The organism is Methanobrevibacter sp. (genome assembly GCF_045603845.1).
In the GTDB taxonomy this organism is placed as follows: Archaea; Methanobacteriota; Methanobacteria; order Methanobacteriales; family Methanobacteriaceae; genus Methanocatella.
This window is the reverse complement of the sequence record NZ_JAZUMY010000072.1, coordinates 1-57,671: the sequence shown is the minus strand read 5'-3', so window position 1 is coordinate 57,671 and position 57,671 is coordinate 1. Positions and strand designations below refer to the sequence as shown.

The following is a 57,671-nucleotide window of genomic DNA, read 5'->3' as shown; positions in this document are numbered from 1 at the left end:
GGAATGTCAATTTTAATGTCATTGGCTTCAAGAACCTTAAGCAGGCTATGTCCTATCTTCTGCATTTTATTGTCAAGCATGCATCCTGTAAACAATGCCACATCAGAGCCATTGTAATTGTCAACTTGGCTGATGAAGCTTTCACCGTCACAGCTGACTGACCTGCCGGTTGTTTTGACATTCTCATTGAATGACACATGCTCAGGCAACGGGCCTAAGTTTTCGGAGCATGCAATAGCTCTCATCTTTTCAATCGCATCGCCAAAGGTATTGATGTTTTTAGGACAAACCGCCAGACATTTTCCGCAGCTGGTACAGTTGTATAATCCTTCATCCAAACCTTCTTTTATACGATTAAAATCTTCACGAGGGTCAGATTCGAATTTGGATAGGTATCTCATTATATATGGTCCGCCGAATTCTGCCGTTGCAAAATTAACGACAGGACATGTTGAAAGGCATGAATAGCATTCGATACAGCTTCTGACTTTTTTGGTTTCTGCAGTATTTTCCTTATTCAATGTCGTATCCAATTCATCTTTATTTTCAGAATGCAGATTCAATTGCAAATCCTTTACTTTATTTTCTATTTCACTTCTGTCGACAATTAAGTCTTTAATGACTGGAAAGCGTAATGGTTCTATTCTCGCATTGTCCTTAATCTCTTTTTGACAGGCAAGTGCACCATTACCGTTAAATAAAATTCCACAAGATCCGCATTGTCCTGCTCTACAAGAACTTCTGAAGCTGATATCAGCATCATACTTGTCGTTAATTGCTTGAAGAGCATCCAAAACTTTCATTTGTGGAGTTTTTTCAATTTCATAACACTCCATATGTGGTTCATCATCAATCTCTTTGTTGAACCTGGAGACATAAACTTTAATCATCACTTTTCCCTCTTTATAAAGCTAGTCAAAATATCTATAAGTTTATATTATATTTTGAACTTATTATTATAATATAATTATCTATTTATATTATAATTTTAAGATTTTTTGAGGATAAATATAATGAATTTAAAAGAATTAGTTACTGGAAAATCTGGTGAAAAACAGTTTTTGCTTGGAAATGAGGCTGCTGTAAGGGGCGTGATTGAGGCAGGAATATCCATTGCAGCAACTTATCCTGGAACTCCTTCATCAGAAATAGGAAATATATTATCAGTGCTTGCTAAGGATGCAAACATTTATTTTGAGTTTTCAACAAATGAAAAGGTCGCAATGGAAGTTGCAGCAACAGCAGCGGCATCCGGACTTCGTTCATTTACATTCATGAAGCATGTCGGAATGAATGTTGCTAGCGATTCATTCATGACTACGGCATACACTGGTGTCAATGGTGGAATGGTTATTTTAACGGCAGATGATCCTTCATTGTTTTCATCTCAAAATGAGCAGGATACACGTAATTATGCACGCTTGTCAAATGTTCCTGTGCTTGAACCGTCCAATTGTCAGGAAGTTAAGGATATGGTCAAGTATGCATTTGATTTGTCTGAAGAATATGGGTTGCCTGTTATTGTAAGAACAACCACTCGTGTATCTCACATGAGAGGGGTTGTTGAATTTGGAGATATTAATGACAACTCATCAAATAATGATGATCACTGGATGAGGGGTCACTTTGATAAGGACCCTTCAAAATATGTTCCGGTTCCGGCATTTGCAGGCAAAATGCATGAAAGGCTTTGTGCAAAAATCAGCAAAATAAATGATGTAACCAACAAATCCGATTTCAACACTTCACAATCCTTTTCTGACAATAAAAAATATGGAGTAATTTCTTCAGGAAGCGCATATAATTATGCTTATGATGTTATCAAATTCAATGATTTGGATATGGACATATTAAAAATCGGATTTTCTTATCCGTTCCCAGATAAAAAAGTATTTGATTTCATTAAGGATTTGGATGAGGTCTTCATTGTTGAAGAAGTCGATCCGATTATGGAAAAGGAAGTTTTAGCTATTATTGGCCGTGAAAACCTTGATGTTACTGTCCACGGTAAACTGGATGGAACATTGCCTCAATGTTATGAATTCAATTCAGATATTGTAAGCGAAGGATTCGATAAAGTCATGAATTTCATAAATAAACAGGACATCACATTTACTGACAGTCTAAATAAATTAAGTGATGAAATACCATCAAGAGCTCCTGTTCTATGTGCAGGATGTCCTCACAGGGCAATGTATTATGGAATCAATATAGCTATTGAGGAACTGGGCTTAAAACCTTCCGATGTTGTTTTTGCATCAGATATTGGATGTTACACTTTAGGTATCAATCCTCCTTATAATGCTGCGGATTACCTCTTGTCAATGGGATCCAGTGTCGGTGACGGTTGCGGATTTTCAGTTTCAACAGACCAGAAGGTTGCAAGTTTTATTGGGGATTCCACGTTCTTCCACAGCGGTGTTTCTCCGTTAATCAATGCTGTTCACAATAAGCATAATTTTGTTTTGACTGTCCTTGATAACAGGATTACTGCAATGACTGGCGGTCAGCCAAATCCGGGTATTCCTGTGGATGGTATGGGTGATGAAGCGCCTGAAATTTCCATCCGTAAATTGGCCCTTGCCTGTGGCGTTGACTATGTGCGTGTAATCAATCCGTTTAATCTGGAACAGGTTGTCAAAACATATAAGGAAGCTTTCGAAAGAGATGACACTGCAGTAATTATTTCAAAAGCACCATGTACATTGATTAAAGGTTTAACCAAAAAACCTCCAGTTAAATTCATTGAATCCAATTGTAATAATTGTGATAAATGTGTAAATGAACTTGCATGTCCTGCCATTTCAAAAGTTGGCGGAAAAATAGAAATTGACACTTCAATGTGTGATGGATGTGGAGTCTGTATTCAGGTTTGTAAATATGGTGCATTGGAGGTGGGAAAATGAGTTACAGTATTTACATTTGCGGTGTAGGAGGCCAGGGAATCATTAAAACCTCCGTTATCATTGGTGAAGCTGCAATGAACCAGGGTTTGGATGTTGTGATGAGTGAAATTCATGGAATGTCACAAAGAGGAGGATCTGTATCAACTGAACTAAAGATTGGTGATTACAACAGTTCAATCATACCTGACACTACTGCAGATATGCTGCTTTCATTCGAGCCGATTGAAACCATAAGGGGTTTGCATAAGGTAAATAAGGATAGTAAGATTGTTTATAATACTCATCCGATTATTCCGTCTTCCACTAATGATGCCTATCCTAGTGTTGAAAGCATTACGAATTCTTTAAAGGAAAATTTTACTCATGTATTGCCTATTGATGCTACTAAATTGGCTTTGGAAGCGGGAAACGTTTTATCTTTAAATATGGTTCTTTTAGGTGCCGTAACTGCTGATGATAAATTTCCGTTATCAAAAGATTCAGTTATTGAAGCAATGAAAAATAATTTGCATGAAAGGTTCCATGATTTAAATTTAAAAGCTATTGAAAGTGGATACAATTCAATCAAAGGTTAAATATTTAAATATTATTATAATTAAATCTTTAATTAGATAAAAAAGTGGGGATATTATGGCTTACCAAATAGATAATGCTATCGTAAAAAAAGATAGAACCGGAAAATTAACATTGATTGATCCTGAAGGCAATTTTCGAGATGAAGATGCTTTCATTGCAATTAAAAGTGATGATTTGATAACAATTCAACTTTTAATTAACAGTATATTAAATAATGACTTTAAAAGCTGGAGAGAACTTGGTGTAATTCCAGATTCAGAACCAGTTAAAAGTTTGCTTCCACGATTAGGTTATTCCAGGGAAGATATTGCTAAATTATTAAAAGAATTCTAATTCTTTTACTTTTTTTATTATTAATGACGGTTTTTCTAAAAAAATAATGAGAAAAGATAATTAAATCTTTTCAAGTTCTTCTTCAGTGAGTATTTTAGCATCTTTTGCTTCAAATGCTTCAATTGCCTTTTCAGTATTTTCTACTTTTATTGCAACAATAGCTTCTTCAGGTTGGCTGCTGACGAATGCATAAATGTATTCCAGGTTAATGTCTGCGTCATCTAAGATAGCTAAGGTTTTATTCAATCCATTTGGTTTGTCTGGAACTGCAACAACAACAACTTCACTTTCTTTTACAATAAATCCGTCTTCTTCCAACGCTTCAATTGCTTTTTTATTGTCGGATACAATTAATCTTAAAATACCATATTTTGTTGTATCTCCAACAGATAATGCACGAATATTCACGTCTGCTTTAGCTAATGTGTCAATTGCTTTTTTAATTCTTCCTTCTTTGTTTTCGATAAAAACTGAAATTTGTACTGCCATTTTTCCACCTTTTTATAAATTTCTTTCATCGATTACACGAACAGCTTTACCTTCACTTCTAGGGAGTGATTCCGGTTCACATAATGTTACATCCACTCTAAGTCCGGTTTCTGATCTGATTGATGCCTGTATTTGTTTTTCTACTTTTTCCATTTCTTTTACTTCATCTGAGAATAATTCCTTGGAAGCCTCTACTTTAACTTCCACTTCATCTAAGATGTCCGGTCTGGTTACATGTATCATGTAGTTTGGACTTATTCCTTCAATTTTAAGCAATGCTTTTTCAATTTGGGATGGGAATACCATTACACCTTTGATTTTTAACATGTCGTCACTTCTTCCGGTGATTCTGGTCATTCTCACAGTAGTTCTTCCACATTCACATTTATCGGCAATTAATGAAGTTAAATCTTTTGTTCTAAATCTTAAAATAGGCATTCCTGTTTTTGTAAGTGAAGTTAATACGAGTTCTCCGTTTTCTCCATAGTCAAGTGTTTCTCCTGTCTTTGGGTTTATTATTTCAGGATAGAAGTGATCGTCCTGGATGTGCATTCCGTTCTGTTCGCTGCATTCCTGTGCAACACCAGGTCCCATTACTTCGGTCAAACCGTAAATGTTGTATGTTTTGATTCCGAGTGATGCTTCAATTCTTTTTCTCATTTCATCTGTCCACATTTCAGCACCGTGAATTCCTGCTTTTAAATTAATGTCTTCTAGTGGAATTCCTGCTTTTTCACGGGATTCTCCTAAATACATTGCATATGAAGGGGTACAGGTCAATATGTCACTTTGGAAGTCGACCATGGTGTCCAATTGCCTTTGGGTATTTCCTGCTGAAATTGGAATTGTTATTGCACCCATCATGTTTCCTCCGTGGTGAATACCGAATCCTCCGGTAAATAAACCGTATCCGTAGGCGTTTTGAATAATGTATTCTTTTTCAGCACCAGCCATTTTTAATCCACGTGCAATGCATTCTCCCCATATGTCCAAATCGTTTTGGGTATATCCGGTCACTGTAGGTTTTCCGGTTGTACCTGATGATGCGTGGATTTCTACAATTTCATCACGTGGAACTGCAAGCAATCCTAGAGGATATGCTTCTCTTAGGTCACTTTTTGTTGTAAATGGAATTTTTTCAATGTCTTCTAAAGTTTTGATGTCTTCAGGTTTAAGTCCTATTTCATCAAATCTTTTTTTATAGAACTCCACATTTTCATATGCTAGTTTTACGGTTTCCTGCAATCTTTTCAGCTGAAGTTCTTCTTTTTCTTCTTTTGTCATACATTCTGTTTTTTCATCCCAAAACATATTTATCCCTATTTTAAAATTTTTTTAATACGTGTTATATTTTCGTTTTTTATATAATATAAAGCTTTTTTCATTGTCCAAATGTGTACAATACAGTGTCAATCTTTTAAATTCTGATTATATTATTTTTCATCTTTTTTAATAATTGTGTAGTTGTACATTAATGTACATTAATGTATTTTTAATGATAATCTTTAAATAAATTGGATTATATATAATAGATTGCTAATGTAAATTTTATTATGAGGTTTATTTATGGATGTTATGATTTTAACTATTGTATTTATAATCTACATTTTCGCATTAGTTCTTGTAGGTTATTATGCATACAAAAAAACCAATTCCTCTGAAGACTTTATGATAGCTGGTAAAGACACACATCCATTTATTATGGCAATGAGTTATGGTGCTACTTTTATTTCGACGGCAGCTATTGTAGGTTTCGGTGGAGTTGCTGGTCAGTATGGTATGAGTGTTTTATGGTTAGCCTTTTTAAATATTATTATAGGTATATTCGTTGCATTTGTATTTTTAGGAAAAAGAACTCGTAGAATGGGGCATGCTTTAGGCTCTTTAACGTTTCCTGAGTTCTTAGGTAAACGTTTTGATTCCAAATTTATTCACTATGCTTCAGGATTAATTATTTTCTGTGCAATGCCTCTTTATGCAGCTGTTGTATTGATTGGTGCTGCAAGATTTTTAGAATCTTCACTTTTAATTGATTTCAGTATTGCATTGCTTATTTTATCCATTATTATTACATTCTATGTATTATTTGGTGGTATCCGTGGTGTAATGTATACAGATGCATTGCAAGGAACAATCATGGTTATTGCAATGGTGTTCCTGCTTGTATTTGTATATTGGTTGCTTGGCGGAGTCGACACTGCAAACACTGCACTTTCAGGAATGGTGAACTTGTATCCTGCCGAAGCCACGGCAACGGGGGGTACGGGGTGGACGAGCTTCCCGACGTTTGGAACACCATTCTGGTGGTCCTTAGTGTCATCTACCCTTATTGGTGTAGGTATAGGTGTACTTGCCCAACCTTCATTGATTGTAAGGTTCATGACTGTAAAATCAGATAAGGAATTAAACAGATCTGTCCTGATTGGCGGTATTTTCATTGCAATCATGCCAACAACTGCTTACATTGTAGGTTCATTGTCCAATGTCTATTTCTATGACAAGTTAGGTCAGATTGCAGTTGATGTCGTTGGGGGAAACATCGATAAAATCATTCCAACGTTTATCACAATGGCATTGCCTGAATGGTTTGTTTACATCTTCCTGTTATCCCTGATTGCAGCTGCAATGTCAACGATATCTTCACAGCTTCATACTCAGGGTACAGCATTCGGTGTGGACATTTACGGTACAATAAGGGATAAGGCTAAACAGAAATTGGACCAGGTTACCATTTCAAGAATCGGTATATTGATAGCTATTATATTGGCATTGATTATGGCTTTCTCACTTCCTGGAAGTGTAGTTGCTTTAGGAACAAGCCTGTTCTTTGAAATCTGTGCAGCAGCATTCCTGCCTGTATTTTTAGGTGCCTTGTACTGGAAAGGAATTACAAGACTTGGGGCTATTGCAGGTATTTTATCCGGAACCTTTGTAAGTTTGTTCTGGTTGATTTTCGTATTTGCAAAAACCGCAAAAGGTCTCGGAATCTGTATGGCGTTATTGGGTATGGAAACAATATTGCCTGCCGCACCATGGCCGTTCATTGATGTAATGCTGATAGCTGTTCCGATTTCAGCAATATTCACTGTTGTTGTAAGTTTACTTACCAAACCTCCTGCTTCTGAGGTAATTGATGAAGCATTCAAAAACATTGATAATATGGGTGATGCATAATGGTAATTTTAGGAATTGAAGACCCTTGGATTTGGGGAGTATATGTTGGAATTATCTTATCTACGCTCCTATGTATTGTTTATGGTATCGTAAACTGGAATAAAGGAGATTAAATCCTTTATTCATTTTCTATTTTTTAATAAAATATTAATATCAATTCTTTAAATAGTATATTTAATGAATGTTAATCACGATGAAAAGATTTTTACAAAAGCATTTTTTTTAATCTTTCTAGCATTGCTTTTCACAGCTCTTGTAATGTATGCGTTAATGTCTACAGTTACTGAATATGCAACATCAATGGGTTCTACAGCCATGATTGCAGGGCTAGTGTCAGGAGTTTATATTTTCGGCGGACTGATATCAAGAATCTATTCAGGCAATGCCCTTGAAAAAAACAGCTGGAAAAGGATAGCATTAATCTTCATGACAATTCATTTCATTTCATGCTTTTTGTACTTTTTTGTGGATAATGTCTATCTGCTTATTCTTGTCAGATTCATCCATGGTATCGGTTTTGGTGCGTCAGCCAATGCAATAGTCACGATTGCCAGTGTGATACTTCCTCAAAAGCGCTTTGGAGAAGCATTTGGTTATTTCATGCTGGGAACTACAATAGCTGTAGGTCTGGGTCCTTTCATAGGAGGATTTCTTTACGATAATGCCGGTTCATCAGGATGTTTTTTGGCGGCGGCCGTTTTCAGTGGAATTGCATTAACCAGTCTATTTTTCATTGATGTTGATAGTTATCAGCCAAAAAATGCAAATGTTTTAGAAAAGGAAAGCTACGGTATTTTGGAAAAAATCTTTGAATTCAAAGCTATTCCAGTTTCTTTGTTTACTGCATTAACTGCATTAGGTTATGTGTCTGTTTTGTCATTTTATCGCCTTTATGCGGTTGATGTTGGCTTGGTTGAAGCATTTTCATGGTTTTTTATAGTATATTCAATATGTCTTGTTATTTCCAGGCCTTTGGCCGGTAGAATTCAGGACAATTATGGCGACATGATAATTTGTGTAACGGGAATTGTCGCTCAAAGTATCGGTTTGTTTTTAATAGCCATGATTCCTTCAGATATTACTGTTTTTATCTGTGCAATCTGTCTTGCTTTGGGATTCGGAACACTGAACTCAGCATGTACAGCAATTGTTACAAGAAACTCAAGTAAAAATCGTCGTTCCTACTCATTATCCACATTTTTCATTTTTTGTGATGCAACAATGGGATTTGGACCGGCATTGCTTGGATTTTTCGTATCTTCCAGTGCAGGTTATGCTCCGTTGTATTTTGTAGCTTCATTCATAACAATTCTGGCATTGCCTATTTGCATTTATGCATTAAAAAATTAAATTTTTAGGTTTATAAAAACTTTTTTTTAGATATAACTAAATTTTTATCATTATTTTTGGCAAAACTAAATAATTTATAGTTAATTTTAAATATTACTTTTGTTATAATCTATATTTAACAAATAAAGTTTTTTGATAGGAGATGTTATTATGGCTAAGAAAAAAGAAATTGACATTGAAGAAACTGCAATCATTGAGGACAATGAAATTCTGGTTAAAGAAAAACAGACTTGGAAGCTAAACGCTATAGAATCCCTTGCTTATGAAGGTATGAAAGGCCTTTTTGTAGGTGCTTTCATGGTTGGAGATATTTTAGGCTTCAACAAAAAAGAAGACACTGAAGAATAAACTTATTTTATCATCAATGAAAAAGAAAATTAATTTTTTCTTTTTCGCCATTTTTCTACTTTTTTTCTAAAAATATAATATTTGGATTTGATATAATTATAATTAATTTTAGGGGGAATAATTTTGAAGTTAAAGAAAAATGATCCTGATTTTTTTGAGATATTCAATAGCTTTAATAACAGGGAAATATTGGAATATGTCTCAATATCAAAAAGAAGTAGATTTATAGTAACTTTAGCCACTTTAATAACAAATACGTCTAAGGAAAAATATGCAATAGCTGTTCGTGACGCTTTGGAAGTATTAAGTCCGATTGAAATAAAAGAAGTATTGTATCAGTCAGTTGCATATGTTGGTCTTGGAAAAACTTTTGAACTCTTTGAAGTAACAAATGACGTTTTGGCTAAAAATGGTGTTGAACTTCCTTTAGAAAGCATATCAACAGTCAATAAAGAAAATAGACATGAAAAAGGTTTGGAAATTCAAAAAAGATATTTCGGTTCAGATGCAATCCAGTCTATGATTGATAATGCTCCTGAAGGTCAGGAAAGATTCAATGACTTTCTGGCAGGATACTGTTTTGGTGATTTTTACACGAGAGACGCATTATCCGACCAGGACCGTGAGTTAATTACATTCTGCGTACTTGCTACACTGGGCGGTTGTGAAAATCAGCTCAGAGGTCATGTATTCGGTAACTTGAATGTTGGTAATAGTAAAGAGGTATTGATTGATGCATTGACTATTCTTCTGCCGTATATCGGTTTTCCAAGAACACTGAATGCATTGGCGATAATAAATGAATATTAATGCGTAAAGCATTAATATTTAAATTTTAAAGTTTCTTCAACAGCCATCATGTTTCTGAATTCGGCTGTAGCGTCATCTAAATAGAATATTGCCATTTCCCAACCGTTTTCTTCATAAACTTTACCTATTTCCGGCATTATTTCAAAGGCCTTTTCAACAAGTTCTGGGTTAGGGTCTGCTTTTGCGGTACCGTAATACCTTATGAATTTGTCTTTTGCATCGTTAAGTGCAACAATTTCTATTTTTGGGTTGGCTTCAATTTGTTTCCATACTTCCTTAAAGCTGCCTACGCCAAAGTATATTTTGTCGTCAACAAGCATCTGGAAACCTAATGGTCTGCATTTTGCCTGGTCACCGTCTACGCTTGCAAGGAAAAATACTCCTGCATCAGTTAAAAAATCACTTACTTTTTTAATATCGGACATTTTATCACCATGTTATATTCTTAATTTTTGACTTATTAACCTTTTTCATAGTAACATTTATATAACATTAAGTTAAAATTATCTTACATGATATCTAAAAAATATATTATTTTAATTCTATTATTGTCATTTTTCATGATTTCTCAAGTTTCGGCTAATGAGAATGTAAGCGAAATCAATGATAATATTTATGGTGATTTGCAATTCAGGGAATTGTCTCCGGTTTATACCTCTGAAGATGAAAGTTCATATCATGTGGTAGTTGGATATAATATTGATGTTTTTTACTATGGAATAAAAAATGTGGATGAAGAAAATTTATCCGACCCTATATCTATTAATTCAACTGCCAATTTGGCTCCCGATAAAGCTAATCCAGATTTCAAAATAGTCATAATAAACAGGACAGGTGATGGGAATGCAACATTATTGTTAAATTCAAATCCTAACGCTACAGGTTTTATCGTATTTTCATTTTTGGATAATCAAAAATTTAATCTTACCAATGGATATTTAAGCTATGACTTTAATAATTTGGAAAAAGGCAGGTACTCCATTGATTTCTATTATAGTGGTGATGAAACATTTGCAAATGGAACTTATAAAGATATAATATTCAAGATACCTTCATTCAACACGAAGATTCTACCTCAAAAGGAAAATTTAACAGTTTATTATAATAATAATGGAACAAATTTCACAATTACTCTTCTTGATGATTTAAACAGACCTTTAAAAGATAAATCTGTTAAATTCAGAATAAATAAACAGGTTTATACCAGACATACAGACTCCAATGGTCAGGCTACTTTGCCTGTCAAATTGAATGTCGGCACATATCTTATGGAAATGGTTTTCGATGGGTCAGCAACTATTGCGGGATGTTCAAACAATACAACGATAAGTATTTTACCAACATTGGAAACAAATGATTTGGTTAAAATTTATAAAAACGATTCACAGTTTTTGGTTAAAGCTTTTGATAGTGAAGCCAATCTTTTAGTTAACAAAACTGTTCAGTTCAATATTAATGGTGTTTTCTACAACCGCACGACAAATGTCAGCGGCATAGCTAAATTGAACATCAATCTCCACCCTGGGGATTACATCATAACTTCAGAAAATTCTGATGGCGGATTTAAGGTAAGCAATAATGTAACTGTTTTACCTTCTATTTTATCCAATGATCTGGTAAAAATTTATAAGAATGATTCACAATTCATTGTTCATATTATCAGTGGTAATGGAACCCCATTGGCTAATGCAAAGTTACGGATGAATATAAATGGTGTTATGTACAATAGAACTACAGATTCTGATGGAAAAGCCAAATTAAATATTAATTTGATTCCTGGCGATTATATCATCACAGTTGAAAATCTCAACGATGGTTGTGTTGTATGCAATAACATTAAAGTGACTCCTTATCTGTTCACTCAGAATTTAGTCAAATATTATAAGAACGAATCTCAATTTGAAGCCAAGTTGGTTGATGAATCATATAATCCGGTAGCTAATCAGCAGATTACTTTCGATATAAATGGAGTAAAATATGTTAGAACAACCAATTCTCAGGGCATTGCTACATTAAGAATCAATCTGTCTCCGGGATATTATGATATTGTAACCAGCAATAACGAATATGTTGTATCCAATCAGATTAAGGTGTTAAATACAATTTTAATGCCTAAAAACTATGCTAGAGGAGAATATATTGATTGGATGGAAGAAACACCTGAAGCATACATATATTCTGTATATGATTCTTTTAGAGAGTATCCTGTTAAAATTCTGGACGGTAATGGAAATCCTTATGCCAATCAGAGCGTCACATTCAATGTTGATGGAAAAGACTATCTAAGAACAACAAATGCTGATGGAATAGCTTCTGTTGGTGGCATTGAGGTTGATAATAGGTATCATTTAATAAAAACATATTATAATGGATATTTCGTCCAGCAACATGTAAAAATGGTAGTATTATATTATAATTAAAACATAAAACATTCCGGGGTATGATTGTCAATTATGCCGATGGATTCTAAGTATGAATATATTGTAGTTGGACCTACATATTTCATACCTTTTTTCTTTAGATCCTTTGAAATCTTTTCAGACAACTCTGATTTTGTTTTATATTCTGCTTTTATGATTTCACCGTCTGTAAAACCCCAAATATAGTCTGAAAAACTTCCGCATTCCTTTTGAATATCCTTAAATACTTTGGCGTTTGCTATGGTTGCTTCAATTTTACCTCTGTTACGAATAATCTTTTCATTTTCCATCAATTCACTTACTTTCGCATCATCATAATCAATGATTTTATCCAGGTTAAAATTATCGAAAGCTTCTCTAAATGATTCACGTTTTTTCAAGATAGTAATCCATGACAGTCCTGCCTGAAATGATTCCAAAATCAGCATTTCAAATAATATGTCATCATCGTATTTTGGAATTCCCCACTCTTCGTCATGATAGTTTATGTAAATGTCTTCTTTGCCTTCGACCCAGTCGCATCTTTTTCTATTCATAATTATTATTATCGATGAAATCAATAAATAATATTAACTATATTGGGGATTTAAATGAAATACAGAAATTTAGGTAAAACAGGACTTAAAGCAAGTGAGATAGCTTTTGGTGCGGAATGGTTTGTGCAAAGACCATACGATGAAGTTGAAGAGATAGTAAAGCATTGTGAAGCTAATGGAATCAATTTTCTTGACTGCTGGATGAGTGAACCCACTGTCAGGACAAATCTAGGTAAGGCAATCAAAGACACCCGAGACAAATGGATTATTCAGGGACATATCGGATCCACCTGGCAGAACAATCAGTATGTAAGAACCCGTGAAATGGATAAGGTAAAAGAGGCTTTTGAGGATTTCATGGAAAGGTTCCAAATCGAAACACTTGATTTTGGTATGGTTCATTATGTGGATGAGTTGGAAGATTATAATCACATTATGAACGGTGAATTCATTGAATATGTACGTGAACTGAAAGAAAACGGAACCATTAAACATATCGGATTAAGTACTCACAACACGGATATTGCTCTTTTAGCTGCAAGAAATCCTGAAATTGAGTTAATCATGTTCAGTATCAATCCTGCATATGATATGTTTCCTCCAACTGAAGTTATAGAAGACTATTCAGATGAGGATAAATACACTGATTTGGCCGGACTTGACCCGAGAAGGGCTGAGCTTTACCAGTTATGTGAGGATAATGAAATCCCAATCACTGTGATGAAAGGTTATGCAAGCAGCCGTTTATTCAATGAAAATGATTCTCCATTCGGTGTTGCCCTAACTCCGATTCAATGTATTCATTACGCTTTATCTCAAAAAGGTGTGGCAAGCATTTTCGTAGGCATTAATAATGTTGATGAATTGGATGCTGCCTTGGAATATGAAACTGCTTCAGAATCCCAAAAGGAATATAGGGATATTCTGGCCAATGCTCCAAATCATTCCTTCGAAGGGAAATGCATGTATTGCGGACACTGCGCTCCATGTACATCCGGAATTGATGTGGCTATGGTAATTAAACTTTATGATCTGGCGGTTATTCATGATGAGGTTCCCCAAAGTGTTCAGGAGCACTATAATAACTTGACTTATGATGCAACTGAATGTATTGCCTGCGGTGAGTGTGAGGAGAGATGTCCGTTCAATGTCAGAATCGTTGATATAATGTTGGATGCCCAGGATCTATTAAATTAAGTGGTTAAATCATGAAAAGAATGCCCATGAAAATGAAAATAATCATGATAGGATTCATATTGCTTTTCATGTTTTTCTATATGATTGTTTTCGGCAGCAGTAATGCAGTAATCGGCGTCATGATTGCAATGGCGGGATTAATGAATATACGCAATGATTTGTCTTACAAACCCAAATTGTCTTTCATTAAGGTTTTAAGCCTTCTTTTAATATTGGGGATAGTTGCTTATTTGAATAATCCTATAACAATCTTTGGTTGTATTTTGACTTTTGTTGTTGTGTTTGGAACTACAATGACTTCATATCACTTATTCAGCGCCGATGTCTATTTGCCGTATCTGATGTGTTACTTTATGATGATGTCAATACCTGTTTCCTTAAGCGATTTACCGATAAGGCTCTTGTCATTAGCTTTTGGAGCAGTATTTATTGTGGGTATAAACCTTTTAGCTAATCGCAACAAGCAATATAAATTATCAAAACAGACAATTGATTCTTTAACTGATGAAATAAACAATGCTGTTGATTTGAAGCTATCCGGAAAAGAAGTAACTAAAGACAGTTTCAAGACAGCAAACGGATTTTATTCAAGCATTTTTTCCCAATTTGAATATAAGTATTTCTCATCTCCAATTCAGGAATCTGTCTTGAATGTCGTTAAATCATTTCAATATATAGGTTCAATCATTGCCGATTACGATTTGACCAGAAACGAACTGGAATATATCAAAAAGATATTGTCAAATATCGATGATTCCAAATCTTTTGACGTTTTTAAGGATTTTGAAGTCGAAACCAAAGAGATGAATGTTGTTTTGCTTAACTTTGAAAATATCATTGATGAAATCAATAACGCCAATTTAAGCAAGGAAGCTGTTCTTCCGGATAAGGAGTTCATTAAACCGTTAATCATACCTTCAATTAAAAGAAATTTTTCATTCAGATCAGTCAAATTCACATTTGCTTTTAAAATGGCAATTACACTTACATTATGGGAGGTTTTAACATTAGTATTCAATCTTCCTTTCACCAAATGGTTATATTTCGCCACCATTCCATTGATGATGCCATATGTTGATGATTTGGCATATACTGCAAAGTCCCGTCTCAGAGGCACACTGCTTGGCGTATTTGTTTTCGCAATACTCATTTTAATACTGCCTTATTTTTCAATTTCTCCGAATGCAGTGATGTTAATTGTAATGGTTGTCTGTATGATTGGTATGGTCTACTATCTTGAAGATAAACTGATTATGACAATATTTACCACCATAATGTCAGTCATGACTTCATTAATGTATATTACACCGGATTTGGCAATGGAATTGAAACTACTGTGGGTTGGAGTTGCTGTGGTTGTAGTGACTGCAATCAATTTCTGGTTTCTACCGTATTCTGTTGAAAAGGAAACTGAAAACAATTTAAAATTGCGTTTTGGCTTAAATAAACAATCAGTTTATTTGGTTAGAGATAAATGTCTTGGAAATATTTCTTCTAAAAAGACCTCTTTATTAGTTGTAAGCAATATTGTGGGTGAAAATATTGAAGTTACAGATAAAAATGAAGAATTGTTTGATTTGCAAAGAAAAATCACAGATACATGCAACTTTATATTGACTTACCTGGATAAACATCAGATATCAGATTCCCTAAAAGAAAATCTGATTGACATTATCGATAATGGCGGGAAAGTTAATGATAATTTGAATAATAACGATAAGGTTATTTCATATTCCATGAGTCAGGTCATGGAATCAATTCAAAAGGAAAATGAAATGTTTAGGATGTGATGATATGTCTAAAAATATTTGTCCGAAATGTGGTGCCGTAACTGAAGACGGAGATTTCTGCTATCAGTGCGGATTCAAATTCGATAGTAAAAGCTTTTTAAATAAGATTGATGAGAAAATAAGTCTTTCAACTTTGATATTTTCATTCATTGTGCTGGGTTTATTCCTGTTTATAGGTTCGTTTTTCTGGGGTCTTTTTACGTCCAACGGAATGATAGGATTTTCAACTAATGTGTTATTGACGGTTATATTAGCCGTATTTTTCGGAGGAATCGTTATGGGGTACTTCAATTGCATGGATGATTCCTATATAGTTCCCAATTTCCTCACATATTTTGGAGTAATTGCGGCAACAGTTCTTTGCGGTGCAGGCTCACTATTCACTATTACGACGGCTTTTACCTCCGCAATGAGTTCAGTATTTTCATCCTCCCCATTGACTTCAGGATATGCTGATGCGGGTTCTGTAAGCGGCGGTGCGGATGCGAACATTTTTTCAACACTTTTAAGCAATTTTCTATTGGATATTGTAGTAATTATTCTTTTAATTCCTGCAGCATCTTATCTAGGTATTTATTTGGGTTATATTGTTAAAAAGAATCTTTAATCCTTCTTTTTTAATTATTTTTTTCTCTTTTTAAAACAATCTTTTAATACTATTAAAAATATATTTATAAATAATTAGATTATTTTCGAGGATATTATTATGATTCCAGGAATGAACAAAAAACAAATGAAACAGATGGAAAGACAAATGAAAAAAATGGGAATGAAAATGGAAGATCTTAACGGCGTAAAAGAAGTTATCATCCGTTTTGAAGATAAGGAATTAATTATTGACGAGCCTAGCGTTAGCTTAATGAATGTGATGGGTCAGGAAACTTATCAGATTGACGGTAAAGCTCGTGAAGTAGAACTAGAATATGAGATTGAAATTCCTGATGAAGATGTAGAAATGGTGGCTAATCAGGCTAATGTTTCCGAAGATGCTGCAAGACAGGCATTGGAAGAATGCAAAGGAGATTTGGCTGAAGCTATCATGAAATTAAATCAATAGATAATTATGACAGTTATTGTACATATTTCAGATTTACATGTAAGCGACATGGCTTTCAATGAAGATGTTTTCATGAAGGCCGTAAGCGAAATAAATAATTTGCAGCCAGATATGATTATTTTAACTGGAGATATAACAAATAATGGTTATTATATGGAATTCAAGCAGGCAATGAAATATTTAAGCATGTTTGAAGCACCATTATTTGCAGTGCCAGGCAATCATGATTCACGTAACTTGGGTTATCAAAGTTTTGAGGAATTGGTTGGTGAAAGAAGCTGGAAATTAACAAAGGATGATGATTTCACTGTAATTGGTCTTGACAGCAGCTCTCCCGATGAAGATAGGGGTCACATCGGTTTGCCTCAGCATTTATGGATGGAACATCAATTGGATGAATGCGTAATTGATGACCTCTTTTCAATTGTCGCACTGCACCATCACGTTATTCCAATACCGGATACCGGCCGTGAACGCAATGTCCTGTCTGATGCAGGAGATGTTTTAAAAACGTTAACTACTCATGAAGTTGATCTGGTATTGTCCGGACATAAACATGTTCCAAACATTTGGAGGATAAATGAGACTATAATTGTTAATGCAGGTTCTCTTTGCTCTAATAAGTTAAGGGGAAAAATCGGAAACTCCTACAATGTTTATATAATCGATGATGAAACAATTGAGATATTTTTAAATAACGTGGGTGGAGAAAAGTTTTTATTCGGCAAATATCGAAGAAAAGATTAAATATTTATATAACTTAATATAATAAATGATTGAACTAATTTATCAGGTGATATTATGAAAGTGGTTGTAGATGCTTCTAATGTTGCACATCATGTAAGAAATGAAAACTCACAGCCTCAAATGGCAAATATTTTAGCTGCGGTTAAGGCATTAGAGGAAAGTGAAGATGAATTTGTTATTATAGCAGATGCATCACTTCGTCATGAAATTGATAATAAAGAAGAATTTTTAAAACTGTTGGAAAGCGATAATGTAGAAGAAGTTCCGGCAGGCAATGATGCTGATCATTTTATTTTGGAGATAGCTTATAGTGAAAAAGCAAAAATCCTATCCAATGATAAATTCAGGGATTATGCTGCTGAATTTAAGAATATTAATTCATTCAGAATTCCATTTATAATAAAAGACAATAGATTAACGTTTGGAAGACCAAAAAAGACAAAACATGATAAGAATATTTTGCAGAACATTTCAGATGAAATTATTAAACAGCTGAACTTCAAGAAATGGGAAGTTTACACGGGCAAGGAAGGATTGGAAATATCTCCTTTGAATATTGCAAAACAGGCCATCATACGTATTGATGATGAGAATAATATCAATTCCAAAGTTGAAAATATATTCTCAAAAATACCTATGTTCAATAAAATTGTAGATATGGTTGATGATGTTGAAATAGCAGCGCCATATGTTATTTTTGTACTGGTTCATCCGAAAGACTATAAGGTTGCTGTAAAGAATGCGGGAAACATTTCCGTTACTGTAGCTGACAGATTAGGTCTTGAGAAAAAACCGTTAATAGCTGTTAGAAATGACCTGTTCACTAAACCTGGCACTTTTGAATTAAATATCATGCTGGCCGATGAAGTAACTGAAAATGCTCCATATAATGTTTTAGTACGTGTAAGTACTCATGATGAAGTATTTATCAAGAAAAACTCAAGAAATATTGCAAGTACCATTGCCGGCAGATTAGGTTCCTGGAAGTTTCCATTTGTTTCAGTTAAACCGGACATGCTATTGGAACGTCCTGGTGAGTTTGAAATTGAATTAGAGAAAGGAGGAAAATTAGATGGTTAACAGCTTATCTAAAGCGATAATTAAGTTAACCACAGGTCTCACACCCATTAGTGTAGGGACTAAATTTTTTCCGACAGATTCCATACAAAATGAATATGTGGAGCTGTTTAACTATACTCAAACAATATTGTTTGAATTAAAGAAAGCTGAAATAAATTCTAATAGTATAGAAACTAATCTTATAAGGGATATTGGTAATGAGAATATTCCCTCTGAATTTAATTTTTATGAAATCAAACCTGCTGAAGATAAGATTGAAGAATATGCTCTTGTGAGCAATATTGTCATGGGTAGTGACCGTTATTTTTATGTTGAACTTCCTAACCCATCAAATCTAATCAATATCTTCGTTAAAATTATTGAAAATGAGAAAGGTCAAATTGTCGAAAAAAGTTCAACAGAACTCGTTGCAAAAATGTTAAGTAAAAATGATGCAATTCGCGTAGCTATTGAATTGATTGGAATAGGTCTTGAAAGGGGCATTGAAGTAATATCTGCTGTCGGAATGACGGGTGCTGCTTCAATTGAAAGGTCTATTAATTATAGGCAAAATCTGGGAAATTTTCCTGGTGTTGCTTTCACAAAACTTGGTGGAGAATACGCTCTGGTTTTTGATGGTCCATTTAAACTGGCACAATCAAAACCTACTGAGCTGCAGAATTACCTGTTCGTTGATTTAATCGATTCAACAAGTTATACCAGCAAGCATGGTAAAACGCAACTGGTTGATTTAATGAGTAATATCAAATATTTCATTGAAACCGAATGTGGCGGTGAGCTTGAAGGTTATCGTGAAGGTGGAGATGATTTCATCGCTCGTTTCCCATCAAAAGACCTGGCTATTCGTGCAGGTTTGGATGCGGCATGGTTTGCTCTTGACAATGGCGCAAAAATCAGGGCAGGTGTTGGCAGATCCAGAAGAGAAGCCGGTGAGAGAGCTCAATTGGTGGATAATTTAGGTTCAACATCTCCGTTGTCATTGGTGGTTTTTGAACTTGCTAATGGTTTATATGCTTATAATGTTCCGTCTGAATTTACAAGAACTTTAATAAATCTGTTTGAAAATGAAAAACAGAAATTAATAGGCGTATTTGCCTTTGTATTCATTATCACATACTTGTTATGTGTACTTGGACTCGGAGCATTCAGTTTTATTACAATTATTTTAGCATTAATATATGCTTTTGTTGCTTAAAATGAATAAAAAAGGGATTTACAGTGGCTCGAAAAAATGAAGGGATAATAGCGTTCATCATGATTCTGGCATTAATTGCTTTTGTCATAGGTTCGGCTATTGGAATTACAGTAAGTATAGAGGAACATGAAAATCTGACGAATCCTCAGAACAATACGACTCATATAGAAAACGTAACTCTTGAGATGACGTCTAATGTCAATAATCATAGTGATGATTTTTATTATGATTATGACGCAGATAGGGTTGATTTCAATGAAAATTATACTGTTGAAGAAGAGTATACTGTAAATTACTAAATCTTATTGTGATAATATGAATTATATTAGAGATATTGATGGCGGATTTTCAGTTATAGAAAATCTTCAGGTATCCGGTGCTCGTGAAGGAAAGTATGGTGTCAGCGTAATTTTAGCACCAAACAGTACTGCTTCAGGTGTTTTTACATCAAATAAGGTTGTTGCAGCTCCTGTAACTTACACTAAAAACGTTGTTAAAAAAGGCATTGTCTCAGCAATTGTTGTAAACAGCGGTAATGCTAATTGTTTCACTGGCCAAAAGGGTATTGAAGACTGTGAAGAACTGGTCAATCTGATCTCTAGGGATTTAAATGTTCCTGCCGGTGAAATTGCAATTTGTTCTACTGGTGTCATTGGCCGTGAAATGCCGATGGACATAATATCTAAGGTTGCATATGAATCCATTTCCAAATTGGGAAGCGAGCCTGAAAATTCCCTGGCCGCTGCAAAGGCAATAATGACGACTGACACTTTTCCTAAAGAAGAGGCATGTGAAGTGACATTAACCACAGGAGAAATTGTTAAAATTGCCGGAATCACTAAAGGAAGCGGCATGATTGCTCCGAATATGGCAACAATGCTGTCTTTTATTGTCAGTGATGCAATAATTTCTCAAAAGGCAATTAAAAAAGCATTAAGGATTGCTGCTGAAAAAAGTTTTAACATGATTGTTGTTGATGGTGATCAAAGTACAAATGATACCTGTTTAATGCTTGCAAACGGTGCTTCCGGAGTCAATGTAGAAAAAGATGGTGAAATAGATCCAAATTTCCAGGAAGGCCTTAATCATGTGTGCATTAATTTGGCTAAAAAGATGGCTCGTGATGGTGAAGGAGCATCCAAATTCATTGAAGCAAATGTGAAAGGAGCAGAATCTTTTGAAGATGCTAAGTTGGCAGCCAAAGCAATTGTAACATCTCCATTATTCAAATCTGCGGTTTTTGGTGGGGATCCTAATTGGGGAAGGATTGTTTCTGCAATAGGATATTCCGGCTGTGAGCTTAATCCGGACATTGTAACCATTGCAATTGCAGATGATGAAGATGATGTTGACCTTGTTCGTGAAGGAAAAATTCTAGCTTTTGAGGATACTCCTTATTTGGAGCGTGCTGAAAAAATAATGCAGTCTAAAAACATAGTTGTTAATATTAACATGTTTCTGGGTGATGGTGAGGCAACTGCATGGGGTTGTGATTTAACCTATGACTATGTAAAAATCAATGCAGAGTACACCACATAAGAAAACATATAAATACTTTAAAAACAAATATTTTTATGTTATACATAATTCTAATGTTGTAATTATAAATTTTATAGGAGGGTAAGATATGGCAAAAGTTAAAGGTACTAACAGAAGAACAAGACAAAAAAGAAGTTATACTAAACCTGGTAGTAAAAGAGGAAGAGGAGTTAAACAAACCTGGAAAAAATAAATCCTCTAAAAACTACTTTTTTTAATTTAATTTAACCATTATCCAAACACAATTTTCTTGCAGTTTAATTGATTTCATGATTAATTATTTTGCATGTTGTTGTATTTACCATTAATTTATTTAATAGCTATTTTTATTTAATTGATTTTAGATTCTAGTTCAAGTTAATGCTGTCGTGTTATGTAGATTAACCTCATATTAATTTTCAATTTCAATCGAAATGAAATGTTTTTCACTAAAATTATATAGTATTTTTTAAAGATTTAATATTAGGTGATAATATGATGATGCCCGCAAACGGACACAGGGCTCACGGATTTTCAAGTGAGTTCTTTTTAGATTCAAACGAAATCATTGATGAATTAGATCTTAAAGGCTGCGAGAATATTATGGATGCAGGATGCGGTGATGGACACATTGCAATCAAACTTCTGGATGAATATATAGATTCAGGTAATGTTTATGCTGTAGACATTTATGATGCATCCATAGAAGATATGGAAAAATATAAATTGGAAAACAATGTAGATAATTTAATTAATATTGAAGCGGATATTACCAAAGGTGTCAAAGAAATTGAGGATGAAACCTTGGATGTAATATTGATGGTTAATGTTTTCCATGGATTTACTGCTTCAAGAACAGTTGATGAAGCAATAAGTGAATTTTCCCGTTTAATTAAAAACGATGGTAGAATAGCTATTATGGATTATAAAAAATGGGATGTTCCTAAAGGACCTCCAACTCAAGTAAGAAGTTCTCCTGAAGAGCTTGAAGAGATGTTTGCCAAACATAATCTTAAAATGACTTACTTAAATGAAGAGATTGGAGAGGATATTCCTCAGGGTAAGTCACATTTCTTCATCGTCTTTGAAAAGGAGTAATTAAAAATGATTTTTGCAGCTATATTGGCAGGCGGAATAGGGTCAAGGATGGGTGGAACAGACACCCCTAAGCAATTTTTAAATTTGGGAGATAAACCTGTAATTATCCATACTGTTGAAAAATTTGTAATCAATTCCAAATTTGATAAAATTCTTGTTTTATGCCCACAAAATTTCATCAATCACACAAATAATTTGATTAATGAATATTTTGGCGACGATACTAATGTTATTGTTTTAGAGGGAGGTAAAACCAGAAACGATACAATTATCAACGCAATAGAATATGTCAATGATAATTTTGACATTGATGATGATTCAATAATTGTGACCCATGATTCTGTACGTCCATTTGTAACTCATCGCATAATTGAGGACAATATTAAAGCTGCAAAAGAATTTGGTGCTTGCGATACTGTTATCCCGGCTACAGATACTATTGTGGAGAGTGTTGATGCTAAAATGATAAAAAATATTCCGATTAGGGACAATTATTATCAGGGTCAGACTCCACAGAGTTTTAAAATCAATAAATTATCCGAACTGATTAATAGCCTGTCCGATGATGAAAGCAGAATCTTGACTGATGCATGCAAAATATTTATTCTTAAAAATGAAGATGTATATTTGGTGGATGGTGAAATAACAAATATCAAAATCACCTATCCCTATGATTTGAAATTAGCAAATACAATTTTAAAGGAATCTGTCCATGATTAATATTGTTTATAGATTGAAATCCCCTAAATTCTTTGAAGAAGCAATTGATGACATTGAATTAAATGATGTTGTTGTAAGACCAACTTATCTGTCAATTTGCCAGGCTGATCAAAGGTATTATCAGGGATCTCGACCTCCCGAAATTCTATCACAAAAATTGCCTATGGCTTTAATTCACGAAGCCGTCGGCGAAGTGGTTCATGACAGCAAATCCATTTTTAATTCAGGAGATAAAGTTGTAATGATTCCCAATACTCCAATTGGTGAAGACTGTTATCGTGCTAATTATTCTACATTATCAAAGTTTAGGGGAAGTGGATTTGATGGTTTTACAAGTGATTTGGTCAGTTTAACACATGACAGGTTAGTTAAACTTCCGGATAATTTTGATTTTGAAGTGTCTGCTTTCATTGAATTAATGACTGTTGCTTATCAGGGAATAATGAAATTTCGAGAGTTCAAAAAAGCATCCTGCAAAGTTTTGGGCGTTTGGGGTGATGGAAACTTGGGATATATTACTTCATTAATTCTAAAAGTGCTTTGTCCTGACTGCAGGGTAATTGTTTTTGGAAAGCATCTTGAAAATTTGAACTTATTCTCTTTTGTTGATGATGCTTATATGATACATAACGTTCCTGATGATTTAAAAATTGATCATGCATTTGAATGTGTGGGTTCTGCCGCATCACAATCAGCCATAGATCAGATTATTCAGTTAATCAATCCTCAGGGAACAATTAATTTATTTGGAGTTAGCGAATATCCTATTCCAATCAATACGAGAATGATATTGGAAAAGGGTTTGACTCTTCAGGGTAATAGTCGTTCCGAAAGGGAGGATTTTGAAGGGGTGGTAAGCCTTCTTAAAGAAAATCCTCAACTTTTCAGTTATCTGTCTAAATTAATTACCAATGTTTGTGAAATTAAATCAATTGATGATTTAAAATCTGCTTTTGATAAGGATTACATTTCCAATTTTGGAAAAACAATCCTGAAATGGGAAATTTAACGCGTTTCCAGACTTTTTTTAAGGATTCTAAAACATTCTATTCTCAAATTCTTCCTATCTTTTTTAGGACCCATAACAGGAATTCTAATAAGAACTTCCATATCTTCATCATTGAGCTTCATATTTCTATTTACCTTATCTTTGATATGATATAATGCATCATATACGGGATTTGAGTTATAACAGGCCAATTTAATATTAAATATGGCTTCTGATTTAATGGTGCATTCCGGAGCTGTCACTTGGATTGTATTTGGACAGAGTATGTATATGGATATTGGAACTTTATTTTTCTCATAAAGATTTTCTGCAAGTTCTACATAATTTGCAAGTTCTACTTCATCAAAATCCTTCATCTGACATTCCAAATCAATTAATTCACCTCCCTCTGTTATAAATATGTCGCCTCCCTTGTAACAGTCCTCATTTACTTCAGTCATTTCGGGACTTGCATAACCTGTTATTTCTCTAGTTTCATCAAATACTTCTTTTATTATTCTAATTTCTTCACAATCTAAATTCTCATTCATTTTATTCAAACCTCTCAAAAATTAATTACAATTATTTATATTATATTTAATAGATTATAAATTCGTCAGTTTATTTTTAAAGCAATTTTACTTCGTTATATTAATTTTTAAAAGAGAATATAATTTTAACGGGGGTGATGATTATTGTTGCCGGTGATGGTTTTCAGTGTTCGTCAGTCAAATCCCTGAGATTCAAGGTATTCATCGATTTCATCATTGTCTCCCACTTCATAGTAGTCGTAATATGAACTCGGATCATTACGGGCTATTGTTGAAGGAGAAGTGTCTACGCCGCCGTAGTGGCCTGAAGATGATGAATATCCTCCGCTGCTACTGCTTGATGAATGATATGTTGGAGAATTGTCATAGCTGGTGTAATTGGGTGTTAATGTAGTAATAATTCCGGAAATTGAAACCATTAAAATTAGGCATATTAAAAGTATTGCTATTATTTTGTTGAAGCTGTTCCAGTTTTTGTAGTCTTTGATTATGTCGGGATTGTCCTCACCATTTGCAATCTTAACCTCATTGTATGTCTCGTAAACACCATAAATCCATATTATTACGGATATTATTGAAAAAATCGAAATGAATCCTCCAATAAAAGCAGTTATTATTCTTAAAGCCATTAAGATTAATCCTTTTTTGATATTTCCCGCATAAATTATGCCTAAACCTGTAAAAATGAATGATAAAAACAGTGCAAGGTACATATTTTTTTCTTTTTTAAGTGTATGGTGTGTATTTGTCTGAATACTGCATTTGCTGCAAAATTTTGCATCATCGGCAAGTTCAGTTCCACAATTTTGACAAAACATAATATTCATTTTGTTATCAAGAGATATATAACTTGTTGTATCGAAAGATTTATATACCATTTAAACACAATATACTATTACGCGATGTGTTTATAGTGTGTTTAAAGCAACATCGTGAAAATGGGGGTGAGGCTGAAAAGTAGTTTTTTTGTTCATATTACACCTTTTTGGGCTAACACGAAAAATATATTGTTTAACATTTTTAATCACTTATAACTTATTTAACACTCTTGGAAAAACACGAAATTGTTGGAAATGGTTTTTCGGTTTCAATTGTATATCTTTCCTTTATTTGTATTTATAAACACGACATTAAGCAATCATCCCCATTCCAACAAAATTTTTAAGGGGAAATCATCCCCTTATTTTAAATTTCATTTTGTCTATGAAAGAATTATTTTTATACTGTGCAATTCTTATTTTAAAATCTGCATCAGATAACATTTCATATAGCTTTACGTTGACTTTTACTGATGGAACACAGTATACATAAACATTCACTTTCTTTTTATGTCTTTCATATAGCTGTTCCGCAAATTCCATATAGTTAACGTGGTCTTCAATATCATAATCTCTTGTTTGGATTTCCAAATCTATCAATTCATCATCTTCGGTTCTATAAACAGATCCGCCCTGATAAATGCCTTCATCTACTCTTCTTTGGTCATCAGGTAATTCTTCTATTATTCTACGTTCATCGTAAAATGCTTTTCTTATTAATGTTAATTCGTCTTGGTTCATTTTATCAGTCCTTTTTCGTTGACTTCTTTCCACAATGTTAAACATGCAATTCTAAGTTGTCTTTTATCTTCTTTCGGTCCCATTTGGGGAATCATTTTCAGTGCAAACAGATCTTCTTTATTTAACTTCTTATTTTTTTTAACCATGTCCTGAAGATGCCTTAAAATGTCATATGCATCGGATTGCGGCATAAGGGATATGTTAATTAATAATGGGCTGTCGCTTTCGATATGTTTTTTTGCCTTTATTTTGATGTGTGGGGAACCTAAAAGGTAAATGCATATTAGTTTTCCATTCATTTCATATAATTCTTCACCATATTCCTTTATTCTTTGAAGTTCTTCATTATCAATATCTTCCATGATAATTTCATAGGATATCAATTCATCATCTTCTGTTATGTATATGTCCGCAGTTCTCTTGTGTTTTTCAGCTATCTTTTGTATTTTTTCTTCAGCCAGACCCACAATATTTCTATTGTCATTGAAAATGTTTTCAATCAATGTTAGGGCCGTTTCATCATAATTTTTTTTATGCATTATTTATCACCTTTTCCAAATTCTTTTTTTTGGTAAATAGTAATATTGTATTTTGGGCTTTATAAATTAGTATGATATAAATCGCTACAATATAACCTCTTTATACAATAAAACAAGCTCAAAGCAATATTATAATGATGGGGTAATTTTTCGCAATCTCATAAAAAACGATGGTGGTGAAATGTGAATGTTGCCATATACAATTATTATAATAGAATAATAGGAAGAAAAGTATTAAATTAACTAACGGATAAATATTAATAATATTACTTAAAGGTAAAAAGGTGTTTAAGTGAGTGAACAAAAATTAGAAATTTTTAATGTTTTGAATTTTTTAAATAGTGGTTATGGGCTTGATGAAATATTAAACGAGGGGAATTTCGGTACTTTTCCTTCAGGAGATGATTGTGTTAATTATTTGGTTGAAAACGGTTATCTCGAAGGAAACGGAAATATTGCAACTCCGGAATCCATATCTAAACAATATACTGTTGCTCAATTAAAAGAAATTTTAAAGGAAAATGGTCTAAAAGTTTCCGGAAAAAAACAGGAACTGATTGAAAGGGTATTGCCTGTATTGGGTGGAGATTCATCAGATGATTATGAATTGACTGATAAGGCAAAAGAATTCATTAAAGAAAATGAATGGATAGATTTATACATGTTTGCACTTGTAGCATTCAGATTTGAAGATTATGAAACTTATGTTGCTTCATCAACTGAAGATAATGTGACTACCGCTTTAAATTTCTGCGATCAGATTATTTCAAGAGCATTAATGGCTAACCTCTTTCTGGTATTTATTGATGCATTATCTGCAAAAGCACATGTTTACGCATATGACGGAGATTATGAATCATTCCTGGATTATGATTTGCAAAGATTCATTTTGGGATTAAACCCGATTATCATGGATCCTCAAACTTATGCTTCATATGATGTTGTTAATGCCGCCAATGTGATGAATTTGAAAAATGTTGTTGAAAAATTAAACTTTGGAAGCTTAAAGAAAAGATTTGATAGAATATGGGCAAAATCTCATGTAACCAATATTACTGTGCCTAAAAAGACTTGCTATAAAATATTGCAAAAAGCCATTTCAGGTGCAGATGTTGAAGAATTGAACTTCGACGTAAGGGAAAAATACTTCAATAAAAAGTTTGGTGTTTAATTTGAAAGCTAAAGTTGCCGGAATCGTTTTCATTATTGGTAGTTTATATTATCTGATGGCTGAAGCCATTTCTGCAACTTTTTTCAATGCTTCATTAGTTAACACTTATGTTTTTCATACAATATCAGAACTGGGTATTCCAGATGTCAATTCACCATTATTCTGGGTTATGAACTCAGCTTTTATAATAATAGGACTGACATTGATATTTGGAAATTTTTATAGATTTAAGGATTATATTATTAAAAATAGAACTCTTTTTTACATATTTACATTAATAACGTCAATAGGAGTCATAATTGTCGCACTGATTCATGGAGGAAATCCATTAACTTCAGGTTACCATACTTTGGGTGCGGTAATGGCTATTTTGGGCGGTAATATTTTGCTTGTTCTGATTTCCCAATCGATGAAGAAATTTGAAAATTACCAAAAAATTACGTTAATCTTAGGTTTGATTGGTCTAATCGCTTTTTGGATAATGTTTTTCAATATGCAAAGCATTTACATGCCCGTTCTTGAAAGATTGTCTGTATATACTCTGATAATCTGGTCTTTTGCAACAGGTTCCTTTTTGGTTACAAAAAAGATTTAAATACTTCCTTGATTAATTAATCATTAAAGGTGATATTATGGCAAACCTTGACAAAGCTATAGAAGAAGAAATTTTAGCAATTGTTGAAAAATATCAAAAAGAAAATACAAAACTTTTGAACTACCTTATCACTGATGATGAAATTACCTTTTTCTCTCCTATTGGTAACGGTAGTGAAATAACTGCTGAAGACTTGCAAAAAGTCGCAGATATATTGAAAGGTAAATTTGAAGGAATGGAAATTGTTAATCAAGAGTACAGATTCAAATTCAAATGTGGATTATAGGAGTTTTCAACTCCTCACTTATTTTTTTAGGTATTCCTGAGTGAGTTTACATTCGCTCATGCATTTAGTGCAGCCGAGACCAGCTTTGTACTGTTCAATAATGTAGTCTTTACAGGTTTCAATGTCAATAATGTCCTCTCTGTTTAATCTGTCATTCCATTTTTGAGGATTTATGGCATTTACTGGACATGCGTCCTGACAATTCGTACAGTCATCGCACTGCGAATCAGTGATGGGTTTGCCAAATTCCATGGGCATGTCAGTTAAAATTCCTCCAAGCGCCACTGCTGAACCATATTCCGGTGTGACAAACAGTGCGGAGCGCCCTATCCATCCAAGCCCTGATTTTGTAGCTATTGTCTTATAAGGTAAAATGCTAAGTAATTTTTTCATGTCACATTCATTACGGGTCATTGTCAATGCGAATGCATCATAACCGAGATTTTTGATATATTCTTCACCTTTGAGGGATATTTCGGTCAATTTATTTATTTGGCTGTGAAAGCACTTCCAGTAGGATTCATAATCTTCTTCGTTTAAAAAGTGCATTGCCTCTTTTGGAAGTTTTAAAACTAGACTGATTCCATTGGGCAAATCTATAAATTCACTTGCAAGACCGTTAACATCTGCAAATCCCACTTTGCTTATCCCTAATTTTCTAAGGTATGCTTTAAGATTATTCATCTGGGACATATATTCTGTTATATTTAAGAAATTATATAAACTTATCAATGAAATGCCATTTGACTTAAAATTGGGTAAATGCTTATAAACAATTAAGTTAAATATTTAATGTAGTGATATAATGAAAGATATTGATGTTTTAATTGAAGCTTTGCCTTATATTAAAAAGTTTCATAATAAGAAAATTTTAATTAAATATGGCGGACATGCAATGATTGATGATGAAGCAATGTCATCTACCGCTCGTGATACTGTATTACTCAAATATGTTGGAATGAAACCTCTTATTGTACATGGTGGAGGTCCGGAAATTTCACGTTCAATGGATAAATTAGGAAAAGAGCCGGAATTCATTCAGGGTTTAAGGGTTACTGATGAAGAGACGATGGAAATTATTGAAATGGTTCTTGTTGGTAAAATAAGTACAGAAATCGTTTCAGAATTAATTAAACATGATGGTGAAGCAATCAGTTTATCCGGTAAAGATTCCAGTCTGATTTTTGCTCATAAAAAAGGAGCCCGTAAGATTGAAGGTTTTGAAGAAGAAGTTGACCTTGGTCTGGTTGGGGAAGTGGATGAAATCAACACCGATTTGCTTGACTTGTTTGTTGAAAACGATTATATTCCTGTGATATCTCCAGTAGGTATTGCTAAAGACGGAACAAGCCTTAATTTGAATGCAGATACCGCTGCTGGTGAGGTGGCAAGTGCAGTCAATGCTGAAAAATTGATTATTTTAACTGATGTTCCTGGTGTTTTAAGAGATCCTTCAGACCCTGGTTCATTAATTCAAAAAATCAGAATAAGTGAAGTTCCAGGTTTGATTGAAGAGGGTATTATTTCCGGAGGAATGATTCCTAAAATCGAAACCTGTGTAAAAGCTATTGAAAACGGTGTAAAATCATGCCATATCATTGATGGACGTAAAAAACATGCTCTTTTGCTTGAAGTCTTCACTACAAATGGTATCGGTACCATGATTTTCGAGTGAATTTTTATCGGTGAGAACAATTTTCTCATCTTATCTTATTTTTACCCGATTAATTTCTATCTAACTTATATACTTTTAAATCCAATATTAGTTTGAAGGTTTCTTTATCTATATAAAATCTTTAATTTAAATGTTGTATTGCTTTTTTAAACTCTTAAAAAATAAGTTTTTTATGGATTTTACTTGGATAATTTTTTTCCTTCAGGTCATGACTGAGTAAACTGTTGTTGAAAATCAAATGATATATACTAAGTGTAATACAACAAGAAATAAGTTTAAAATTAGATTAATTTCTAATTTTAAATTTTTCTCTCAGTTCTCTTCTAAGTAATTTCCAGCCATTGACTCTTGGAAGTTCATCTAAGTCATAAATTTCGCGTGGAACCTTATAACGGGATAAATTTTCACGGGCAAATTTAATTAGGCCTTCATGGTCAGGCTTATCCTTCCAGACTACTGCTGCAACAGGCAATTCTCCTCTATGGATATCATTAATACTGAAAATAGCTATTTCTTTAAGTTTCGGGTATTTAATCAATACTTCCTCGACTTCTGTTGGATAGATTTTCCATCCGCTCATTACAATCATGTCTTTTTTACGGTCAGTAATGAATAAACGGTTATCTTCATCCAAATAACCAATATCTCCTGTTAAAAACCAACCGTCATCAAGAAATGTCTCTATAGTCTGTTTTTCTCTTCTCCAATATCCTTTTGCAATGGCAGGACCTCTTAAAGCAATTTCTCCCTGTTCATATTTGTCCATCGTCTTTGTCGGATCGATTTCATCTACAATTTTAACTTCTGAAAAACAAACCGGATGGCCTACACTTTCGAATCTGTCCGCTTCACGGTAATCTTCAGGCCGGATTACCGTTCCAGTTCCAATAACGATACTTTCAGACAGCCCATAAGCATTAATTATAGGAATTTGATATGTTTCATGGAATTCTTTCCATATTTTCCTGTGGAGTGGTCCTCCTCCGCTTATGATTTCACGTACTGTGGATAATTCTTTTGTCCTGTTCATTGTTGTAAGTGAATGGATTACCGGTGGCATTCCAGTCAATACAGTTACTTTTTCTTTATCACATAATTCCAAATATTCATCCAAATTAAATTCTTCAATTAGAATATAGTACGCCGCCGCCCTTAATGCAGCTATGGCCCATGAAAGACCGACATGTGCCATCGGATAAATTCCTAAAAACACATCGTCCTGTTTTAATGTCAAAACGTCACATTCATTGTGTATTGCAGTGAAATAATTTCCATGAGTTAACATTGCACCTTTAGGCTTTCCTGTTGTGCCTGAAGTATACTGGAGCTGGCATAAATCATCCCAATCTGTATTGAATGCTTCAAGGACTTCACAATCTTTATATTCTTCTATGTTGCTTGGAATGTATGTCGGAATGTCGATTGAATCTGTTGCTTTTTCATCGGTAATTACTAATTTTGCCTGTGAGTCACGAATGATATAATCAAGCTCCGAATGGGTAAACACTCTGTTTGTTGGAATGGCTATTGCACCAATTCTCCATATTGCAAAAAGTGAAAACAGGTATTCGCATGAGTTATTCAAATAAATAATGACTCTATCTCCTTCATGAACATATTTTGACTTTAACTGACGTCCGATTTCAGAAACTATTGATAAAATTTCTCCTGAAGTATATTTTTCTCCAGTACGGGGATTGTATAATACGTCTTTATCTAATCTTTTTGAGTTTGCATCTAGAAATGTCGTGATATTTAACATGTAATTACCTCACTTACTATCTCTTCAGCCATTTCCATGGTTTTTGCTTTCCCTCCTAAATCAGGGGTCAATATTTTGCCTTTTGCAACAACGCTTTCAACGGCATTATTTATTTTCAAGGCTATTTCCTTTTCGCCAATGTAGTCCAACATCATTGCCGTTGATAATATCATGGAACATGGATTGGCTATTCCTTTTCCTGCAATGTCTGGTGCTGATCCGTGAACCGGTTCGAATAATCCATGTTCATCTCCGATGTTTCCTGAAGGTGCAAGGCCTAATCCCCCAACCAGTCCTGCACTTTCATCAGAGAGTATGTCTCCAAACAGGTTAGTTGAAACAATCACATCAAAGTTTTCAGGGTTTGTAATCAGATACATTGCAGTTGCATCAACATAAAAGTCTTCAGTATTGATTTGAGGATAGTTTTTGGCAACATTATAGAATGATTCTTTGAAAACGCCATCGGTTTTCTTAAGCACATTGCTTTTGTGAACGCAAGTTACCTTATTCTGTTTTTTTCTTCTTGATGCTAATTTAAAGGCTATTTCAGAAATTTTCTCGCTGGCTTTTCTAGTGATTACTCTTTCTGCAATCACCTTTTCGCTGTCTCCATATTCAATCTGACTATAGAGTCCTTCGGTATTTTCACGCACTATTATAAAGTCAATGTTGTCTTTAATGGAGTTAACTCCTTTGTATGACTTTATAGGCCTTAAATTTGCATATACATCAAGTTCCTTTCTTAAATTGATTATCGGACTAGGCTGTCCGGGCGTTGAAGTTGACGCTCCAAACAGTGTTGCGTCACTTGATTTGGCTATTTTAACGGTTTCTTCAGGCAATGTCGTACCATTTTTATTGAAACAATCAAAACCCGCTTCACCATAGTTAAAATTGAAATTCAAATCCAGCTTATCCAATAGATATTCGCTGGCTTCCATCACTTCGTTTCCTATTCCGTCCCCACTTATTATTGCAATATCATACATTATTTCACATTTTGTTCGTGTATCATCAAAATACTTTTATACATATAACTATAAAGATATATTTATTTAATAATTGTTATATTTGAGGGATGAAAATGTCTGAAATAGATGAATTAATTGAAAAGTTAAACGATAAAGATGATTTTATTGTTGAAGATGCAATTGGCGCATTGGAATTAAAAGGTGAAGAGGCAGTTGATCCATTGATTTCTGCATTATCACACAGAAAGAAAAACGTTCGTTTACATGCAGCCAGTCTTTTAGGCGCATTAAATGATGAAAAGGCTATCAAACCATTAATCTTAACTTTAAGGGATAACAACAAGTTAGTCAGAAGAGAAGCTTCAACATCTTTAAGCCGTATGGGTCCTGCTGCGGTAGATCCTTTAATTGAGGTATTGGATGATCCTGACTGGAGAGTTAGGGGAGCAGCTGCATGGGCTTTAGGTAACCTGAATGATGAAAAAGCTATTCCAGCACTTGAAAAATTGCTTGATGATGAAAGCGGTTATGTAAAATCAGGTGCCCAAAGCGCAATAGCCACTATTCAAAGAAAAGCTTAAATCTTTTCTTTTTTCTTTTTTTCAGTAAAAAAATTAATTAATGAATATTAGGATAATATTCATTCGATTTTTCTTATTAAAACTGAAGTATTGTTTGTTTTTCCTGTTGGGAGCACCATTACTTCTTTGTGGAAACCTCTCGTATCCTTATCAAGAACCGGTGAGTATAAGATTGCTCTCATTCCGGTATAGGTTCTGTAGATTACTGGTGTTTTTTCATCAACAAACTCCCAGATATTTGAAAATACTCTGTCTTTAGGTTCAGCCAGTGCAGCAACCATTAATATGTCATAATCAAGGTTTTCAATGGATTTTTCATCACCGACAATTATTTCAATGTCTTTATCAAGCCCTAATTTTTTCAGCACTTTTCTGGAAAGCTCCGCCACATCTTCAAGCTGTTCTATTCCAATACATTTGCATCCGAATACTTTATTGAACATTATCAATGTTAATGGTAAAGGTCCGCTTCCTAAAAATACAAATGTTTTTTCGTCATTGAATTTTGCTAATTGTCTTTCATTTTCAATCAATCCAATATATCTGTCATAAAAATGGAATGAATCCAGTGTTTCTGTAGGATTGTCTGATTCCAATATTTTTAATGCATTTTCGGTTTCCAATCTTGCTCCAATATATACATAGAATTTGCGGATTAGTTTCAGTGCCTTATTCATCTTTTCGTCATCAAGAATATGTTTTGCAGAGTCGAAATCTATTGTCTTGTCATGTGCTATGATTTCTACTTCATCCAATATTTCGATAATCTCATTAATATCGACATTGTCCAGAGCAGAGTCTCCATATTTATCCAAATCACCATATTGTGATAGTTTATCTGCTATCTCTTCCAGTTTTCCCCAATACTTATAACAACTCATTTAATCACATCCAAAATAATAAGTTTTATATATTATTTAATCTATTAGTTATATTATAATTGGTTAAACTAATATTTAAGTATTACTAATGCTTTAAATCTTATAAATAAAGTATTACTTCGTTTATTTACGAATTAAAGTATTACTAAATCATTAAATTTCTACCAATAAGTAATACTTTTTAAATGGTGTTTAATAATGAATGTTCAAATTAAGGCATTAACCTATGATGCGCATCAAATCAAAAATCTTCAGAAATTCTTGTTTAAGCAGATTAAAAACGAGTTTGGTTATGGTTATATTCCAGAATACCATGAAGATATTGTTAAATTGGATGAATATTATATTTTTCCTTCCAGAAACAATTTTTTCATTGCAACTAATAAAGAAACAGGTGAAATACTTGCTACAATTGGTTTGAGAGGATACGATAAGGATTTCGATGAATTTAAAAATATGTACTCTAATGAATCCACAGCAAGTATCTGGAGACTCTTCGTTGATGAAAAGTATAGAAGATGTGGGCTTGCATCATTAATGTTTAACATTGCCGAGAAATTTGCATATAATTCCAATTATAATGAAATTTATCTGCATACCCATAAGACTCTGGATGGAGCTTTGCAGTTCTGGAAAAAGATGGGATTTGAAGTTACTATTGATACAAACAATGAGCTTCAGACTGTTCATATGGAAAAAAGAATCTATAATGTAAATTTCATTAATCAGCTGGCAATGTATAAGCACGCTATTAAATTATGAATTACTTTCGGTTTTTGAAATAAATGAGTAAAACCACTAGAATAGCAGTTATTATTGTTGCATAAATCCAATTTGAAAAAACAAATATTATCGCCCATAATAAGAAAAATAGGAAAAACCATAATGTTGCAACATTGCTTCTGTGGTAAATATTGTTCATTTTGTTGATTGTCTGGTTATTAAGTCTGTATCCGCAATTGCTGCAGATTCTCTCATGAGGACTTATTATCTTATTGCAGTTCGGACATCTTTCAGCTTTCATATTAATCATTCAATAGTTTGAATAGTAATTTCTTAAGGGTCTTGAATTCATCATCACTTAAATTACTTCTGCGCAGTTCTTCCCATGTGTTGATGTAATCTAGGATTTTATCTGTTATTTGGCATCCTTTATCGGTTAACTTTACAATTTTGCGCCTTCTGTTTTCAGGATCTTCATGTCGCGTAATGAATCCTCTTTCCTCAAATCTTCTAAGTAATTTGGCAGTATAGCCGTCGCTTACATTGAATAATGTCACCAAATCCTTCTGTGTGCTTTTATCCACAAATCTTATTCTTAAAAGGAAAGGCAATTCTGTTAGGGTTATTTCATCATCTGTGAAATTTTCAATACTGTATTCGCTGAAATCCTTTACCAGCTCTTCAACATAATGGTAAATGAGTATGTTTTCATAGTTTTCTTCTTTAAACTGACTTGGTAAACTCATAATAGTTATTTTCTTAATCATGTTATTTAAATATTTTTCATAAAATAATTATTTCCTAAGGAAACATTTATATTTAGAAAGATATATATTATAATCTAGGTGAAAATTATGGAATATATAACTTTATCAAACGGTGTTGAAATACCACAATTAGGATTTGGTGTATTTCAAATACCTCCAGAAGAAACTAAAGATGTAGTAAAAAAAGCAATAGAACTCGGTTACAGACATTTTGACACTGCACAGGCATATTTCAATGAAGCAGAACTTGGTGAGGCAATAAAAGAGTCAGGAATCGCAAGGGAAGAGTTATTTTTAACAACCAAAGTATGGGTTTCATCATACGGGTACGAAGAAACTAAAAAAGCATTTCAGGAATCCTTGGACAAATTACAGACTGACTATGTGGATTTATACCTGCTCCATCAGTGCATGGGGGATGTATATTCAACCTGGAGAGCAGTCGAAGATCTTTACAAAGAAGGAAAAATCAAAGCTATTGGTGTATGTAATTTTACCCAAGGACGTTTCACTGATTTGGCATTGAATTCAGAAATCACTCCTATGGTAAACCAGATTGAAGTAAATCCGTTTTTCCAACAGGAAGGAACCGAAGAATTCCACAAACAGTTCGATGCGGTTGTAGAGGCATGGGGACCGTTAGCTGAAGGAAAAGACGGAATCTTCACAAATCCTATTTTAGTTGAAATCGGTGAAAAATATGGCAAATCCTCAGCACAGGTAATATTGAGATGGCTGATTCAAAGAGGAATTGTGGTTTTCCCTAAATCCACAAAAGAATCAAGAATGATTGAAAATGCGGATTTATTCGATTTCGAATTATCTGATGATGATATGGAAAAAATCAAGGAACTGGAAACTGGAGTTCCTATTGTGGAAGTGGACAATCCTGAATTCATTAAATTTGTTTTAAGCAGCATTGCATAGTTATTTTCAAGAATTTTTCTTAAATTCTTTTTCTTTTTTATATTTTAAAAACTAAATATATGTTATAGGTGTATTATATGAACAAATTCGGTTTAGTTTATGAAAATGCAATTGGTGAAAATATTCCAGGCAAAGTAAATGTCAAACCAGTAACTTATGAAGTTTCAGGCATTAAAGTTGCCGGAAATTTATATTTGCCTCCAGATTTCGATGAAAATAACAGCTATGCTGCAATTAGTGTTGCTCATCCGAATGGCGGATCAAAAGAACAGGTTGCAGGTTTATATGCTCAAAAATTAGCGGAATTGGGTTATGTAACATTGGCAAGTGATGCAAGATATCAGGGAGCAAGTGAAGGCCAGCCTAGAAACAGGGATTATCCGGAAAACAGGATTGAGGATGTTTCAGGAATGATTGATTATTTGATTTCACTTGATTATGTAAATAATGATAGAACTGCTTCATTAGGAATCTGCGGTGGTGCAGGATATACTCTAGCTGCCGCACAACAGGACAAAAGAATAAATGCTGTTGCAGTTCTTTCAATGTTCAATACTGGAAGGATAAGAAGAAACGGCTTTTTGGATTCAGAAATCGAATTAATTCAAGAAAAGCTTCAGAAAGGAGCAAATGCAAGAAATAAACTTTTGGAAGGGGAAATATTATATGAAGGGGACAATCCTGAAATGACAGAAGAAGAGTTAAGAAAAATGATGGAAAGTCTTCCTGAAGGATTGTATCGTGACGGTGTTGAATATTACGGCATCACTCATTATCATCCTAATGCAAATTCAAGATACACAACAGAATCACTGCCTAAGTTATTGGCCTTTGATGTGGATGACAGGATGGATTTAATATCTCAGCCATTATTGATGATGGCAGGTGATGTTGCCGATACCAAATATATGACTGATTCCGCATTCGAAAAGGCAGTCAATGCCAAAAATAAAGAATTATTCCTGATTGAAGGTGCCAGCCACATACAAACATATTGGGTTGAGGAGTATATTGATAAAGTTGTAGACAAGCTTGAAGAGTTCTTTAATGATAATTTATAGAACTCTTCTTTTTTAATGGGTTTTTAAGATGATTCAAAGAAAAATTGCCAAGACTAATCTTCAAGTGAATCCTATTGGATTGGGATGCATGGGACTGTCTCATGCCTATGGCAGTGCTGTTTCAAAGGATTATGCAATTGATTTTTTAAAGAAATCTTTTAATGAGGGATATAATTTTTTTGACACGGCTGAAGTCTATGTCGGATTGACAAAATCGGGAGACATCAGCAATAATGAGGAACTTGTTGGTGAAGCATTAAAATCTGTGAGAAATGACGTTGTAATAGCATCAAAATTCGGAATTAGGATTGATGGTACTTCACTTGTCCCAGATTCATCACCTGAAGCCATTCAAAAGTCAATCGAAGGGACTCTTGAAAGGTTGGATATTGATTGTCTGGATTTGTATTATCAGCACAGAATTGATTCAAATGTTGAACCGGAAGTTGTGGCTGGAGAAATGCAGAAATTAATCGATGACGGTCTGATTAAGGCTTGGGGAATTTCAGAAACAACAGAGGACTACTTGAGAAGAGCTAATGAAGTATGTCCAGTATCTGTAATTCAAAACAGATATTCCATGCTTGCAAGATGGCATGAAAATCTCTTTCCTGTCTGTGAAGAGCTTGATGTGACTTTTATTGCATTTTCTCCAATGGCCAATGGCTTTTTAACTGGTTTATATAATAAAAATTCCACATTTGAAGACATTGATTATAGAAATGACATGCCCCAGTACAGTGAAGAAGGTTTTAAAAGCGCTAAGCAGTTAATGGAGTTATTAACTTCTGTTGCTGAAGATAAAAATGCTACTATGGCTCAAATTTCACTGGCCTGGATGATTAATAAAAAAGATTATATTGTTCCGATTCCAGGAACAACTTCTGTTGAAAACATGAAATCCAATTTTAAGGCAGGAAATGTGAAACTGTCCTCTTCAACAATAGATGAAATTGAGGATTTGCTTGATGATATTGATGTTCCTGTTTTTGGAGGACATTAAACAAATGAAATCAAAGGATATTTGAATTGTTAACGTGGAGTTCAAACTTATCCCATTTTTCGTTTAAAATATAAAGTAATTCCTGTAATAATTGCCGTACTGCCTCCAACAAGTATAATCAAACGCATTGCATTGGGGAAGCTATGCCAAAGTAAATATTTTTCTCAAGAAAATCCACTACAATCATTAATAAAAATAATGCGATAAGAATTGAAGATATGAACATAAACATTGTTCTATTTTCAAAATATGAAAGATTCTCTTTTGTAAAAATAATATTCAAAAAAAGTAAATAAAGAGTGAATAAACACTCATTATCTAAGATTCATCTTCTTTTTCTTCTTTCTTTTTGTCGACAATTACTAATCTTTGATTTTCTTCATCGACTTCCATTACTATTGGTTCAGCTTCGTATGCGCCGGAATCCTTTTCAACACATTCGTTGATTTTGGATTGTATTGCACCGACGTCTTCGGTATCAATCAGGTTAACAATTTCCAGTTGTTGTTGGAATCTTTCAACACCTTCAAGAGGCACGTTTTCAACAAAAGGAATTGCGCCAGTTGCACCAATAATTTTCTTTTTGTCCGGATCTGCTCCGTTTTCATGCAAAGCCAAGAAGCTTTGTCCGGTAATGTGGCCCTGTACTTCAGCTCCAGCCAATATCAAAAATCTAATATTCGGATTGGAAATAATGTTAGCCACTACTTTTTCAATTCCTAAATTTTCTGTTTTACATGGTCCTGCAATAGCTGCTCCGCTTAATTCTGCTTCAATGTGAGAAGCAAGTGTTGTTACAGCAACGGGACTTTCTGGATCTCCTACAATGTAATCTCCACTGATAACTGGCCAGCCGTCTGCAGGTGATTTTTTATCAGCCATTTTTTACTCCTCCATATTTATTTATATAATGTATTGTCAATAAGTTAATTTAAATATTTTGTCACTTTTCTAGGGTAATGGGTATTTTTCCTTAAATTTTCTGTTGTAAACTATAATGAATATAAATCCAATCAGAGAGCCAATGTTCATTCCAATTATTGCTCCAAGGTATACTCCAAAAACTCCCATTTTGAGGATTATTCCAAGCAAATATGCAAAAAACATGCTCAGAATCAGTTCTCTTAATACTGTCAGTCCCAATGATTTAAAGCCTGAACCAATTCCCTGATATGTGTATGCGGCAGTTGCTCCAAATGGAATCAGGAAATTATAGAAAACCAGTATCTGAAGGATTTCTGCTGACCGCATTACCAATTCAGAATTCTGGGAGGTGAAACTGAACAGGTCGCATAACGGATATGCGAAGATTAAAAATATTGCAGATATTGTCAATGTAAAAATCAGACTTAGGATTGTTGAATATTTGATGGTTGTATTGAAGTTTTTAGCATTTTTCGCACCATAAGCTATTCCGGACACTGTTATTGTAGCTATTCCTATGGCCATGCACGGCAGGAATGCTATTGAGATGAATCTCCATGCTATCGTAAATGATGCCACTTCATTGACTCCGGCAGTTACTATAATCAGGTAATTTAGAATTATTGCCACTATTGAAAATATTATTTCTTCAAAGCTGGCAGGAAGGGAAACTACAAGTATTTCCTTATAAATTGAGAGTTTTCTTTTGTAATATTTCAGTTTAAAGTTAAAATAGCTGTCTTTTTTAATATAAATCCAGTAAAGCATCCATAGGTATCCTATTGATGAGGATAATATTGTGGCTGTTGCAGCTCCAAATATTCCCAAGTTCAGGACATATATGAAAATAGGGTCTAGAATCATGTTCAGTATTGCGGTTAGAATCTGGGGTTTTGTTGCTCTTTTCACATCACCTTCCGTTCTGAAGATGCTTGATGTTACATTCGGCATCAAAAATACAATATTGAGTAAAAATATTATTCTTCCATAATCCAGGCAGTATGTCAACACATCACCTGCACCGAATAAAATTATCAAATCATCCAAAAAGAATATTCCTACAATTAAAATCATGACTGAAACAACAACTGTCAAAATAATTGTATGCATAACTGCATTATTCGCATCTTCAAATCTTGATGCTCTGACATATCTTGAAATAAGTGAGTTTCCTCCCGCACCGATGCCGCTTCCGATTCCTATGATTACCAGGTATAATGGTGAAATGAATCCTAAGGCTGCCAATGCATCAGTATTGATTCCTGAAACCCAAAAGCTGTCTATAAGATTATTTAAAAACATCAGAAGCATTGAAAGTATTGTTGGAATAGCTAATCTGTTTATGGCTTTTTTAGGGTCTCCAGTGATTGATTCGATATTTTCATTGGCCTGCATTATAATATTTTTTGGTTAATTATCTATTTGAATATATTTAAATTGTTTACTTGTGCAACAATTATATATGTCATGAATTACATAATATCTGTGAGGGATTAATTTGAAAGATGTTATATTAGGTTTTGGAGCAATGAGGCTTCCGCAAAAGGATGATAATAATCCGGCATCCATTGATATAGATGAATTCACTAAAATGGTTGACTATTATATGGATCAGGGTTTTGATTACTTTGATACATCATATGCTTATCATGCGGAAACGTCAGAGGATGCATTGAAAAAAGTGTTGGTCGAAAGATATCCCAGAAAATCATTCAGAATAGCTGACAAGATACCTACATGGCTTCTGACAAAAGAAGAAGATAATGAAAGACTTTTAAACGTAATGCTTGAAAGATTGGGTGTCGATTACTTGGATGTTCTGTTAATCCATAACATTAACAGGGTATTCATGGGCTTGGCTGAATCAAGCAACAGTTTTGAATTCCTAAGAAAAGCAAAAGATGAAGGTAAAGCTTTAAAAATAGGTATCAGTTTTCATGACAAGGCAGATCTGCTCGAAGAGGTCTTGGAAAAATACGGTGACATCATAGATATCGTTCAACTGCAGTTAAACTATCTTGACTGGAATGACCAGAGGATTCAGTCCAACAAGTGCAATAAGTTATGCACAAAATATGGCGTTGAAGTAATTGTAATGGAACCTATTAAAGGAGGAACTCTAGTTAATGTTGCTGACTGTGTAAAGCAGCAGTTTGAGGATTACAGCGATACTTCCATGGCCGAATGGGCATTGAGATTTGCAGGTTCACAAAAAAATGTATCTGTTGTTTTAAGCGGAATGGGTTCTTTAGAGCAAATGAAGGAAAACTGCGAAACATTCAAGGACTTTGAAGAAATCACAAGAGACGAGCACAGATTCCTGATGAAAATGGCTCGTGAAATCAAAAAGACCACAGCAATCGATTGCAGTTTCTGCAACTATTGCGTAAAGGAATGTGAGGCCAATATTCCTATTCCGGATTACTTCAATCTGTATAACAGTGAAAAAATCTATTCTTTGGAATCAAATCATGCATTGTATGGGACTACGAGCATCACATATGCTCCTGCTTCTGCATGTACTGAATGCGGAACCTGCATTGATTATTGTACGCAGCAATTGGATATTCCGAAGCTATTGAAAGATGTTGTGGATTTATTTGAATAAATAAAATAAATCCATTTCTTATTCTTTTTTTAAGGGTTACAGTTTTTGCAAGGAACATAGCCCTGATTTATCGCATCATCTCTTGAACTAAAGGTTACCTTATTTTTTTTCGGATATCTTTCCTACAGATGAGCATGTTGGGTAATGGAATTTATGTGTGTTGGCATTTCCAATATATGTTCCTGCAGCGCTTGATGATGTGTCACTGGATGATCCGGTGTCTGTATGTGTAGATGTACTTGCAACCGGTGTAGCATCTCCAGCCCAGTTATATGGATAAAATTCGCTTGGAGGGATGTACATTATCTCTGCAAGGCCTTCTTTTAAAAGCATTTCATTTAAGTTTTTTCCGTCCACTATAACAACAGCCAGTGTTCTTCCGTATCTGTCGCTGTGTTTTGAATCGTCAATATCCAGACTAACTTCTCGATTCAAGCATAATTTCTTTACAAAGTATGCTGATGCATCGGCTCCGGTAACTCCTTTTTCGGGTGTATTAACACCTACTAAACGGACTTTTCCAACACCTTCGACGGTTATTGTGTCTCCATCAGATACTTTTGTACATAATCCGCTGACTTCTGAATTGCAGTTCGTGTCACTATATTTTGATAAAATATCATTTAATGACAGTGAACTGTAATCTGAAATTGTCTTTTCATGGGAAAATCCTGTTCCTGTATATGCTACGGCAGTACCCATCGCTCCGGCAATTATGAGCATTGTAATTAGTATGAATATGAATGATTTGTCAACTTTCATTTTAATCACTATTATATTGTTATTATCTTGTTATTAAATATTTGGTGTCTGTTCCGCTAGGCATAAGTGGCATATTGCATTGGGATTGTCCTTTTGGTTATCTTTAACGGGACAGTAAAATATTCCTTTTTCTTGTGTAACCTTAAGTTTTCCTGGAAATTCACTACCCACCGGATGTATAGGTTCTTTTAGGATGAATGTGGTGTATAGTGATGTTATGACATATATTAATGGGAACTTATCATCATTTTCACTTAATCTTTCCTTTTCAAATGTTGTTTTAAGCAATGGGAATGAATTATATAATGTTTCCATATCTATTGATTCGCTCATATCATTGTTATTATCACGAACCTCTTTCATACGCATTATGAAATATCTGATATAAATCTCAAGATATTTTTCACGATACTGGGACTGTACATATTTTCCGTCTTCTCGCATTCTGGCCGTAGCCATCATTAAATCATATGGGGATATAATTCCAGCATATTTCTTTAAAATAATCATCAAATCATTTTTGCTAATGCTGTTATTATCCATTAATTTTTCCAGTTCTTTTAATATGTCTTCAGCTCCCATATAATATAATATTTAATTTCTACTTTATAATTTTTGACAATATTTAAGTATTATTATATTCAAAGTATAATTATAAAAAGAGATGAACTGATTATATGATTAATATTACCAGAAAAGAGGAAGTTGTTTTTAATCAGATAAAAATATTTGATGTGGAATATGATGGTGTAATTCCAATTTCCGCACTTAAAAAAGAATTATTTAGTGGAAGTTTCCATGAATATGATTTGATTCAAGTATTGAATTCTCTTTCAAATAAAGGTTTAATAGAATTTCAGGATGAAAATGTACGTTTGATCAGTTCAGATAAAGAAGTCAATACTGTAAATTCAAAAAAAGATTTGGAAGAGTTGGAGTTAAATATGAAAGAGAAAGAATCTTTCGAATTAATTAAAACTCTTGTTAATGAGAAAAATTTAGTTTCAAAATATATTCTGGAAGGCAATTTGCTTTATGGGGATTTGAAACTGACTAATTTTAGAATGTATCACATCATATTGTCTTTAGAAAACAAAGGCCTTTTAAAACATATCCATAAATCAGATGGGGAATATTATCTCCTTGTTGAATAATATTTTTTACTTAAAATTTATTATCTGAGTATTATCATTTTCTATTTTTATCATAATATTTATATAAGTAAAAAATCTAAGTATAATATAATAATGTATAAATAAGGTTATTTCTATGATGAGAATAAGTATGTCATTACCTAAAAAATTATTATCTGATTTTGATGAAGTATTGAAAGAGAGAGGTTACCAGTCTCGTTCAAAGGGTATTCGTGATGCACTTCAGGATTATATTGTTCGTTATCAGTGGATGAATTCCATGGAAGGGGAAAGGATTGGTATTATTACAATTATTTACGACCACCATTATACCGGAGTGATGGAAAACCTGGCAGAAATCCAACACAGTTTCAGAAATGAAATCAATACAAGCATGCATATCCACATGACTGATAAGTATTGTATGGAAATTGTAGTTGTAAATGGAGACATTGCTGAGATTCGTGATTTAACAGAAAGGATTATGAGACTTAAAGGTGTCGAACACGTTAAATTAACAAGTACTGCAAATGGAGAAGAGTTTTGTGAACCTGATGGTCATTCACATGATCACTACCATCATCACTAAATATTTTTTTATTTTTTCATGAAATTTCAAACCACATCATATCATTTTGATTTATTGAAAGATACTGATAGAGTGTCTGCTTTTTTTGAAGCTATTAATGATTATTCCAAAAAAACAGATTTGGCTTACGATTTGGGTTGTGGATCCGGAGTTCTATCTTATTTTTTAAATAAAAAGTTCAATGAAATCATATCTATTGAAATCGATTCAAAAGCCAGTGAATGCGCTTCACTAAATTTAAATGAATTTGAAAATATTGAAGTAATCAATTGTGATGTTTTAGAATATGATTTCACTAAAAAAGCGGATTTGATTGTCTGTGAAATGTTGGATACGGCATTAATCGATGAAGAGGAAGTTCAGGTGCTTAATCATGCACGTAAATTCCTTAAGGAGGATGGTGAAATCATTCCGAAGGCAATTATCAATATTGCTGAGCTTGTTAATATGCAGAGGCATTATGTTCATTGGGATGAGGATGCGGCATATGAAATATTGTCTGATTCTGTTGATTACTCAAAAATAGTATTCAAAGATAAGATAAATCCTGATTTTGAAAAAAATATCGAATTCAATGTAAATAAATCAGGTATTGCCAATGGAATTAAGATAACCAGCGTAACAATTCTCAATGATGAAATTGTCTGCGGTCCAACTCCAATGTTTAACCCACCATTATTGGTTCCGATAGATGAAATGAATGTTAAATGCAATGATTTAATTAATGTTAAATTGAAATATATTATGGGGCAAGGTATTGAAACTATTGAAACCCAAATTTTGTAAGGTGATTTTATTTCATTTAAAAATGAATTAATTGATTTTTTAAAAGATTATGAAAAGTTAATCATTTTAGGAATAGGAAATGAGCTTAAATTTGATGATGGTGTAGGTCCATTCATTATTTCTAAATTAAATGAGTTAAATTTAAATGATGATGTTTTATTAATCAATGCTCAGACTGTTCCCGAAAATTTCACCGGAAAAATCAGAATGGAGAAACCAAGCCATATTATTATAATTGATGCCTGCTTAATGGGTTTAAGTCCCGGTGAGTTCAAAATTGTAAATGAGGACGATTTCGTTAATATTGGAATTTCAACACATTCAATGTCTTTGTCTTATTTTGTAAAATTTTTGAATCATGATAATATACTATTTATAGGTATCGAACCTGAAACTTTAGAATTGATTGATCAGGATTCATTGGGTGTGCTTGGAGCAGATCTTATGGATTTCAATGGATGTTTAACTGAAAATGTTGAAAGAAGTGCAAATGAAATTATTAACTTATTGGAGGAAATATTATGAAAATTCTATTTATTGGCTCACGTTTATATGATGATATTGATTATTATGTTAAAGGAAAAGGCATAGAAAGCATACTGACAGAATCAAACGAGGAAGCAATTAATTTGGATTTGCCTGATCAGGTATTCATTGTTCCCAGGGGAATGGAAGGTCCTAAAAACATTGCTGTCAGTCAAAATGTTGATGCCGTTGTCCCATTGATAGGAATTGATCCTCCTTTAATTCAGGTTGCTCACATGAAGGAAGAGATTGAAGATGAATATGGAATTCCTGTAATTGCTGCTGATGTTCGTGCTGTTGAGTTAACTTCCAATAAAATCAACACAAAAAAATTTTACTCAGAAATAGGTGTGCCAACTCCTGATTATCAGATTTTAAATTGTCCTGAAGATTTAACTTTAGATTTTCCTGTCGTTTTAAAACAGGGTGAAGGACAGGGCGGAAAAGACATTAAAGTGGCACATGACTTGGATGATGTTAAGGAATACTTTGAAGAGTTTAATCAGGCATTATGTGAAAAGTTCATTGAGGGCTCTGAAATTTCAATTGAAGTATTGGGATTCAATGGAGAATTTGTTGCACTTCCTCCGATTTACAAAGGTGAAACGACTCTTGAAGGTACACATCCGTTAAATAAGGTTAAATTGGGGCCTTGTCTAATTGATGGTTTGGACAATAATTTAATTCAAAGGACTGCATATAAGGTGGCCCGCAATTTGAATTCCGATGGAATATTTGAAATGGATTTCATGTATTCCCATAAAGACAATCAGTTATATGCGATTGAAGTTAATACAAGGCCAAACGGAACCAGATATTTGACAACCGCTACATGTGGCATTAATTCGTTATGTGAATTAGTCAATATGGCCTGTGGCGAATTCAGCTTAAAGAATGTTTTTGATAATTTGGAATATTATTATTCTACTGAAATTCCAATCGGAGATTATAACGGTCCTAAAGCTAATGAACCCGTAAAATCATTTGACAATAATAATTTTGTTGTTCACGGGCCGGAAGGTTATCAAAGAATTACCATACGTGCCAAATCAAAAAAAGAGCTTGAGGACTTAGTTAGGGATTTAACTTAATGATACAATTATATACTATAAATTAATAAAATATAATTAGTTTAAAATATTTTTGTAGTGATTGGAATGAATAATGGAGAAATGTTAATTCTTTTTTTAATAACATTAATCGCAACAATATTCTTCACATGGTATGTTAAAAGGATATTGCTTAAAGCAAGGATTGCTGATAGTCCTATAGTTAGTGAACATAGACATAAACGTGGAACGCCTACAATGGGCGGAATCGCATTTTTATTTACAATTTCATTAATTATATCACTTTATTATCAGAACACTCCAATTTTAATTTTATCATTCATCATGCTCATCGGAGGAATTGTAGGTTTGGTTGATGATTTAATCGGACTTAAAATTAAGGAAGTGCAAAAGATTGTGGTTAATATATCTGATGAGGTAATAACATTAGGCAGATTGGATGTTGAGCCTCAGGAGGAAGTGAGAGTTGCAACTCCAAAAGCCAAATCCGAAGTTGATAAATTCCTTCAGCAGGGTAAAGTTGAAGTTGTCGGTGAAGTTCCAATCAAAACAGAACCTGGAGAACTTGAAAAAATTATCTGTCAAATTGTAATAGGTTTATTTTTAGGATTAACTGGAGTTATAACCACATTAGGCGGTTTTGAGTTAGGTATTTTGGCTATTCCTGTTGTAATTATTGGTGTTATAGGATCCATCAATTCAGTTAATCTGATTGATGGCATGGATGGTCTTGCTGCAGGTATTGTTGGAATTGCTTCTATAGCTTGCTGTGTCTATGGTTATCTGTTTGGACCATTAACAATCATTCCTCCATTTTTAATTCTGGCAGGATTATGTTTGGGATTTTTAGTGTTCAATAAACATCCGGCATCAATATTTATGGGCGATACTGGGTCATTTGTTCTAGGTACCGGTTATGCTGCAGCCGTATTGTTGTGTGACATACCTTACTTTGGGGTATTGGCATTGGGTGTTCCTATTATTTCAGTCATTGTTAGCTTACTTCATAGAGCACATATCATCAAGCTGCCTGTTGAGCCTCTACACCATACGTTAAATCATTACGGCATGTCAGAAATCAAAATTGTCTTAACATACTGGGGGTCTACTGTAGTCTTATGTATTGTCGGTATTCTCGCTAAAATGTACATATTCTAATTTTCTTGGTGTTATTTATGAATATTCGGGATTTAGCTAATTCCATTAATGGAAAAATCATTGGAAACACATCTTTCTTTTTAAATCAGGATTTTACTGGGAGATTCACATTATTAAATGATTCCATAAAAGGAGACATTGTAATTAGGCATTGGATTAATGGAAAAGGTATTGAAATTGCTGCACAAAAAAATATTGCCGCATTAATCACCCAAACTCCAAAGGATGGGGCTGCTGAAAAGGCCGAAGAGTTAAGTTTTCCATTGATTGTTTGTGATAAAATCGAATTGGCCAATGCTTATGCTTTAAAATGGACGGCTGATAATTTTTCCCCTAATTCAACCAATGTTGTCATTACAGGAACTAACGGTAAATCAACCACTTCCCATTTAATTTATCATATTCTAAAAAATGCAGGATACCATGTATTGACCAATACTGATAGTGAGTCAGAGTTCAATACGCTGATTGATCCAATGGTTTCCAAATTGATTTCAGACGAAGTAAAATCCAACGGAGAATTGGATTATCTGGTAATTGAAGTGTCTGAAGTCCAGGGATGGCTGGGAAATCTTATGAAAAACCATGCTTCATTAATGTCAAATGCGCTAACTCCTAAAGTGGGGGTTATCACTAATATTGCAATGGACCATATTGGGCTTGTAAACTCCATTGATGAGGTTTTCGATGAAATATCTGCTGTTCCTGAAGCTATTGGTGATGGCATAACAATTTTAAATTATGATGATGAATTGGTTAGAAAAATCAAGGCTGAAAATTCTTTTTACTGGTCTATGAACAATAGTGATGTTGATTTATACTTCAATGATGGAATATATTATGATGGTGAGTTAATCATTAAAAAAGAGGATTTGCCATTTACCAGCGGTCATTTTATCCAGAATATATTGTCCGCTGTAGGTGCCTGCATCAATTTGGGTATTGATTTAACAGTTATCAAAGATGGAGTCAAATCATATAAGGCTCTTAATAGACGTTTTGCAAAATTAAATGATGAGCCATTGATTATTGATGATTTTGCCCACAATCCTGATGGCATTAAAAACACCATCAGAGAAACCATTAAGCTTTTGGATGATAATCAGAAATTGCATGTGGTATGTGCAATCAGAGGATCTCGCGGTGTTGAAATCAATAAGCTAAATGTTGAGGCTTTGGTTGAAGTTTTAACCGAGGATATTAATCTATTTTTATCTTCCAGTAATGATGTAGTCAACAATTTGAATTATGTGGAATCAGAAGAAAGGGAAATATTTTTCGATATTCTGGACGCCAATGATATAACTTACACTCATTTTGATAATCTGGCTGACTGCTTATCTGATGTATATTCTTTGGCCGATAAAAATGATGTCATTTTATTAATAGGTGCTCAGGGTATGGACCCGGCTGAATCATTACTTAAAAATATTCTATAAATTTAAATATTATATTAATTAAAGATTATACTGTATAGATTTTTTATTCGCATGAATATAATCTAAGAGGATAAAACATGTTTATAAAGATTAGAAGAGATACATTAATAATTTTATTATTAGCATTTATTTTAATTCTCTGTGGTCGTTTAATTACATATGTCGCATTTGCTTCATCTGATGAGGTTAGTGACGGAGTACCAATTTCTGGAATCATTGTTAAGGGTAACGATATAGTTCCCGTAGACACTATAAGATATAATGTAATGCAAGCTGGTTTCAGGGATGGAAGTGTTATCTATGGTGATATTTTAAAGACTTCTAAAAGAGAGGTTTCGCTGAAGGATGCGATACATACGGCGCAGGAATTTGCAAAAGAATCGACAGTTCCTGGTACGTCAGTTGAACCTATAACTGCAGCTGATGTTCAGGTAGATAAAAATACAGGAATTGTTACTGTAACAGTTATTGAAGACTTTTCGTCTGTTGAATTAGAAGATAAATAGGTTATGAGGGATAAGATTTGAAAAGATTAAAAATACCAATTATTTTTTTCATTATATTTTTGATGACTATGAGTAGCGTTGCAGCTACTTGTAATATTATCATTATTACTGATCCTACTGGAGAGGACCCTAATGGTGCGGCTGCTGGAAGTATGTCATTTGCAGAGAACATGTTCCAGTCCACTTTTTTAATGTCTAAGGATAATCATTTTGCGGTCCTGTCAGGGGGTACAGGTAGTTCAGATGTTAGGTTAGATTCTATTGTAGCTGCTGTAGCTAATCTTGAGAACAATGCATCTGCCGCTTCTGCAGCATCAATTGCAAGTAGCTATGATGGAGCTCGTCTTGTTGTCGGAGGTCCTTTTATGGGTGCAGCAATTGGAGGTTCATTTGACGCTTATGTAATCACAGTAAATGGTAATGATAGTGATATTACTGTCACGCCTTATAGTAGTGGTGTAGCAACCTTACAGCCGGGTCAGAAAGGAGCTATTATTCACTTGAGAAATACAAATGGAAATCCGATGTATGGTACTGCGGATTATGTCCGTAAAGAGACTGCAATGAACATTGGTAAAATGATTAGGGATGGATATCCAGCTACCACAATTCTATCTGAAGCTATGGGTGAAGTAGCACGCGATTCCGGTGAAAAATATGGTGGAGGTGGAGTTAACCTTGTCTCAGGAATATCCACTTCAGACATGTTCACTCCAACTGAAATGAACTCAACCGGTTATCCTATGGATGAGGCATATTCCAAAGTTTGTGATGACTGCGGATGGGGTGTAGGTTATCCTGCTGCCGAAGCTTATGACAAGTGCCCTGTTTGCGGAGGAGATTTGAAAATAGTATATGCTTATGAAGCTTTGGGCAATGCCATTACAGTACGTCCTGATTCCGTAAGTGTTTCAGTATATGGTAGTGGTAAGTCAGGTGTAGCTTCAACTACAAGAGAAATCGTACAGGCATCTGTCAATAAATATGGATATGACGCATCATCTATTGCAGGATCTATTAATAAAGGTATTAATAACGGTCTTTTAATGGGTGTTGATTATGTTGAGCCTAAGGATATTAATGTAAAACAGGATTCCAAAGCTGTTGGTGTTTATTATACTGCACTTCCTGGAGACAGGTCTTCGCCATCATGGGATTTGCCTGTAGACGAAAACATATTAAATATTCTGGGCAGTATTCAGACGGCTGTAGGTATTGTTCTGATTCTGCTGGTTATATTCAGAAGTAGATTATTGAAATCTTTCCAAAATCGGTGATTTTTCACCATTTACTTTTTTTATTTAGGGGATATTATGGCATTAATTTTAATTAGAGGAGAAAATAAATCAAAATTGCTTAGCGCTATTTCTGATATGGAGAGACATGGAAGTTTAACATTGTCATCAAATCCAAAAGTTATTAGTGCAGAATTTGCCGATTCACTTGTTGAACAGATTTTACAATCCAAACTTAGAACTAAATCTAATGTTGCTACTGCATTTTTTGTAAAAGAAGATACTACATTAAGTATTTTAAAAATAAAACAAATTCATCCTCCGGCACATATCGTTGTTGTCAGTCCTGAATATAGAGGACATGATGAGCTTAAAGAAAAATTAACGATTGCTCATGATATGGAGGGTTATCACTCAAATAGAGCACTTAATGCAGGTAAAATAGATTATTCAGTAAAAGGCAAAAAAAGATATATTCAAAATGATAAGTTAAATAGCTATATAGATTAATAGCTATTTCCTTTTAATTTTCACTACATTTCCCAGGGTTCTTCCTCCTGAAGAATTACTCATAAATTGATTCAAATCAATATCATTCACGCTTTCTATTAATGTAATGTCCAAAGCGTTTTCTAGTTTTTTTGTTAGTTTATTGTCAGGAGTCATTTTTCCGGATTCTATTCTGTTAATGACAGATACTCTTTCATTAATTTTTTTTCCTAAATCCTCTCTGGACCAGTTTTTAGCTTCTCTAGCTTTTCTAACAGTGACATTGTAATCTTCAATCAACTCATCTGTAGGGTCATCATTTCTGTAATTTCTTTTTGGTTGTGTAGTTTTTCTTCCTCTTTTATTCTGTTGGAATTTTGGTTTTGGAGGTGCTTTTTGGATTGTTCCTAATTTAGCACATTCTTTACAGACAACCATAACTGATCCTTCAATTTTTGCTCTTGTAGGATTTGTTTCACTAACGGGTTTACCACAAATTTCGCATTCCATATTAATCAGTTTTTTTAATTTTATTATGTTATGATTTATTTTATATGTATTAAAATATTTTGTTTTTTGAAAATAAAAATTTTGTTTGATTAAAATAAAATAAATAACTTTAAATATTTAAAATTACTAATTGTTATTAAAAGTAACTTTGTTGTAGAAATTTATATGGAGATGATTCACATGAACGATTTTGATGATTTGGAAAATTCTTCTAAAGAGGAGTTAATTGAAAAAGTTGAATCTTTACAAGATGAAATATCTTCTATTCGTGAAGAAAAATCCAAAGCTAAAAGTAACTTAATGTGGAAAGTTAGGAAATTAGAAAAAGATAAAGTTCTAATTGAAAATGAAAAAATCAGATTAGAAAGAGAAGCTAAATCCTTACGTTCCGAAGTAGAAAGATTTAGATCTCCACCTTTAGTTTTAGCTACTATTACTGAAGTTTTAGATGAAAATAGGATGACAGTTAAAAGTAGTACTGGTCCTAGTTTTCTTGTTAATTACTCAAAATTCTTAGATGAAAAATTATTAGTACCTGGTTCTAGAGTTGCTCTTAACCAACAAACATTTGGTATTGTTGAAGTATTGCCGTCTGAAAAAGATGCTAATGTTTCAGGAATGGAAATTGAAACGAAACCTGATGTTACTTATGAGCAAATCGGCGGTTTGGAAGAGCAAATTATTGAAGTTAAAGAGACTGTAGAACTTCCATTGAAAGAGCCTGAATTATTTGAAAAAATAGGAATAGATCCGCCAAAAGGAATTTTGTTATATGGTCCTCCTGGAACTGGAAAGACTTTGCTTGCAAAGGCCGTAGCTAATGAGACTAATGCTACATTCATTAAGATTGTTGCTTCCGAATTTGTTAAAAAATATATCGGGGAAGGAGCAAGACTCGTGCGCGAAGTATTTGAATTAGCTAAGGAAAAAGCTCCGGCTATTATTTTCATTGATGAACTTGATGCTGTAGCAGCAAAAAGACTTAAAAGTTCAACAAGCGGTGACAGAGAAGTTCAAAGAACTTTAATGCAGTTGCTCGCAGAATTGGATGGTTTCGAATCCAGAGGGGATATCGGTATTATTGGTGCAACCAACAGACCGGATATCTTAGACCCTGCTCTTTTAAGGCCTGGTCGTTTTGACAGGTTCATTGAAGTTCCTTTACCAAATGAGGATGGAAGAAAAGAGATTCTCAAAATCCACACTAAAAGAATGGCATTGGATGAAGAAGCGGACATTGACCTTTTAAGTGACTTGACTGATGGTTTGTCCGGTGCAGACTTAAAAGCAGTCTGTACTGAAGCAGGAATGTTTGCTATCCGTGAAAAACGTGATAAAGTAACTGTAGCTGACTTCATGGATGCTGTTGACAAAGTTGTAGACTCTGAACATGATGAAGAGTTTAAAAAAGAAGCGGGCGTAATGTTCGGTTAGTTAAATTTATCTGAAATAAGCCAATGATGAACCCTATGAGCTCTGATTAGTGATGAATGATGGGCGAGCTGAGGCTTATTTTTCATACTTTTTTTGTAAAACTTTATTTAAAATTAAAAACTAATAGTATTATTATGTTTGGAAAAAAAGATAATCAAGTTAATGATAGAATTATTTATCAAGCTAAGCCTAATATGATTTTAGGTTGTAAAAAAGCTATTTTAGGTTTTATTTTATTGCTTATTGTTTTATTTATTTCCGGACCAATTATTCAATTTGTTGGGGAAATGCAGGTATATCTGATATCTTATGTTAAATTATCCTTAACAAGATATACTGCGATTGCGGTTTTCGTTGTTATTCTTTTAATAGTTGTATATATCATATGGCAAATTATCGGATGGTATTCAAAGGAGTATATTTTAACTGAATCTAAAATCGTAGTGAAATCCGGCGTTTTAATTACCCGTAAGAATTACATGCCTTATTCAACAATACAGGATATTAATACTTCTCAGGGCATATTTTCCAGATTGTTCAATGTTGGGTCAGTCAGTGTTTACAGTGCTTATGATAACAATCAGATGTCTTTAGATAATATTTCCAATCCATCCCAGGTAGAGGAGATAATATTTTCTAAAATTACTCAACCTAGAGCATATTACCAGCCTCATAAGGATAATTTTAATAATTATCATCCTATTTCAGATTCCCAATCCCAATTTCAAAATAGGGATGATTATTATAGGAATCATGATTATTATTCTCCACAGGAAAACTATTACCAGTCTAATGATTATTATGATGATGAGGATTATGTTATAACTCCAATCAGGCAAGAAGAACAATATGTTCGTAGGGAATATGATTATTATCCTGAAGATATTAATTATCAAAATCCTCAAAGAAATAGGTATGAATATGAACCATATGAAGAAAGCTTGGAACATAATATTAATCGGGCGATGAGTGATGATTATTATTCATATGATGATTCAAGAAACAGTTATCAAAATGAGAGTTATTATGATGAAGTGAGGGATAATTACTCATATGGTGAGGACAATGTCTATTATGACAGCCAGGATTATTCTTCATATAATGAATATCAAAATGATGAAGATTTTCAAAAAAGTGATGATGATTCCAGTGAAACAGTCATAAAAAGACATTTCGATAAATTTAAAAAATAATATTATTGGGTGAATTAATAATGGAACTGTTATGTATACAATCACAGGAGCACCCGTTATTGCCTCAGGGTGAACTCAAAGCAGTTATTGAATGTGAAGAAATGCAATGCAAATTAAAGGTTATAACCGAAGGTTTGGTAATATTGGAAGATATTTCTTCAGAAAATATTGATGATTATTATCAGATTTTAACTAGAAGATTAGGTTATACTCATGAAGTTCACCAGATAATAAGAACTTCCACAGTCAATGATTTGGATGAAGATATTTTATCAATAAACTGGCAGGATTATATTGATGAAAATTTTGCCGTAAGATTGAAAAGATTTAATTCAGAAGTTGATACGGTAGCAATAGAAAGAAGGGCAGGTTCATTAATATTGGAAAAAACAGATAATATAAAAGTAAAGTTAAATCATCCCAATACATTAGTAAGGTTTGTTGCATTTGAAGATATTATTTATATTGCAATTGAAAGGTATCATCTAAATAAAAAGCATTTTGAAGATATTAAACCGCATAAAAGACCGTTTTTTTATCCGGGATCAATGAGTCCTAAACTTGCTCGTTGCATGGTGAATTTATCTCGAGTAAAAGCCGGACAATTGGTGCTGGATCCTTTTTGCGGAACTGGTGGAATATTGATAGAGGCAGGATTAATAGGTTGTAAAGTTGTAGGATCTGATGTTAATTGGAAAATGAAAAATGGAACGGCCATTAATTTGGATTATTGTGGTATAACTGATTATAGGACTTTCCATTTAGATGTTCGTGAACTTAAAATGTATGAAAAGGTAGCGGGTGTGGTTACTGATCCCCCATATGGAATATCAACTTCTACAGGAGATATTGAAGGGGACGATATTTTTAAAGAATTCTTCCATGCAATATATGATAACATGGCTGATGACGCATATTTATGTATGGCAAGCCCTCATTATGTTGATTTAAATCCTATGATTGATGAAGTTGGTTTTGAGCTTGTTGAACAGTATTCTATTAAAATGCATAGAAGTTTAACAAGAATTATCTCAGTTATACAAAAATCTCATAAAAAATAGCTAAGTTTATATACTAGTTATTTTTATTAACTATTTTTTTCTATTTTATTTTATATAATTCGTATTTTTCCTCTAGGGTTATTTTTTTACATATTCGAATTAAATTTTTAATGTTGGTCATTTATTAAAAAATTTTTTTGAAGATATGGTATATAGATAGTTGTTTTTTTAATTTAAATATTAATTAATATTATTTTATAATTTAAGATAACAGATTTAAATATTTTTTATTTTAATAAATTTTTGCAATTAATTTTAATTGATTTTGTTACTTTAATATCTCTGTCTATTAGATGTGCTATATGAATTATGGCGATGACCTAAGTTAAATTGTATATAACAATCATAACAATGATGGTTGCTTTCCACATGTAGCGATACATTTTATGAGTACTTGAGTTTTTTCGAGTATGATGTTGGTTTTGTAGATGTGGTGAATTATTGATACTATCAATTTTCAGTGTATTACTCGTCTATATTTTTTTAGCGTACTTCATAATACTTATTTATTATGTCTGTTATGTGTTCAATTCTGTTTGATCCTGGCAGATGCTACTGCTATTGGGATTCGATTAAGCCATGCAAGTCGAAAGAATTTAGATTCTTGGCGTACGGCTCAGTAACACGTGGATAACCTACCCTTAGGACCGGGATAACCTTGGGAAACTGAGGATAATACTGGATAGGCAATTATTCCTGTAATGGTTTTTTGTTTAAATGTTTTTTTCGCCTAAGGATGGGTCTGCGGCCGATTAGGTAGTTGGTTAGGTAATGGCTTACCAAGCCGTTGATCGGTACGGGTTGTGAGAGCAAGAGCCCGGAGATGGAACCTGAGACAAGGTTCCAGGCCCTACGGGGTGCA

64 protein-coding genes, 1 rRNA gene and 1 pseudogene (1 of these 66 running past the window's edge) are annotated in these 57,671 nt (G+C 33.6%); 45 read left to right on the top strand and 21 right to left on the bottom strand.

Annotation, left to right across the window (positions count from 1 at the left end; genetic code table 11):
• Positions 1–890, bottom strand: the 5' portion of a protein-coding gene (gene tfrB, locus ACKI2W_RS07110) for a fumarate reductase (CoM/CoB) subunit TfrB (protein WP_407380630.1). 583 nt of this gene lie to the left of the window's left edge; 890 of the gene's 1,473 nt are visible here — the first part of the coding sequence; the start codon lies at positions 888–890; its stop codon lies beyond the left edge, outside the window.
• A 123-nt stretch (positions 891–1,013) separates the two neighbouring features.
• Here tfrB and iorA point away from each other — a divergent pair, with 123 nt between their 5' ends.
• From iorA to ACKI2W_RS07095, 3 genes are read left to right on the top strand one after another with little or no spacing between them, the layout of a single operon-like run.
• Positions 1,014–2,906, top strand: coding sequence for an indolepyruvate ferredoxin oxidoreductase subunit alpha (gene iorA, locus ACKI2W_RS07105; RefSeq protein ID WP_407380628.1), 1,893 nt, complete (start codon positions 1,014–1,016; stop codon positions 2,904–2,906).
• Positions 2,903–3,481 (top strand): indolepyruvate oxidoreductase subunit beta, encoded by a 579-nt coding sequence (locus ACKI2W_RS07100; RefSeq protein ID WP_407380626.1) that lies wholly within the window; start codon positions 2,903–2,905, stop codon positions 3,479–3,481. Before iorA ends, ACKI2W_RS07100 begins: the two co-directional genes overlap by 4 nt.
• Before the next feature lie 55 nt (positions 3,482–3,536).
• Positions 3,537–3,815, top strand: coding sequence for a hypothetical protein (locus ACKI2W_RS07095; protein ID WP_407380624.1), 279 nt, complete (start codon positions 3,537–3,539; stop codon positions 3,813–3,815).
• A gap of 60 nt (positions 3,816–3,875) precedes the next feature.
• On the opposite strand, the gene ACKI2W_RS07090 is transcribed toward ACKI2W_RS07095, so the two are convergent.
• Complete coding sequence (locus ACKI2W_RS07090) at positions 3,876–4,304, bottom strand: amino acid-binding protein (RefSeq protein WP_407380622.1); 429 nt, start codon at positions 4,302–4,304, stop codon at positions 3,876–3,878.
• A 12-nt stretch (positions 4,305–4,316) separates the two neighbouring features.
• A complete protein-coding gene (locus ACKI2W_RS07085) occupies positions 4,317–5,615 on the bottom strand; it encodes a phenylacetate--CoA ligase family protein (protein WP_407380620.1) in 1,299 nt (432 codons plus the stop codon).
• Between the two features lie 255 nt (positions 5,616–5,870).
• Between ACKI2W_RS07085 and ACKI2W_RS07080 the strand changes: the two genes are divergently transcribed.
• The 5 genes from ACKI2W_RS07080 (at position 5,871) to ACKI2W_RS07060 (ending at position 9,986) form a co-directional block, all read left to right on the top strand.
• Entirely contained in the window at positions 5,871–7,478 is a 1,608-nt protein-coding gene (locus tag ACKI2W_RS07080; protein WP_407380618.1) for a sodium:solute symporter, read from the top strand.
• Positions 7,478–7,591 carry a symporter small accessory protein gene (locus ACKI2W_RS07075; RefSeq protein WP_342765125.1) on the top strand — a complete coding sequence of 38 codons (114 nt, stop codon included), beginning with the start codon at positions 7,478–7,480 and terminating at the stop codon, positions 7,589–7,591. The genes ACKI2W_RS07080 and ACKI2W_RS07075 overlap by 1 nt, the downstream gene beginning before the upstream one ends.
• 64 nt (positions 7,592–7,655) lie before the next feature.
• Positions 7,656–8,828, top strand: a complete 1,173-nt coding sequence (locus tag ACKI2W_RS07070) for an MFS transporter (RefSeq protein ID WP_407380616.1) — start codon at positions 7,656–7,658, stop codon at positions 8,826–8,828.
• Positions 8,829–8,978: 150 nt separating this feature from the next.
• Entirely contained in the window at positions 8,979–9,176 is a 198-nt protein-coding gene (locus tag ACKI2W_RS07065; protein WP_407380614.1) for a hypothetical protein, read from the top strand.
• Positions 9,177–9,299: 123 nt separating this feature from the next.
• Entirely contained in the window at positions 9,300–9,986 is a 687-nt protein-coding gene (locus ACKI2W_RS07060; protein WP_407380612.1) for a carboxymuconolactone decarboxylase family protein, read from the top strand.
• Between the two features lie 11 nt (positions 9,987–9,997).
• On the opposite strand, the gene ACKI2W_RS07055 is transcribed toward ACKI2W_RS07060, so the two are convergent.
• Positions 9,998–10,411, bottom strand: coding sequence for a pyridoxamine 5'-phosphate oxidase family protein (locus ACKI2W_RS07055; RefSeq protein ID WP_407380610.1), 414 nt, complete (start codon positions 10,409–10,411; stop codon positions 9,998–10,000).
• A gap of 135 nt (positions 10,412–10,546) precedes the next feature.
• On the opposite strand from ACKI2W_RS07055, the gene ACKI2W_RS07050 reads away from it, so the two are divergent.
• Positions 10,547–12,406, top strand: coding sequence for an Ig-like domain-containing protein (locus ACKI2W_RS07050; RefSeq protein WP_407380608.1), 1,860 nt, complete (start codon positions 10,547–10,549; stop codon positions 12,404–12,406).
• On the opposite strand, the gene ACKI2W_RS07045 is transcribed toward ACKI2W_RS07050, so the two are convergent.
• Entirely contained in the window at positions 12,403–12,942 is a 540-nt protein-coding gene (locus ACKI2W_RS07045; protein WP_407380606.1) for a DNA-3-methyladenine glycosylase I, read from the bottom strand. The genes ACKI2W_RS07050 and ACKI2W_RS07045 overlap by 4 nt on opposite strands.
• A 54-nt stretch (positions 12,943–12,996) precedes the next feature.
• Between ACKI2W_RS07045 and ACKI2W_RS07040 the strand changes: the two genes are divergently transcribed.
• From ACKI2W_RS07040 to ACKI2W_RS06985, 12 genes are all read left to right on the top strand, one after another.
• Positions 12,997–14,139: an aldo/keto reductase gene (locus tag ACKI2W_RS07040; RefSeq protein ID WP_407380604.1), complete on the top strand. Its 1,143-nt coding sequence runs from the start codon at positions 12,997–12,999 to the stop codon at positions 14,137–14,139.
• An 11-nt stretch (positions 14,140–14,150) separates the two neighbouring features.
• Positions 14,151–15,929, top strand: coding sequence for an FUSC family protein (locus ACKI2W_RS07035; protein ID WP_407380602.1), 1,779 nt, complete (start codon positions 14,151–14,153; stop codon positions 15,927–15,929).
• 4 nt (positions 15,930–15,933) lie between these two features.
• Entirely contained in the window at positions 15,934–16,536 is a 603-nt protein-coding gene (locus ACKI2W_RS07030) for a hypothetical protein (protein ID WP_407380600.1), read from the top strand.
• 99 nt (positions 16,537–16,635) lie between these two features.
• Entirely contained in the window at positions 16,636–16,986 is a 351-nt protein-coding gene (locus ACKI2W_RS07025; protein WP_407380598.1) for a nascent polypeptide-associated complex protein, read from the top strand.
• A 6-nt stretch (positions 16,987–16,992) separates the two neighbouring features.
• Positions 16,993–17,733, top strand: a complete 741-nt coding sequence (locus ACKI2W_RS07020) for a metallophosphoesterase family protein (protein ID WP_407380596.1) — start codon at positions 16,993–16,995, stop codon at positions 17,731–17,733.
• A gap of 54 nt (positions 17,734–17,787) precedes the next feature.
• Complete coding sequence (locus tag ACKI2W_RS07015; RefSeq protein ID WP_407380594.1) at positions 17,788–18,813, top strand: NYN domain-containing protein; 1,026 nt, start codon at positions 17,788–17,790, stop codon at positions 18,811–18,813.
• Positions 18,806–20,008: a hypothetical protein gene (locus ACKI2W_RS07010; protein ID WP_407380592.1), complete on the top strand. Its 1,203-nt coding sequence runs from the start codon at positions 18,806–18,808 to the stop codon at positions 20,006–20,008. The genes ACKI2W_RS07015 and ACKI2W_RS07010 overlap by 8 nt, the downstream gene beginning before the upstream one ends.
• 23 nt (positions 20,009–20,031) lie before the next feature.
• Positions 20,032–20,307, top strand: a complete 276-nt coding sequence (locus tag ACKI2W_RS07005; RefSeq protein WP_407380590.1) for a hypothetical protein — start codon at positions 20,032–20,034, stop codon at positions 20,305–20,307.
• A 16-nt stretch (positions 20,308–20,323) separates the two neighbouring features.
• Positions 20,324–21,547 carry a bifunctional ornithine acetyltransferase/N-acetylglutamate synthase gene (gene argJ, locus ACKI2W_RS07000; protein ID WP_407380588.1) on the top strand — a complete coding sequence of 408 codons (1,224 nt, stop codon included), beginning with the start codon at positions 20,324–20,326 and terminating at the stop codon, positions 21,545–21,547.
• A 474-nt stretch (positions 21,548–22,021) separates the two neighbouring features.
• The gene (locus ACKI2W_RS06995) at positions 22,022–22,624 is read left to right on the top strand and encodes a class I SAM-dependent methyltransferase (RefSeq protein WP_407380586.1); all 603 of its coding nucleotides are present in this window, start codon (positions 22,022–22,024) and stop codon (positions 22,622–22,624) included.
• Between the two features lie 6 nt (positions 22,625–22,630).
• A complete protein-coding gene (locus tag ACKI2W_RS06990) occupies positions 22,631–23,344 on the top strand; it encodes a 2-C-methyl-D-erythritol 4-phosphate cytidylyltransferase (protein WP_407380584.1) in 714 nt (237 codons plus the stop codon).
• Positions 23,337–24,353, top strand: a complete 1,017-nt coding sequence (locus tag ACKI2W_RS06985; RefSeq protein ID WP_407380582.1) for an alcohol dehydrogenase catalytic domain-containing protein — start codon at positions 23,337–23,339, stop codon at positions 24,351–24,353. Before ACKI2W_RS06990 ends, ACKI2W_RS06985 begins: the two co-directional genes overlap by 8 nt.
• On the opposite strand, the gene ACKI2W_RS06980 is transcribed toward ACKI2W_RS06985, so the two are convergent.
• The 4 genes from ACKI2W_RS06980 to ACKI2W_RS06965 all read right to left on the bottom strand — a co-directional run bounded on the left by ACKI2W_RS06980 (position 24,350) and on the right by ACKI2W_RS06965 (position 26,981).
• Positions 24,350–24,883 carry a hypothetical protein gene (locus tag ACKI2W_RS06980; RefSeq protein WP_407380580.1) on the bottom strand — a complete coding sequence of 178 codons (534 nt, stop codon included), beginning with the start codon at positions 24,881–24,883 and terminating at the stop codon, positions 24,350–24,352. The genes ACKI2W_RS06985 and ACKI2W_RS06980 overlap by 4 nt on opposite strands.
• Positions 24,884–25,056: 173 nt before the next feature.
• A complete protein-coding gene (locus ACKI2W_RS06975) occupies positions 25,057–25,701 on the bottom strand; it encodes a zinc ribbon domain-containing protein (RefSeq protein ID WP_407380579.1) in 645 nt (214 codons plus the stop codon).
• 354 nt (positions 25,702–26,055) lie between these two features.
• On the bottom strand, positions 26,056–26,442 hold the full coding sequence (locus ACKI2W_RS06970; protein WP_407380577.1) for a hypothetical protein: 387 nt from the start codon (positions 26,440–26,442) through the stop codon (positions 26,056–26,058).
• Complete coding sequence (locus tag ACKI2W_RS06965; RefSeq protein ID WP_407380575.1) at positions 26,439–26,981, bottom strand: hypothetical protein; 543 nt, start codon at positions 26,979–26,981, stop codon at positions 26,439–26,441. Before ACKI2W_RS06965 ends, ACKI2W_RS06970 begins: the two co-directional genes overlap by 4 nt.
• Positions 26,982–27,273: 292 nt before the next feature.
• Between ACKI2W_RS06965 and ACKI2W_RS06960 the strand changes: the two genes are divergently transcribed.
• Genes ACKI2W_RS06960 through ACKI2W_RS06950 form a run of 3 tightly spaced genes read left to right on the top strand, consistent with a single transcriptional unit; the run spans position 27,274 to position 29,033 of the window.
• On the top strand, positions 27,274–28,152 hold the full coding sequence (locus ACKI2W_RS06960; RefSeq protein ID WP_407380573.1) for an SAP domain-containing protein: 879 nt from the start codon (positions 27,274–27,276) through the stop codon (positions 28,150–28,152).
• A gap of 1 nt (position 28,153) precedes the next feature.
• Positions 28,154–28,747, top strand: coding sequence for a DUF998 domain-containing protein (locus tag ACKI2W_RS06955; protein WP_407380571.1), 594 nt, complete (start codon positions 28,154–28,156; stop codon positions 28,745–28,747).
• A 37-nt stretch (positions 28,748–28,784) separates the two neighbouring features.
• The gene (locus tag ACKI2W_RS06950; RefSeq protein WP_407380569.1) at positions 28,785–29,033 is read left to right on the top strand and encodes a hypothetical protein; all 249 of its coding nucleotides are present in this window, start codon (positions 28,785–28,787) and stop codon (positions 29,031–29,033) included.
• An 18-nt stretch (positions 29,034–29,051) separates the two neighbouring features.
• Here the strand turns inward: ACKI2W_RS06950 and ACKI2W_RS06945 are convergent, their stop codons facing one another.
• On the bottom strand, positions 29,052–29,726 hold the full coding sequence (locus ACKI2W_RS06945; protein ID WP_407380567.1) for a hypothetical protein: 675 nt from the start codon (positions 29,724–29,726) through the stop codon (positions 29,052–29,054).
• 112 nt (positions 29,727–29,838) lie between these two features.
• Here ACKI2W_RS06945 and argB point away from each other — a divergent pair, with 112 nt between their 5' ends.
• Positions 29,839–30,708 (top strand): acetylglutamate kinase, encoded by an 870-nt coding sequence (gene argB, locus ACKI2W_RS06940; protein ID WP_407380565.1) that lies wholly within the window; start codon positions 29,839–29,841, stop codon positions 30,706–30,708.
• 286 nt (positions 30,709–30,994) lie between these two features.
• Here the strand turns inward: argB and ACKI2W_RS06935 are convergent, their stop codons facing one another.
• Both ACKI2W_RS06935 and aksF read right to left on the bottom strand, forming a co-directional pair.
• Complete coding sequence (locus ACKI2W_RS06935; RefSeq protein WP_407380563.1) at positions 30,995–32,470, bottom strand: class I adenylate-forming enzyme family protein; 1,476 nt, start codon at positions 32,468–32,470, stop codon at positions 30,995–30,997.
• A complete protein-coding gene (gene aksF / locus ACKI2W_RS06930; protein WP_407380561.1) occupies positions 32,464–33,462 on the bottom strand; it encodes a homoisocitrate dehydrogenase in 999 nt (332 codons plus the stop codon). Before aksF ends, ACKI2W_RS06935 begins: the two co-directional genes overlap by 7 nt.
• Positions 33,463–33,557: 95 nt before the next feature.
• Between aksF and ACKI2W_RS06925 the strand changes: the two genes are divergently transcribed.
• Complete coding sequence (locus ACKI2W_RS06925) at positions 33,558–34,025, top strand: HEAT repeat domain-containing protein (protein WP_407380559.1); 468 nt, start codon at positions 33,558–33,560, stop codon at positions 34,023–34,025.
• Positions 34,026–34,084: 59 nt separating this feature from the next.
• On the opposite strand, the gene ACKI2W_RS06920 is transcribed toward ACKI2W_RS06925, so the two are convergent.
• Positions 34,085–34,906: a nicotianamine synthase family protein gene (locus ACKI2W_RS06920; protein WP_407380557.1), complete on the bottom strand. Its 822-nt coding sequence runs from the start codon at positions 34,904–34,906 to the stop codon at positions 34,085–34,087.
• Positions 34,907–35,104: 198 nt separating this feature from the next.
• Here ACKI2W_RS06920 and ACKI2W_RS06915 point away from each other — a divergent pair, with 198 nt between their 5' ends.
• Positions 35,105–35,668, top strand: a complete 564-nt coding sequence (locus tag ACKI2W_RS06915; protein WP_407380555.1) for a GNAT family N-acetyltransferase — start codon at positions 35,105–35,107, stop codon at positions 35,666–35,668.
• Position 35,669: 1 nt separating this feature from the next.
• Here ACKI2W_RS06915 and ACKI2W_RS06910 read toward each other — a convergent pair whose 3' ends face one another.
• Together ACKI2W_RS06910 and ACKI2W_RS06905 are read right to left on the bottom strand one after the other, a co-directional pair.
• Positions 35,670–35,930: a zinc-ribbon domain-containing protein gene (locus ACKI2W_RS06910; protein WP_407380553.1), complete on the bottom strand. Its 261-nt coding sequence runs from the start codon at positions 35,928–35,930 to the stop codon at positions 35,670–35,672.
• Position 35,931: 1 nt separating this feature from the next.
• Entirely contained in the window at positions 35,932–36,375 is a 444-nt protein-coding gene (locus ACKI2W_RS06905) for a MarR family winged helix-turn-helix transcriptional regulator (protein ID WP_407380551.1), read from the bottom strand.
• Positions 36,376–36,483: 108 nt separating this feature from the next.
• On the opposite strand from ACKI2W_RS06905, the gene ACKI2W_RS06900 reads away from it, so the two are divergent.
• From ACKI2W_RS06900 to ACKI2W_RS06890, 3 genes are all read left to right on the top strand, one after another.
• Positions 36,484–37,323: an aldo/keto reductase gene (locus ACKI2W_RS06900; protein ID WP_407380549.1), complete on the top strand. Its 840-nt coding sequence runs from the start codon at positions 36,484–36,486 to the stop codon at positions 37,321–37,323.
• 77 nt (positions 37,324–37,400) lie between these two features.
• Positions 37,401–38,384, top strand: a complete 984-nt coding sequence (locus tag ACKI2W_RS06895) for an alpha/beta hydrolase (protein ID WP_407380547.1) — start codon at positions 37,401–37,403, stop codon at positions 38,382–38,384.
• A 28-nt stretch (positions 38,385–38,412) separates the two neighbouring features.
• The gene (locus tag ACKI2W_RS06890; RefSeq protein ID WP_407380545.1) at positions 38,413–39,387 is read left to right on the top strand and encodes an aldo/keto reductase; all 975 of its coding nucleotides are present in this window, start codon (positions 38,413–38,415) and stop codon (positions 39,385–39,387) included.
• A 318-nt stretch (positions 39,388–39,705) separates the two neighbouring features.
• On the opposite strand, the gene mtrA is transcribed toward ACKI2W_RS06890, so the two are convergent.
• Both mtrA and ACKI2W_RS06880 read right to left on the bottom strand, forming a co-directional pair.
• Positions 39,706–40,269, bottom strand: a complete 564-nt coding sequence (gene mtrA / locus ACKI2W_RS06885; protein WP_407380543.1) for a tetrahydromethanopterin S-methyltransferase subunit A — start codon at positions 40,267–40,269, stop codon at positions 39,706–39,708.
• 69 nt (positions 40,270–40,338) lie between these two features.
• Entirely contained in the window at positions 40,339–41,706 is a 1,368-nt protein-coding gene (locus ACKI2W_RS06880) for an MATE family efflux transporter (RefSeq protein WP_407380541.1), read from the bottom strand.
• Between the two features lie 103 nt (positions 41,707–41,809).
• Here ACKI2W_RS06880 and ACKI2W_RS06875 point away from each other — a divergent pair, with 103 nt between their 5' ends.
• Complete coding sequence (locus ACKI2W_RS06875) at positions 41,810–42,919, top strand: aldo/keto reductase (RefSeq protein ID WP_407380539.1); 1,110 nt, start codon at positions 41,810–41,812, stop codon at positions 42,917–42,919.
• A 29-nt stretch (positions 42,920–42,948) separates the two neighbouring features.
• On the opposite strand, the pseudogene ACKI2W_RS06870 reads toward ACKI2W_RS06875, so the two are convergent.
• The 3 genes and pseudogenes from ACKI2W_RS06870 to ACKI2W_RS06860 form a co-directional block, all read right to left on the bottom strand.
• A pseudogene (locus tag ACKI2W_RS06870) lies at positions 42,949–42,999 on the bottom strand (hypothetical protein); the annotation flags it as partial.
• A 19-nt stretch (positions 43,000–43,018) separates the two neighbouring features.
• Positions 43,019–43,681: a thermonuclease family protein gene (locus tag ACKI2W_RS06865; protein WP_407380538.1), complete on the bottom strand. Its 663-nt coding sequence runs from the start codon at positions 43,679–43,681 to the stop codon at positions 43,019–43,021.
• Between the two features lie 33 nt (positions 43,682–43,714).
• Positions 43,715–44,263 (bottom strand): DUF2115 domain-containing protein, encoded by a 549-nt coding sequence (locus tag ACKI2W_RS06860; protein ID WP_407380536.1) that lies wholly within the window; start codon positions 44,261–44,263, stop codon positions 43,715–43,717.
• Positions 44,264–44,358: 95 nt separating this feature from the next.
• On the opposite strand from ACKI2W_RS06860, the gene ACKI2W_RS06855 reads away from it, so the two are divergent.
• The 10 genes from ACKI2W_RS06855 (at position 44,359) to ACKI2W_RS06810 (ending at position 52,632) form a co-directional block, all read left to right on the top strand.
• The gene (locus tag ACKI2W_RS06855) at positions 44,359–44,835 is read left to right on the top strand and encodes a hypothetical protein (protein WP_407380534.1); all 477 of its coding nucleotides are present in this window, start codon (positions 44,359–44,361) and stop codon (positions 44,833–44,835) included.
• A gap of 97 nt (positions 44,836–44,932) precedes the next feature.
• The gene (nikR, locus tag ACKI2W_RS06850) at positions 44,933–45,403 is read left to right on the top strand and encodes a nickel-responsive transcriptional regulator NikR (RefSeq protein ID WP_407380677.1); all 471 of its coding nucleotides are present in this window, start codon (positions 44,933–44,935) and stop codon (positions 45,401–45,403) included.
• An 18-nt stretch (positions 45,404–45,421) separates the two neighbouring features.
• The gene (locus ACKI2W_RS06845) at positions 45,422–46,189 is read left to right on the top strand and encodes a methyltransferase domain-containing protein (protein WP_407380532.1); all 768 of its coding nucleotides are present in this window, start codon (positions 45,422–45,424) and stop codon (positions 46,187–46,189) included.
• Between the two features lie 9 nt (positions 46,190–46,198).
• The gene (gene hycI, locus ACKI2W_RS06840; RefSeq protein ID WP_407380675.1) at positions 46,199–46,714 is read left to right on the top strand and encodes a hydrogenase maturation peptidase HycI; all 516 of its coding nucleotides are present in this window, start codon (positions 46,199–46,201) and stop codon (positions 46,712–46,714) included.
• Positions 46,711–47,805, top strand: a complete 1,095-nt coding sequence (locus ACKI2W_RS06835; RefSeq protein ID WP_407380530.1) for an acetyl-CoA carboxylase biotin carboxylase subunit family protein — start codon at positions 46,711–46,713, stop codon at positions 47,803–47,805. The genes hycI and ACKI2W_RS06835 overlap by 4 nt, the downstream gene beginning before the upstream one ends.
• A 66-nt stretch (positions 47,806–47,871) precedes the next feature.
• Entirely contained in the window at positions 47,872–48,942 is a 1,071-nt protein-coding gene (locus tag ACKI2W_RS06830) for a glycosyltransferase family 4 protein (protein ID WP_407380528.1), read from the top strand.
• Positions 48,943–48,959: 17 nt separating this feature from the next.
• Complete coding sequence (locus tag ACKI2W_RS06825; protein WP_407380526.1) at positions 48,960–50,381, top strand: Mur ligase family protein; 1,422 nt, start codon at positions 48,960–48,962, stop codon at positions 50,379–50,381.
• 77 nt (positions 50,382–50,458) lie between these two features.
• Complete coding sequence (locus ACKI2W_RS06820; RefSeq protein ID WP_407380524.1) at positions 50,459–50,887, top strand: hypothetical protein; 429 nt, start codon at positions 50,459–50,461, stop codon at positions 50,885–50,887.
• Between the two features lie 59 nt (positions 50,888–50,946).
• Positions 50,947–52,164: a hypothetical protein gene (locus tag ACKI2W_RS06815; protein ID WP_407380522.1), complete on the top strand. Its 1,218-nt coding sequence runs from the start codon at positions 50,947–50,949 to the stop codon at positions 52,162–52,164.
• A 36-nt stretch (positions 52,165–52,200) separates the two neighbouring features.
• Positions 52,201–52,632, top strand: coding sequence for a DUF356 domain-containing protein (locus tag ACKI2W_RS06810; protein ID WP_407380520.1), 432 nt, complete (start codon positions 52,201–52,203; stop codon positions 52,630–52,632).
• 3 nt (positions 52,633–52,635) lie between these two features.
• Here ACKI2W_RS06810 and ACKI2W_RS06805 read toward each other — a convergent pair whose 3' ends face one another.
• The gene (locus ACKI2W_RS06805) at positions 52,636–53,121 is read right to left on the bottom strand and encodes a multiprotein bridging factor aMBF1 (protein ID WP_407380518.1); all 486 of its coding nucleotides are present in this window, start codon (positions 53,119–53,121) and stop codon (positions 52,636–52,638) included.
• A gap of 198 nt (positions 53,122–53,319) precedes the next feature.
• On the opposite strand from ACKI2W_RS06805, the gene ACKI2W_RS06800 reads away from it, so the two are divergent.
• From ACKI2W_RS06800 to ACKI2W_RS06785, 4 genes are all read left to right on the top strand, one after another.
• The gene (locus ACKI2W_RS06800) at positions 53,320–54,555 is read left to right on the top strand and encodes a proteasome-activating nucleotidase (RefSeq protein ID WP_407380673.1); all 1,236 of its coding nucleotides are present in this window, start codon (positions 53,320–53,322) and stop codon (positions 54,553–54,555) included.
• A 134-nt stretch (positions 54,556–54,689) separates the two neighbouring features.
• On the top strand, positions 54,690–55,748 hold the full coding sequence (locus ACKI2W_RS06795) for a PH domain-containing protein (RefSeq protein ID WP_407380516.1): 1,059 nt from the start codon (positions 54,690–54,692) through the stop codon (positions 55,746–55,748).
• Between the two features lie 20 nt (positions 55,749–55,768).
• The gene (locus ACKI2W_RS06790) at positions 55,769–56,809 is read left to right on the top strand and encodes a TIGR01177 family methyltransferase (RefSeq protein WP_407380514.1); all 1,041 of its coding nucleotides are present in this window, start codon (positions 55,769–55,771) and stop codon (positions 56,807–56,809) included.
• 529 nt (positions 56,810–57,338) lie between these two features.
• Positions 57,339–57,671, top strand: a 16S ribosomal RNA gene (locus ACKI2W_RS06785); the annotation flags it as partial.

Coding starts and splice junctions, on each gene's coding strand:
- iorA (WP_407380628.1), top strand. CDS start 1,014: ATGAATTTAAAAGAATTAGTTACTGGAAAATCTGGTGAAAAACAGTTT.
- ACKI2W_RS07100 (WP_407380626.1), top strand. CDS start 2,903: ATGAGTTACAGTATTTACATTTGCGGTGTAGGAGGCCAGGGAATCATT.
- ACKI2W_RS07095 (WP_407380624.1), top strand. CDS start 3,537: ATGGCTTACCAAATAGATAATGCTATCGTAAAAAAAGATAGAACCGGA.
- ACKI2W_RS07090 (WP_407380622.1), bottom strand. CDS start 4,304: ATGGCAGTACAAATTTCAGTTTTTATCGAAAACAAAGAAGGAAGAATT.
- ACKI2W_RS07085 (WP_407380620.1), bottom strand. CDS start 5,615: ATGTTTTGGGATGAAAAAACAGAATGTATGACAAAAGAAGAAAAAGAA.
- ACKI2W_RS07080 (WP_407380618.1), top strand. CDS start 5,871: ATGGATGTTATGATTTTAACTATTGTATTTATAATCTACATTTTCGCA.
- ACKI2W_RS07075 (WP_342765125.1), top strand. CDS start 7,478: ATGGTAATTTTAGGAATTGAAGACCCTTGGATTTGGGGAGTATATGTT.
- ACKI2W_RS07070 (WP_407380616.1), top strand. CDS start 7,656: ATGAATGTTAATCACGATGAAAAGATTTTTACAAAAGCATTTTTTTTA.
- ACKI2W_RS07065 (WP_407380614.1), top strand. CDS start 8,979: ATGGCTAAGAAAAAAGAAATTGACATTGAAGAAACTGCAATCATTGAG.
- ACKI2W_RS07055 (WP_407380610.1), bottom strand. CDS start 10,411: ATGTCCGATATTAAAAAAGTAAGTGATTTTTTAACTGATGCAGGAGTA.
- ACKI2W_RS07050 (WP_407380608.1), top strand. CDS start 10,547: ATGATTTCTCAAGTTTCGGCTAATGAGAATGTAAGCGAAATCAATGAT.
- ACKI2W_RS07045 (WP_407380606.1), bottom strand. CDS start 12,942: ATGAATAGAAAAAGATGCGACTGGGTCGAAGGCAAAGAAGACATTTAC.
- ACKI2W_RS07040 (WP_407380604.1), top strand. CDS start 12,997: ATGAAATACAGAAATTTAGGTAAAACAGGACTTAAAGCAAGTGAGATA.
- ACKI2W_RS07035 (WP_407380602.1), top strand. CDS start 14,151: ATGAAAAGAATGCCCATGAAAATGAAAATAATCATGATAGGATTCATA.
- ACKI2W_RS07030 (WP_407380600.1), top strand. CDS start 15,934: ATGTCTAAAAATATTTGTCCGAAATGTGGTGCCGTAACTGAAGACGGA.
- ACKI2W_RS07025 (WP_407380598.1), top strand. CDS start 16,636: ATGATTCCAGGAATGAACAAAAAACAAATGAAACAGATGGAAAGACAA.
- ACKI2W_RS07020 (WP_407380596.1), top strand. CDS start 16,993: ATGACAGTTATTGTACATATTTCAGATTTACATGTAAGCGACATGGCT.
- ACKI2W_RS07015 (WP_407380594.1), top strand. CDS start 17,788: ATGAAAGTGGTTGTAGATGCTTCTAATGTTGCACATCATGTAAGAAAT.
- ACKI2W_RS07010 (WP_407380592.1), top strand. CDS start 18,806: ATGGTTAACAGCTTATCTAAAGCGATAATTAAGTTAACCACAGGTCTC.
- argJ (WP_407380588.1), top strand. CDS start 20,324: ATGAATTATATTAGAGATATTGATGGCGGATTTTCAGTTATAGAAAAT.
- ACKI2W_RS06995 (WP_407380586.1), top strand. CDS start 22,022: ATGATGATGCCCGCAAACGGACACAGGGCTCACGGATTTTCAAGTGAG.
- ACKI2W_RS06990 (WP_407380584.1), top strand. CDS start 22,631: ATGATTTTTGCAGCTATATTGGCAGGCGGAATAGGGTCAAGGATGGGT.
- ACKI2W_RS06985 (WP_407380582.1), top strand. CDS start 23,337: ATGATTAATATTGTTTATAGATTGAAATCCCCTAAATTCTTTGAAGAA.
- ACKI2W_RS06980 (WP_407380580.1), bottom strand. CDS start 24,883: ATGAATGAGAATTTAGATTGTGAAGAAATTAGAATAATAAAAGAAGTA.
- ACKI2W_RS06975 (WP_407380579.1), bottom strand. CDS start 25,701: ATGTTTTGTCAAAATTGTGGAACTGAACTTGCCGATGATGCAAAATTT.
- ACKI2W_RS06970 (WP_407380577.1), bottom strand. CDS start 26,442: ATGAACCAAGACGAATTAACATTAATAAGAAAAGCATTTTACGATGAA.
- ACKI2W_RS06965 (WP_407380575.1), bottom strand. CDS start 26,981: ATGCATAAAAAAAATTATGATGAAACGGCCCTAACATTGATTGAAAAC.
- ACKI2W_RS06950 (WP_407380569.1), top strand. CDS start 28,785: ATGGCAAACCTTGACAAAGCTATAGAAGAAGAAATTTTAGCAATTGTT.
- ACKI2W_RS06945 (WP_407380567.1), bottom strand. CDS start 29,726: ATGTCCCAGATGAATAATCTTAAAGCATACCTTAGAAAATTAGGGATA.
- argB (WP_407380565.1), top strand. CDS start 29,839: ATGAAAGATATTGATGTTTTAATTGAAGCTTTGCCTTATATTAAAAAG.
- ACKI2W_RS06935 (WP_407380563.1), bottom strand. CDS start 32,470: ATGTTAAATATCACGACATTTCTAGATGCAAACTCAAAAAGATTAGAT.
- aksF (WP_407380561.1), bottom strand. CDS start 33,462: ATGTATGATATTGCAATAATAAGTGGGGACGGAATAGGAAACGAAGTG.
- ACKI2W_RS06925 (WP_407380559.1), top strand. CDS start 33,558: ATGTCTGAAATAGATGAATTAATTGAAAAGTTAAACGATAAAGATGAT.
- ACKI2W_RS06920 (WP_407380557.1), bottom strand. CDS start 34,906: ATGAGTTGTTATAAGTATTGGGGAAAACTGGAAGAGATAGCAGATAAA.
- ACKI2W_RS06915 (WP_407380555.1), top strand. CDS start 35,105: ATGAATGTTCAAATTAAGGCATTAACCTATGATGCGCATCAAATCAAA.
- ACKI2W_RS06910 (WP_407380553.1), bottom strand. CDS start 35,930: ATGAAAGCTGAAAGATGTCCGAACTGCAATAAGATAATAAGTCCTCAT.
- ACKI2W_RS06905 (WP_407380551.1), bottom strand. CDS start 36,375: ATGAGTTTACCAAGTCAGTTTAAAGAAGAAAACTATGAAAACATACTC.
- ACKI2W_RS06900 (WP_407380549.1), top strand. CDS start 36,484: ATGGAATATATAACTTTATCAAACGGTGTTGAAATACCACAATTAGGA.
- ACKI2W_RS06895 (WP_407380547.1), top strand. CDS start 37,401: ATGAACAAATTCGGTTTAGTTTATGAAAATGCAATTGGTGAAAATATT.
- ACKI2W_RS06890 (WP_407380545.1), top strand. CDS start 38,413: ATGATTCAAAGAAAAATTGCCAAGACTAATCTTCAAGTGAATCCTATT.
- mtrA (WP_407380543.1), bottom strand. CDS start 40,269: ATGGCTGATAAAAAATCACCTGCAGACGGCTGGCCAGTTATCAGTGGA.
- ACKI2W_RS06880 (WP_407380541.1), bottom strand. CDS start 41,706: ATGCAGGCCAATGAAAATATCGAATCAATCACTGGAGACCCTAAAAAA.
- ACKI2W_RS06865 (WP_407380538.1), bottom strand. CDS start 43,681: ATGAAAGTTGACAAATCATTCATATTCATACTAATTACAATGCTCATA.
- ACKI2W_RS06860 (WP_407380536.1), bottom strand. CDS start 44,263: ATGGGAGCTGAAGACATATTAAAAGAACTGGAAAAATTAATGGATAAT.
- ACKI2W_RS06855 (WP_407380534.1), top strand. CDS start 44,359: ATGATTAATATTACCAGAAAAGAGGAAGTTGTTTTTAATCAGATAAAA.
- ACKI2W_RS06845 (WP_407380532.1), top strand. CDS start 45,422: ATGAAATTTCAAACCACATCATATCATTTTGATTTATTGAAAGATACT.
- ACKI2W_RS06835 (WP_407380530.1), top strand. CDS start 46,711: ATGAAAATTCTATTTATTGGCTCACGTTTATATGATGATATTGATTAT.
- ACKI2W_RS06830 (WP_407380528.1), top strand. CDS start 47,872: ATGAATAATGGAGAAATGTTAATTCTTTTTTTAATAACATTAATCGCA.
- ACKI2W_RS06825 (WP_407380526.1), top strand. CDS start 48,960: ATGAATATTCGGGATTTAGCTAATTCCATTAATGGAAAAATCATTGGA.
- ACKI2W_RS06820 (WP_407380524.1), top strand. CDS start 50,459: ATGTTTATAAAGATTAGAAGAGATACATTAATAATTTTATTATTAGCA.
- ACKI2W_RS06810 (WP_407380520.1), top strand. CDS start 52,201: ATGGCATTAATTTTAATTAGAGGAGAAAATAAATCAAAATTGCTTAGC.
- ACKI2W_RS06805 (WP_407380518.1), bottom strand. CDS start 53,121: ATGGAATGCGAAATTTGTGGTAAACCCGTTAGTGAAACAAATCCTACA.
- ACKI2W_RS06795 (WP_407380516.1), top strand. CDS start 54,690: ATGTTTGGAAAAAAAGATAATCAAGTTAATGATAGAATTATTTATCAA.
- ACKI2W_RS06790 (WP_407380514.1), top strand. CDS start 55,769: ATGGAACTGTTATGTATACAATCACAGGAGCACCCGTTATTGCCTCAG.